Origin of the sequence: Mesorhizobium yinganensis (assembly GCF_040081985.1) — a bacterium.
In the GTDB taxonomy this organism is placed as follows: Bacteria; Pseudomonadota; Alphaproteobacteria; order Rhizobiales; family Rhizobiaceae; genus Kumtagia; species Kumtagia yinganensis.
Genome location: NZ_JBEBMH010000030.1, coordinates 1 through 57161, shown reverse-complemented (window position 1 = coordinate 57161; position 57161 = coordinate 1). Strand labels below are relative to the sequence as shown.

Below are 57161 nucleotides of genomic sequence, written 5' to 3'. Positions count from 1 at the left end.
GGATCCCGGAGCCGGCGCTCTGCAAGGTGGTCGAGATGGATATGCGGCCCGGCGGTGGGCTGGTCACCGAGATCAGCGAGAACGGCGGAGCCTTCGCCTCGCATCTCAATGCCTGCTTCCTCGCCGTCGACGAGGGCCACCGCATCGTCTTCACCGATGCACTGACCGGCGGCTGGCGACCGGCCGACCAGGGTTTCATGACCGCGATCATCACGCTTGCCGACCATCCCGGCGGCACGGACTATGCCGCCCATGTCATGCACAAGAACAATGCCGACCGCAACATGCATGCCGAGATGGGTTTTTACGACGGCTGGGGCACCGTCATGGGACAACTTGCCCGGCTGGTGGAGCAGGGCCCATGAGCGCCGCTCAGCCGCGACGGAAAATCGTCCTGCAGATGATGACGACGCTCGACGGCCGTCTCGACGATCCGATGGCCTGGCTGCATGGCGTCAGCGACGACCAGTACCAGGAGATCGACCGCATCTATGCCGGCTACGACACGGTGCTGGTCGGCCGCACGACCTATGAGGAGATGGCAGCCTATTGGCCGGGCGCGGTCTCCGAAGGCACCGAAACCAACCGCCGCATGGCGCACCGCATGAACACCGTGAAGAAGCTGGTCTTCTCGCGTTCCGGCGCCTCGCCTCTGACCCCGTGGAGCAGCGTCGAGCAGGTCGTCGCAGCCACCGACAGCGACCTCGCAAAACACCTCGCCGCTCTGAAGGCGGAGCCCGGCGGCGACATCCACCTCTCCGGCGGCGCAAGTTTCGCCCAATCCGTCGTCGCGCTCGGCCTGGTCGACGAATACCGCTTCTTCGTCTATCCGACGGTCTCGCCCGGAAAATCCTGGTTCGCAAAACTGCCTTCGGGGCTCGATCTACAGCTCATTGATTCCCGATCCTACGAGAACGGCGTAGTCGGGCTGCATTACGTACCGCGCGAAGCAACGGACCGGGTTCACCGCGAAACCTTTACCGACATGCTGACCTGACTGCTGTCGTTGGACGTCGGCCCTCGGCGGTTGAAACCGCCGGCCTCCGCCCATACTGTCGCCCTGCAAACAATCGACGGAGCCGGCGTGCGGACATTCATCGGGTTAGTCGCTGCGGTCCTGTTCGGCCTTTCCTCAGCCGCCGCGCAGGACGCGGTGATCGACACCTGGCAGCCGGTGGAAAAAGTCGAGCCCTACGCCATCTCCGGCACGACGCCGCCCGAACTCTACGTCTCCATGGGTGAACATGGCCCCGAGATAGGCAAGGGACGCCGCGTCATCGCCTTCACCAATTTCAAGCTGACCTGGCAGCGCGACTACCAGAGCCGCGGCAATTCCTGCGTGCTTGCGTCGGCGAAACCGAAACTCATCATCACCTATAAGCTGCCGAAACCCTCGCAAAAGCTGCCGGCCGCCACCAGCGCCCGCTGGAAACCGTTTTTGGCCGGCATTGCCGCGCATGAGAAGGTGCACGGCCAGTACATTATCGAGATGGTACGCGAGATCGTCGCCTATAGTGTCGGCCTTACCGTCGAGGACGATCCCGGCTGCAAGAAAATCCGCACCGTGCTGACCGCGCGCCTGTCGGAACTCTCGCAGGAGCAGCGCCGAAAAGGCCGTGAGTTCGACCGCGTCGAGATGGGCGATGGAGGCAACGTCCAGCAACTGATCCTGGCGCTGCTGAACGGCGAATAGCCGTGTTGCCACCCGCTCAATCGTTGCTTGCAAGTCAGCGGAAAGCAGAATCCGCCCCAAAATCCTAAAAGACCGGCGACAGGCTCCGGCGCATATGCTTGGCTGCGGGTCCGACGCGCTTGTCCTCGAGGGGAGCAGGAATGGAAGTCGCCGGTCTGGTCCTTCCGGTCTTCGCCGTCATCGTCACCGGCTGGCTCGCCGGCCAGCTGGGCTACGTCTCCAAATCGCTGGCCGACGGGCTGGTGCATTTCGCATACAATGTGGCGATGCCGGCGCTGCTCGTCGTCACCATCGCGCAGGAACCGGCCCGCAACCTGCTGGAGTGGCGTTTCCTGTTCGCCTTCGGCGGCGGCTCGATCCTGTGTTTCGCCCTGGTGTTCCTGGCGGCACGGATGAGCCTTGGGCGCAACCGTGCGGAAAGCACCATCTATGGAATGACGGCGGCGATGACGAACACCGGTTTCGTGGCACTTCCCATCCTGCATTCCATTTATGGACAGCCCGCCGTTCTGCCCGCCGCGATAGCGACCGTGTTCGTCGCGGGCGTGATGTTCCCCCTGACGGTGGTCCTTTTGGAGTCCGGCCGCGACGAGCCGCGCGCTGGAAAGAAGAGCGCCGGTGCGCTGGCGCGGCAGATCCTGCTCAACCCGATGGTGCTGTCGACGCTGATTGGCCTGGCATGGGCCGTCGTCGGCCTGCCGATCCCGGCCCCGCTCGCCGCCTATCTCAACATATTCGCGGGCGCGCTCACGCCATGCGCGCTGTTCGCCATCGGCCTCGGCCTGTCGATCGAAGGCATACGCACCAATTTCAGGACCACCGCCGCGCTGGCAGTGGTGAAACTGCTCGTGATGCCGCTTATCGTCTACGGCCTGTGTCTGGCCTCTGGCCTTGGCCCTCTCTACACCATCGCGGCCGTGGTCTGCGCCGCCGTACCGACAGCCAAGACCGTGTACATTCTGGCTGGCGAATACAGGGTGGACGAGGAACTCGTCGCCGCCACCGTCTCGATCACGACATTGCTGTCGGTTGTCAGCCTGCTGTGCTGGCTCTACTTCCTTTCGGGGTTGGCGCAAGGCGTGTAGGGCCGGGCCCTGCGTCATCGCAGGCGAGTGGGCGCCGAACGATTGCAGGCTCTCGGCTTCGCCCCATCATCGCCATGTTTTTCGACAACCAAGGGTTTATGACGTCTGCGCCCCGATCAGCGTTGCGCCAGCGCCTCTTCGCCTTTCTCCTTGCCGGCATTGGCGGTACGGCCGCGGCGGCCGTGTCCTTCGCCATGACGCTCTACGACGCCGCGCACCCGCCCGCGATCCCCGCGGTCGCCCTTGGCCAGCCGATCGACACCGGCCGCTGGACCGTGACCTTGCATGGCGCGCGCGCCGGCTCCGTGCCGCCCACCGGCGTGCCTCCCTATGAGCCGAAACAACTGGTCATGGTGGATATGGATGTCGTGAACCGGTCGGCGACGCCGAACAATGTGCTGTTCCGTCTGCTGACGCTTGACCCTCCCGTCGACAACCTGCCGCAGCCGGATTTCTACCTGGCGCGAGACAAGTGGTTAGCCGGCTATTTCAACCCCGGAATGCCGGAGCGCGTGATCGCCGTCTGGGAGTGGCCGCGGGGCCATGAGGTGCCGAAGCAGCTCAGGCTCAAGATCAACAGCCAGATCTACAAGCGGCGCGACAATCTCTACGGCGCCAGCGGCTGGTTCGATCGCGATCCGGTCGCCACGGTGGAAATGTCCGTCCTTGCCGAGACCGCGCCGGGGCAGCCGAAATGATGGCTGCGCTCAGGTCCGCGGCTGCCGTGTCGCTGGCGGCTGTCGTGCTCTACGCGATGCAGCGCACCACGCCCGGCTACAGCGACATCACGGCTCCCATCGTCATCTCCGGCCCGCAGGGTGCGAAGGTACAGGCGGACGCCTTCGCCTTCGACGTGAAGTCCATTCGCACCGCCCGCCAGCTCCGTGCCGAGAGTTTCGGCAAGACCCAGACCTTTTCGAGTTCCGGCGTGTGGATCGTCGTCGAGGCCGAGGCCGAAGCCACCTCCGAAAGCCTTGGCCTGACCGCTGCCGAGTGGCAGGCCGCCGACGGCATCCGCTATGCGCTGACGCAGCGCCTGCCGGCGACGATCGGCGGTTTCCTGCCCGCGGAGATGCTGGAGCCCGGCCTGCCCCGCCCGGTTCTGCTAGCCTTCGAGGCGCCCGGAACCGCGCTCGACGGCGGCACGCTGATCGTCGCCCGCTCGAAACTGCAGCCGCTGGACGACGAGATCCATGTGGCCGTCGAGCCGATCGGACCGGGCAGGATCAAGCCGGAAATCACCATCCGCCGCAACGAGGAGGGCCGGCCGTGGACATTGCTGCCGTAACGCCTGGCGGCAGGCGCGGCTACCGGCTGAGCCTGGCTGCGCTTGCGATAGCCTTGCCGGCGGCGCTGCTGGTCGAATCCTGGGGCAGCGTGCGCGAATGGCGTGCCCGCCACGAACGCGCGCCTGTAGAGGCCGTCCAGGGCCAGCCCGTCCGCTACGCCGGCGCGGAATGGCGGCTGACCCGCCTGGAGCGCATCGCCGGCGGGAGCCCGGAACGCACAATCATGCTCGCCGAATTCGAGGCGGTTCCCGACGACCCGGCAGCGCTCGCCGAAGTGCCCTGCGCGGTGGCCCTGACCGACGGGCTCGGCCGGCAATGGAACGCGACCTTCGTCGCGGACAGGGTGGTCAGGCGGGCCTATCCGCGGGCCGCCGACAAGCCCGGCTGCGGCGGTCCCACCTTCGGCGCCCTGGCGAAGGGGGCCAAGGCCGAGATGGCGGCGACGTTCGTCGTGCCGGCCACAGCCGACGACATCGCGCTCTCGGTGACCATGGCTTCGGCGCTGCCGCGATACCTGCGCTTCAGCGCGCCGTAGCGGCCTGCGCCGCAGCCCCGCGCTGGCTCGCAACCGCATGTTCCAGCACCGCCGCCAGCAACGCGACGCGCATGGCGTCGAGCAAAATGCCGCCGTCGAGGTCGCTCGGACCGCCGATGAAGACGCTGATGACGTCGGCGAGAACCTGCCAGGTCTGGAGATCGTGCGCGCCGATGGCGCGCGTGGCCAGCAGCCACAGCCAGGCGCCGATCCAGCCGATCAGCCGGTAGGCGATGACGAAGGTGATCAGCGTCGCCAGCCCGGCGCCGAGCGTCAGTTTCAGGCAGGTCCACACCGGCGCATAACGCGAGCGGTAGCCGCCGAGGAAATGCGCGGCGAAGTCGGAAAGCCATTTCCGCCACGTCGAATGGCGCGAGGGCGCCGCCGCCGGCGCGCTGGCCGCCGACAGTTCGTAGCCGTTGATGATCGCCGCCATCACCAGCCAGATCAGCGGCAGCAGCGCATAGAAGAACAGGCCCTGCGCCTGCTCGCCGAGCGGCCTCGGCTGGAACTCCACCGGCACGAAAGTCTCCGCCGCGTGGGCGGTGAGCACCGGCCACGCCATGTCAAGACTGAAGTCCGGCAGCGCCGCGCCGGCGCCGATCCAGCGGATCAGGTCGTCCTTCCAGATGTCGAGCGCATAGAGGCCGATAAAAATCCAGCTCGCGTCCGCCGCCACGATCAGCAGCCGCCAGTAGGGATGCGCCGAACGCGCGTTCATGCGCTTGGCGGCGAACCGCACCAGCCAGCATGCGGCGATCGACAGCAGCACGCCGCGCGATTGCAGCAGCGCGAAGATGTCGACGCCTTCGCCGAGCGGCGCGGCGGCCAGCGCCCGGCGCGAATATTCGCGCACCGTGTCGCCCAAAAATCCCCAGGCGGCGTAATAGGCGAAGAACGGCAGGATCGCCGCCGCCGTGATCGTCAGGATCCGGTCGCGCGGCCGCCCGGCTCTGTCCGCCTCCGCCCCGGCCGCGCTCCGGCGCAGCGCCTCCAGCGCCGGCAGGTGCGGCCTCAGCACCGCGAACATCATGACCAGCACGACCAGCTTCGCCAGCACCACCAGCGACAGCACGATCATGCCGCCGAGCGGGTTTTCCAGGCCGATCCTCACCGCCAGGTCGAGCAGCAGGGCGCGCGCGATGATGCCGAGGCAGCCGATGAGCAGCAGGTGCGGCCAGCAGGCAATGAGAAGACGGGCCGTGAGCGCGAGCGGCCGGACGATGTCCTCGGTCGTCGTCATGCCAAAACTCTAGGTCAATCCACCGCCCGGATCAACCCAGGATTGCTCCGTCGGCACCCGCACAGCCGTGGCGCACAGCCATCCGGCATCGCCGACCCCGCCCATCCGCCCCGATTTCCCGCCAAAACCCTGCCCCGCCGCCTTCGCGCCTGCAAAACGGGCTTCCCGTTTGTTGCGCGAATGCGTATAGCCGCCGCCATGACGACACCGCTCAAAAACATCCGCAACTTCTCCATCGTCGCCCATATCGACCACGGCAAGTCGACGCTGGCAGACCGGCTCATCCAGATGACCGGCGGCCTCGACGCCCGCGAGATGGCCGGCAAGGAGCAGGTGCTCGACAATATGGACATCGAGCGCGAGCGCGGCATCACCATCAAGGCGCAGACGGTCCGCTTGAACTACAAGGCCAAGGACGGCCAGGACTATGTGCTGAACCTCATCGACACGCCCGGCCATGTCGACTTCGCCTACGAGGTGTCGCGTTCGCTCGCCGCCTGCGAGGGCTCGCTGCTCGTCGTCGACGCCTCGCAGGGCGTCGAGGCGCAGACGCTGGCCAACGTCTACCAGGCGATCGACAACAACCACGAGATCGTGGTGGTGCTCAACAAGATCGACCTGCCCGCCGCCGAGCCCGAGCGCATCCGCGAGCAGGTCGAGGAAGTCATCGGCATCGACGCCAGCCAGGCGGTCATGATCTCGGCCAAGACCGGCATCGGCATCGAGGACGTTCTTGAAGCCATCGTCCACCAGCTCCCGCCGCCGCGCGAGGGCGACGCATCCGCCCCGCTCAAGGCCATGCTGGTCGATAGCTGGTACGACGCCTATCTCGGCGTCATCGTGCTGGTCCGCGTCATCGACGGCGTGCTGAAGAAGGGCCAGACCATCCGCATGATGGGCACCGGGGCGAAATACCCGGTCGAGCGCACCGGCTTCTTCACCCCAAAGATGCTCAACGCCGACGAGATCGGCCCCGGCGAGTTCGGCTTCATCACCGCCTCGATCAAGGAAGTGGCCGACACCCGCGTCGGCGACACCATCACCGAGGACCGCCGCCCGACGACACAAGCGCTGCCCGGCTTCAAGCCGGCGCAGCCGGTCGTCTTCTGCGGCCTGTTTCCGGTCGACGCCGCCGACTTCGAGGATCTGCGCGCCGCCGTCGGCAAGCTGCGCCTCAACGACGCCAGTTTCTCCTACGAAATGGAAACCTCCGCCGCGCTCGGCTTCGGTTTCCGCTGCGGCTTCCTCGGGCTGCTGCACCTCGAAATCATCCAGGAGCGGCTGGAGCGCGAGTTCGACCTCGACCTCATCGCCACCGCGCCCTCGGTCGTCTACCGCATGAACCTGCTCGACGGCAGCCAGAAGGAGCTGCACAACCCGGCCGACATGCCCGACGTCATGAAGATCACCTCCATCGAGGAGCCGTGGATCCGCGCCACCATTTTGACCCCCGACGACTATCTCGGCGGCATCCTGAAGCTCTGCCAGGACAGGCGGGGCATCCAGGCCGACCTCTCCTATGTGGGAAAACGCGCCATGCTGGTCTACGACCTGCCGCTCAACGAGGTCGTCTTCGACTTCTACGACCGGCTGAAGTCGATCTCCAAGGGCTATGCCTCCTTCGACTACCACCTCACCGACTACCGCGAGGGCGACCTGGTCAAAATGTCGATCCTGGTCAATGACGAGCCGGTCGACGCGCTATCGATGCTGGTCCACCGCACGGCGGCGGAAAAGCGCGGCCGCGTCATGTGCGAGAAGCTGAAGGAACTCATCCCGCAGCACATGTTCAAGATCCCGATCCAAGCGGCCATCGGCGGCCGCATCATTGCCCGCGAGACGATTTCGGCCCTGCGCAAGGACGTGACCGCCAAATGCTACGGCGGCGACATCACCCGCAAGCGCAAGCTCCTGGACAAGCAGAAGGAAGGCAAGAAGCGCATGCGCCAGTTCGGAAAAGTGGATATCCCGCAGGAGGCGTTCATTCAGGCGCTTAAGATGGGGGATTGAGAAGCCGGTTGCCGCCGAGCGCAGCGAGGCGGCAAGCCGTCGATCCGGTGGATCGACGGCAGGCTTCGAAAGGGCGGGAGCTGCCGGAGGCAGCGGGACCCGCCCCAGCGCGGGGCTGAAGCTGCACGGCGAAAGGTTACCTCTACAGTCATTCCTGGCTCTTTTTGGCCGGCCAGGATTTGATGATCTCTGTGGCCTTGCGATTAGTTTTCTTGCGAAGCTCCGCGTAGTAACTGTGGTGGGTGTTCGACAGCGCGCGCTCGTAGTTGGTGCTCCGGTGCCGTATATGGTTCTGCGAGACGATCCCCACAGCCTGTCCAAGTGTGGTTCGCACCCAACCCCGGTTGCAGACCTCTTTCACGATGTGATCCCGAATGTCTGGTGGGCAATGCGGATGGTGCTTCGCCATGTGTGCAAAGACCTCATTCCGCGGAAAGCGGGTCACCACACTCAGAACGATCTTGGCTACATCGAACGGTTGCTGCTCCGACAAGATGGCTCCCCGGGTTGGCTGTCCAAACGCATCTACCCAACCATAATAGTGCTCCGGCGTCGCATATCGGCGCAAGCTGCCGGAGAATAACGGCAAGAAGCGCATGCGCCAGTTCGGTGAGGTGGATATCCCGCAGGAGGCGTTCATTCAGGCGCTGAAGATGGGGGATTGAGCGAATTCAGCTCAAACTGCCACACCATCATAACTGTGAAGATATCCGATCACATTCGGCAACCAATGCCGTACGTTTGAACTCCTGCGCCAAGAGGTAAGCCTTAATCTGTAACAGGCCATCGGCGACATCCTTTAAATCATCACGTCTGGGACGAATTTTCAACCAATCTTCGGCCGCCCGGAGACCAATTTTGACGAAATAGGTGGGTGCGAAATTATAATCGAGAGCGTCGACCACAAAGCGAAAAATCTCAAAGTCTATCCGATTGGATTGCTTCTGAAACCGCAGCGCTTTAACAGCACCGACGGCACCCTCATGCATTAGTAGACGCATCTGGTGGAAGTATCCCATTGATTTTCCCGTCGCAATATAATTAGATGCGTTTCTAATGGCTTCAAAGTAATACTTGAACGCATCTTCAACGCCAATCCCTTCAGCTATTGCCTTTTCCGTTTGCATAGTTTTGTCCGCGATTCTTATTCCTGAAAATACATGACAGCAATTAAATATAGGAAAATTCCCTGCCGCGTCAGCTTTCCTTAGATGTAAATTATAAAGGCCGCGCCAATCACCAGAGCGAATTTTCAGAACATACCAATACTTAAGAAGATCGAACGTATTGCATCCATACTTTTCCGCCAGTTCGAAATCCCGTTCAATTTCGCTCGGTTTCCGACTCCTGATTGACAACCTAGTACGAGCCCGCAGGCAATAGAGTTCGCCGGTGCGATTGCGCTTTGCGATCTCATCCCCAAGATACCGCTCAGCGACTTCGTAGTTTCCAGATTTCCAATGACGAACCGTCTGGGAGACTATTAGTGCAACTCGCCTCGCAGGGTCCTCATTGTGCCTACGCGCTTGCAGGCAGGCGCGCTCAATGCTCTTTCGCCGGGTTTCAGCTATTTGCGCGTGAGTGATATCTTACATAAGCCGAATCGGTTCCGGTACCTCAAGTATTGTACCCGCGACGGGATCCCCCTTCGTCGAGTATAGATGATATTCCTTCAAAGTTGACAGGTCCTGCTCAAGCTCCACGGACGTTATACCGCAAATTTCTTTTATCTCCTCAATTCTAGCTCGAGAAAGCAATTGCAGCGCATACAGAATTTCTTTCTGAGAGGCCGATAGCTGAGCAATCTCCCGCTCGAAAGCAAATGCTCTTATCTGTTCTCCATTTTTTCCTCGCCATTCCAGAACCGCTTTGCCAACGTCATGTCCCAGAGAGACAAGCCTAATAATCGATGTTATAAAGATCGGAGAGCCGGCGGATGCATCGAGGATGCGATTTCGAGACGAATTCACACCTTTCGCTTGCGTCACATCCTCAATTAAGTATCTTACATTTATATCGACATACTCCTCGAAATCTTTTCCATCGAAGCCATTTAGTCCAATGCGTTGTTCTTTACCGGTAAGAAGTTCAAGTCGTGATGTAAAAAGAACTCGACTATTATCATTTTGATAGTTAGCAGCACTAATGACCTGAGAAATTACCGCAAACAGATCGTTCTGTTCTTCCTTGGGAAGCGAATCAACGTCATCTATTACAAGAAGTATCGATAGTGTAGCAAATGCCTCAATCGACTTGGAAATTCTTTCGTCTCTGTCCGAAAGGTCTCGAATTTCCGCTTCGGTAAACCCTACCTGTATTAAAAAGTTATCCAATAGATCGTCGACATTTTCAAAATCGCACCTAGTGGTGGGGACTAGCTTCCCAAGTGTTGCGGCGTACGTGATCTTCTTCCCGGACAGCCAAACCACCTTATCCAAACCCGCCCCTGGCCGATCCAGCAACTGTGACGCAAATTCGAAGGCGACCGTAGTTTTTCCTAATCCACCAGCGGCAGTTAAGACGCGGATTGGGCGGCGAGGTTCGGTGATCCAATTCCAGAGGGCTTCTAAGGATGTCTTTCGTCCGACAAACTGGATGAGGTTGGGATCTCGAGGGGGTAAATTGTTCTCTACCTTTACGTTCACTTGGAAATCGGGCTTCCAATGACGGTCTGAATAGAGAAAATTAAGGAGCTCTATATCTTCGTTAGCGGGTTTGCACTCATGTTCGTATCGACAATACAATCCGCCCTTCGAGAAAAGAAACTTTGGTTTGTCTGGAGCTCCGATGTTAGTGCTATTTTTTATAAATGGCCTCGGTTTTTCGGAGATCGGACGCTTTGGGATAAAAGTCAAAACCACAGGCCTACGCAGTCCTTCGATCTCGGCCGACGTGATCAGGGTGCGTATGCCAATATTCTTTCCAAGGAAACCCGTAATGCGTTGATTGAGTTTATCATTGTCCGAAAGAAACGTGAAAACATCCAAGTCATTCTTTTCGATATCAAATATCGATAGAATATAGCCGCCCATAGAATTGAAGAACGCGGCAATATCCTTTATAATGGACTCGCCCTTTACGACCGAAGGTGTCGTTTTATCCTGGCCTAAAAACACCTTATAGTCGAATAGAAAGGATTCGAAGTCATGTGGTTTACTATTTGGCAGCAAGGCCTCTAGGACGCTTACGTCCAACGCTCCGCTCGTGTGCCTCTCAGCGATTCGTTTATCAACTTCAAGGTGAAGCATTTTTACCTCAATGATTTGGTACAAGGTCTCCTCAACTACCATTTGTGTCAAGAAGGATAGGAGGGGCCTTTTGATGAACGCATGTCCAGTCATCTCAGGGTGGAGTATGCCCTAACAGGGACTGATTTACTGACATCCCGAGTGTGGCAAAGCGTAATGAGAGCGGCCGCCCGGACTTCTAGGCATATCAGTGGCTCACCCTCGCCCCCACCCCCTCCCAATGCTAGCCTCCCCGCGCAACCGGATTGTTCTCATGCGCGGTTTCGACTTCTCCTCCTGGCAGGCCATCCTGACCTCGGTCGCCGGGCTGCTCCTGGTCACGCTGATCGGCATGGGCATCCGGCTGGTCATGATGATGACGCTGCAGCAGCGGCGCGAGCGCCAGAACCGCCAGATCAACGAGCGGCTGAAGGCGCTGATATCAGCCTACAAGGTTTTGGGCGGCTCCTTCACCGGCACGCTCACCGTCAGCCCCCTGCATTTTCGCGACCTTAAGCGGGCGGCAGCTGAGACCGAAGGAACCGAGGTGCTGGGCGGCGGGTTCGAGCGGGCGCGCCGGGTGCGCGACGCGGTGGAGGCCGCCCTGTCCGACATCGTGCTGTTCGGCACGGAAAGCCAGGTCGAGCTGGCAGCCAGCGCCATGCGCGACATGGCCGCCGGCCGTCCGGTCGAGGTCCACGCGCTGGTCGTCTCGCTGCGCGATTACATCCGCGAGGTGCTCGACCTCGAAGCGATCCCGAAAACCGTCGTCATCCCCAACCAGGGTCCGGCCCGACCCTCCGGCGCCAGCGGCCGGGGCGGCCGCGAGCGTGAAGGCGGTGGTCGCGGCGGCGGGGGAGGGGGTGGCATGGGCGGCGGCATGATGATGGGCGGGATGGGTCTTGGGGTCGGCGTGGGCGGCGAGACCGATCCGGAGGACAAGGGCTGAGCGGTGCGCGCCCTTCCCTTCTCCCCTTGTGGGAGAAGGTGGCCGAGGCGAAGCCGAGGTCGGATGAGGGGTGTTGGAAGAAATGCAAGGCTGGTGGGCGAACTGCCGGGTAGCCTATCCTCTCATCTCTCGCTCCTTCCAACACCCCTCATCCGTCTCGGCCTTCGGCCGATCCACCTTCTCCCACAAGGGGAGAAGGAAGAGTGCGCGCGCTTCACTTCCTCCCAAACCGCATCACCCAATTCTTCTCCCAGGTCGCGCCGCCGTCGGCCGACATGGCCTGTTCCCAGACCGGGCTTTCGCCCGCCGTCCAGTCGAAGCGCACTTTCACCGGCCGGCCGCCCTCGACATCGTCGCCGAAGAATTCGCCCCGCCCGTTGGCGAACCGGCCGATCGTCGGCGGAAACAGGCGATGGCTCTTGGTGTCCGACCAATAGATCGACCACAGCCGCGTCTCCGGATTGTAGAGCCGCAGCGTCATGCCGGTAAAACCCCGCGCCGGAACGAACATCTGGTCGAGATTGCCCCCGAACACGCCGTCGCCGTCCGGCATCACCTTTTCCACTTTCGAGCTGGCGTCGAAAAATTCCCATTCCGTCGAGCCTGCCAGCCGCCCCTTCAAGAACTCGTTGCGGATCGTCCATTCCCCGATCAGGAAATCGAAATCGCCGAAGCCGGACTCTTGCATGAAACTCTCCTCTCCGATGCGGGCGGACCATAACGGCACCCTCCTGACAGCGGAGTGTCAGCATGGCCGAGCGGAAGAGGGAATTGCCGCCGATTGCTTCGCCCCTGGCGTGCCGCGCCGGATGCGTCGGCGCAAAACGCGCTTCGTCACCGCCGCGTCAGGGCAAAACCCGCGTTTCGGCGCCGCGCGGCAAGCTCGCGAAGGGGGTGCGTCAGCGCAAAATGCCCCGCGCCCCTGCATTTTTCGGGCAAGCCGTTGATCCCGCGTGATATTACGGACTTGCCGGGGCGAGCGGGAGCGCCGAAAGCAGCCTAATCGTCCTTCAAAAACGTCGCCCAGTCAATCTTCAGATTGCCGTCGTCCTCGGAGATGAAACTGTTGGCGGGCACCGCCATGCGCTGCCGCGCGGCGCGCTCGCGGGCGCCGGTCAGCGTCCCCAGCATCGCCAGATTTCCCATGGAAAACAATTGGCTATAGGCAACCGCCAAGCCGCCGCTGTTGCGTAGCGCGAACAGATCCTCCGCCCCGACGGCGTTCAGCGCCGGCTCGGAAATGCGGAAAACGCCGTCGATCTTGCGGTTGCCGGCCTCCTCCTGCGCGGTGATCGGCCAGGGCTCCAGCAGCTTCTTCTCCAGAAGCATCGCGCCCGCCGCCCGCACCGTCTGCAGACCCAGCCGCACCTTCGACAGAGTATCCACCGCCTCCTGCGTCTCCCGCGACGGATTTCCGTCCGGTCCGAAGAACGCAAAACCCTCCTCGCCGACCGCCGTGTCGCGCAGCAACCCACTGGATTCATTGACACAAAGGGCAAAGCCGCCATCCGCCTTCTTGCCCAGGCTGAACGGGTAATGCTGCAGCGCCGCCGGCACATAGGAGGCCAGCCACCGCCCGTCCGGCGCCACGAAAAGGTTGTGCCCGACCTTCAGGCTGAACAGCGCCACCAGCGTCGGCGCCCCCTCCAGGTCCAGGAATGCCAGCGGAAAGGCCCGCGCCATGTGGATCATCTCGGCGGCGCTGACCGGCATCATGTTGAACCCCGCCGCGAAGTGGAAGTCGCGGGAACGGAACCATTTCTTGTAGGTATGCCGCTCTCGCGACACCATATGCAGTGTCTCTGCCATTCTTCTCTCATTCGGTTGGGAGCCGGATGATGCCTTCCGGAAGGGCTCCGCGCAAGCGTTTCCGGGCCTGCGGGAACGGCTCAGCCGCCATTGCCGAGGATGATGTCGAGGATCGACTTGTCATTCTTGAGCGCCGGCCCGCCGACATCCGCCTTGGGCCTCGGTCTCGGGATCGAGGCCGTCGGCTGCTCGACCGGTTCGGCCTCGATGCGCGCTGCCTGCTCGACCGTCTCCGGCTCGGCGCGGGCCACCGGCACGGCGGCTTGAGGCTCGGCCCGCTCCGGTTGCACAGGCTTCGGATTTTCGGAAACGACAGCGTTTTCAGGAGGTTGCGCCGCAGGGTCCGCGAGCGTCGCGGTGTCCGGCACGCTCTGGTCGACGAGGTTCGGCGCTGCCTGCCAGCTCCCCGGCAGCTTCGCCACCGGCAAGCCTTCATGCGCCGCCGCCATGAATTCGTGCCAGGCAATCGCCGGCAGCGCCCCTCCCGTCACCTTCTTCATCGGCTTGCCGTCATCGTTTCCGAACCACACGCCGGTAGTCAGCTTCGCCGTATAACCGACGAACCAGGCGTCGCGCGAATTCTGGCTGGTACCGGTCTTGCCCGCCGCCGGCCAGCCGAAAGCTGCCTTACGCGCGGTCCCGTCCGACAGCGTCTCGGCCATCATGGCATTCATCATGCCGACCACCTCGGCGCTGACGACGCGCGGCGCACCGCCTTCCTTGTGCTCGTAAAGCACGTCGCCGGAGGCGGTCGTCACGCGCTGCACGAAATGCACGTCCGGCCGGTAGCCGCCATTGGCGAAAGGCACATAGGCCGCAGTCAGCTCCAGCGGCGTCACCTCGGACGTCCCCAACGCAATGGAATTATTGGATAAAAGGTCGGATTCGATGCCCATGCGCTGGGCGGCCTCCACCACCGATCCGGGCCCCACCTCCATCATAAGCTGAGCAGCGACCGAGTTCAGCGACTTCGCCAGTGCGGTCGCCAGCGTGACACGGCCATAATATTTGCCGTTGTAGTTCTCCGGCGTCCATTTGCCGATGCGGATCGGCGCGTCGTTGCGCACGCTGTCCGGCCGGCTGCCCTGTTCGAGCGCGGCAAGGTAGACGAACGGCTTGAACGCCGAGCCCGGCTGGCGACGGGCTTCGGACGCCCGGTCGAACTGGCTGTTGGCATAATCGTAGCCGCCGACCATGGCGCGCACCGCGCCGGCGTCGTCGATCGCCACCAGCGCGCCCTGGCTGACATTGAGTTTCTTGCCGTTCTCGTCGACCAGCCGGCGGATCGAGTCTTCCGCACGCTTCTGCAGCGGCAGGTCTATGGTCGTGTCGACGACGATGTCGGAACGCACGTCGCCGATCAGGGTCGGCAGTTCTTCCATGATGCGGTCAGCGACATAGTTTTCCGAGCCCGTCCAGAACGCGGCGGCGCGGGTTGCCGGCGTGCTCATGGCGTTGACGAGTTCCTTGTCGCCGATCATGCCTTCCTCGCGCATGGCGCCGAGCACAAGCTGCGCGCGCTGCTCGGCAGCCTGCGGATCGCGGGCAGGCGAGAGTTTCGACGGCGCCTTGAGCAGGCCGGCGAGAAGTGCCGCTTCGGCAAGCGTCACATCACGCGCCGATTTTCCGAAGTAGCGGCGCGAGGCCGCCTCTACGCCATAGGCGCCCGAGCCGAAATAGACCCGGTTCAAATACATTTCGAGGATCTGGTCCTTGCTGTGCTCGTGTTCGAGCCACAGCGCCATCAAGACCTCCTGCACCTTGCGCTCCAGCGTGCGGTCGGGCTTCAGGAACAGGTTTTTCGCGAGCTGCTGGGTCAGCGTCGAGCCGCCCTGGGTGAAGCGGCCACGAACGACGTTCTGCGCCATGGCGCGCGCCAGCCCGATCGGGTCGATGCCGAAATGTGAATAGAAGCGGCGGTCCTCGATCGCCATCACCGCTTGCGGAATATAGGGCGACATCTCGTGCAGGCCGATCGCCTCGCCGCCGGTCATGCCCCGATTGGCGACAAGCGAGCCGTCGGTCGAAACGATCTTGACGTTGGGCGGCCGGTCGGGAACCGACCAGTCCGCGACGCTGGGCAGTTGCGCGCCATACCAGGCGACCATGCCGGCCAGCCCGATGCCGCACCAAAGCATGAGAACGCAGCACCAGTAAACCAGCCGTCCGAGCCCAAAACCGCGCCGTCCGGCGCGGCCCTTTGCTTGGGCGCTGCCTTTCGCGGTTGGAGCTACCGTGCGGCTGGAGGTGCTCCTCTTGCGCGGCGAAGGCACGACGCGGTCATCTTCGTCGAGCGAAAAATCCGCAGAGGATTTGCCACGGGACGGCCCGTCGAAGGTCGGCTCGATCCGTGTCCCATTCCCCTTTGCCATTGCCTGCGACTTGTGTCCCGTTTGCTGAGCGGCAACCGGGTGGAGACTAAATGCGGCGATTTAAGGGGCCGTTAAAACGCAATTTTTTCTTATCGTTGAATTTCAACATGTTACGGCCGATCCATTGCCAAGCGTCAGCGCCGCCATTGCTGTTGCGTTCTCGGCCCTTCATTCGGGCATCCTCAAAGCCGCTGCGAACTGCTAAGCCCGGAGAACCTTCAAGGGCGATGGGCAATTCGGCAGACTTCTAGGGTTTGGATGTCTTCGTGTTCGCGGCTTCGATGCGGTCAAGAATCTTGAACGCCGCAGGCGGATCGTCGATCGCTTCGATCAACTCATCGCGAAGTCGCTCTCCGATATCGTCATCGGCGATGAATTGCGTAGCGGCGAGCGCGATCCACCTCGCCATGACATCGTTGGCAATGTCACCGCGCTCGATTGCAGTTCGTACATCAGCGATATTCATTCGTTGCGGCCGATCAAGCCCGCTTTCTGAATTCGGCCCTGGTTGCGTCGCAAGTTTCACCGATCGTTCAAATCACCTTCGCTACAATCGCAAGGACGATCCGAGATGACTACCGACGCTGACGTGCAGCGCGTGGTCAATGCGCGTATCTCTACCAAGGTGGGGGCCGTTTTTCTTGTCGATGCGAGGCCGTCCGGCGTTGTCGCTCATTGGGCCTCTGCGCTTGAAGCACCAACGTCTCACCCTTCCTGCTGCCCCGAGGATTATGCTTGGGCTTGCATTCGGGTTGTTGTCGACCGCGAAAGCGGTCCATCACGCCGAATGCTCCGCCTGGTCATAAGCCGTCCGATCAAACCGTAAAGGCTCGCGTCGCCTCGGCTCCGGAAAGCCGTTTTCGCCGGCGACGCGAGCCTATTCGGCGCAGTGGCGTCGACCCGCATTGCCGTGAATGTCCATTCGGTCCTTGAGGACAGCCGAGACTCCAATGGCTTGGCTTTTCCTTTCGGACCGAATGGACAATCCCAAGAAGCTTACATTCAGATCACCTCGAAATCGGCCGCGGTGATGCTGGGCAAGCCTGTCAAGGTGGCGAACTGCACGCCGGCGAAGTTCGCGCCGTTGCCGTCCGCGTCGTAGAACAGCTTGCCGGTGTCGGTCTCGTAGACGATGTAGTCGTTGGCATCGGCCGGCAGCCCGGTCGCATTGGCCCGGAAGAAGGACGCATCGAGCACACCGAGCGATTTCAGCGCCGTGAAGATCGCGTCGTCGAGCTGGATCGTGTCCTCGGCCGCATCGAAGTCGGCGACGGTGTCCACGTTCGTCGCGGCGTCGAGCGCCGAGTTGAAGATGAACTTGTCCGCGCCGGCGTCGCCGAACAGGATGTCGTTGCCGCCATAGCCCTTGATGCGGTCGTCGCCGTAGCCGCCCCGGATGGTGTTGACGGCGTTGTCACCGTTCAGCGCGTCGTCATACTTCGAACCGCTGAGGTTCTCGATCGAGACGTAGCTGTCACCCTTGGCAAATCCGGCGTTGATCGCCGGGTTCGCCAGGCTGGCGATCACGCCGGCATCCGCGCCGGAATAATGCGCCGTGTCGATGCCCTCGCCGCCGATCAGCGTGTCGCCGCCGTCGCCGCCATAGAGAATGTCGTTGCCCAGCCCGCCGTCGAGAACGTTCACGCCGGAGGTGCCGCCGAGAGAGTCGTCCTTGGCCGAGCCGATCAGATTCTCGATCGACACAAAGCTGTCTGCCGAGGCGTCCCCATTGTTCACCGCCAGTCCGTCCAGATAGGCCTTTACCGCTCCGTGATAGGCATAGCTGACGGTATCTATATCTTTGCCGCCGTCGAAGGCGACATGGCCGTTGGCATCGAACAGCGTGTCGTCGCCGTCGCCGCCATAGAGCTTGTCGCCGTTGCTGGCATAAAGCTTGTCGGCGCCGCCGTTGCCGCTGATCGTCTCGGCCCATTGCGTGCCGCGGATCGTCTCGGCGTCGCCGTCGCCGACGATGTAGACGCTGTCTTCCTTGCCGGGGAACACGGACAGCTGCATGTCCAGCAGGAACAGGTTGGCGTTGGTTGACGCACCCATGTTGATGATGATCTGGTCCTTCTGGTTGTTCAGCCCGTCGATCGTCATCGTCTCGTTCGGGCCCCAGAACTGGTCCGCATCCATCACGAAGGTGGTCGGCTCGCTGAACGCGCCGCCCAGTTCGACCTTCTCGATGTTGTACAGCGCGGCACCCGAGATGCTGACGATCGAGCTGACGTTGCTGGCGGCGAGGTGGAGCACGTCGTCGCCGTTGCCGCCGTCGATCGCTTCGCCGGCGACCACGTCGCCCTTCTCGATGTAGATGACGTCGTCGCCGTCCTGTGCATTGATCGTGTCCTTGCCGGTGCCGCCGTCGATCAGGTCGTCGCCCCAGAAGCCGAGGATGGTGTCGTCGCCGTCCTCGCCGCTCAACTGGTCGCCTTCCATCCAGGTCGAGGAGTCGTCGCCCACCGCGCCGAAGATGATGTCGTTGTCCAGCCCGCCGTAGATCGTGTCGTGACCGCCGCCGCCGTTCAGGATGTCGTTGCCCGAGCCGCCGTCGATGTAGTCGTCGCCGCCGGCGCCGGACAGCGTGTCCTTGCCGCCGCCGCCTTCGATCTCGTCGCGCAGGCCGTCGCCGGTATAGGTGTCGGCGGCGTTGTCACCCTTGACGATGTTGACGAAGGCGTCGATGCGGGCGGAGATCGAAGTCCCGGACTCGTCCTGCCAGGCGGTGATCACCGAGCTGTCGGCGAAGCCATCGATCGCCGACTTGATCTCGTCCATGCCGGTGTTGGCCATGACGAACTCCCACTGGCCGTTGACCTGCACATGTTCGCCGTTGGCGTCGAACAGGGCGCCGTAGATATCCTTGTCGGTAGCGCTGTATTCGCGTGTCCAGGTCACCAGGATGTGGCCGCTGTCGAGCTGGGTGATGTCCGGCTGGCTGCCGGGGTGGTTGGCAGGGTCCCAGCCGATCGTCGACGTCGACGGGACCACCGTGCCGTCCGCCTTGACGATCTTCAGCGAGAAGTCCTGCGTGTTGGATATATCGTCGAGGACAACCGCGAAGCCCCCGTCCTTCAGGCCGACCATCGCGAAGTCGGTCGCGCTGGTGGAGAGCGAGATCGTCTTCAGCGCGGTGCCGGCGGCGTTGTAGACGCGCGCGGTGACATCGGGGAAGCCGTTGCCGGTGTCGGTGATCCAGCCTACCGCGAAGCCGCCGCTGTCGAGCGCTGTGACCTGCGAACCCTTCTGGGTGCCGTCGTCGCTGGTGTTCACCTGGGTGAAGCCCTTGACCTCGTTGCCCGAGCTGTCGAGGATCTTGAAGCTGATGTTGTTGAAGTTGCCGGCATAGCCGCTGCTGACGACGAAGTTGCCGTTGCTGAGCGCGGTGACGTCGACGCCGGTATAGTTCACGCTCTCGAAGGAGATGTGCTTCTCCTGGACGATGAGACTGCCCGCCGGCGAAAAGATCGAGACCTGGATGCCGGCATCCTGCTGCTCGTCATTGTTGTCGTCCCAGACGACCGCCACGTTGCCGTTGGCAAGTTCGATCAGGGACGGCTCGCCGATCGCGTCGGTATGCACGCCCGCATAGGGGCCTTGCGCGGAGGCGACGAGGTTGTGGTTGGCGTCGTAGAAGTCGAGCATCATGAAGCCGTTGCTCAGGCTGCCGTTGTTGTAGGCGACGACGAAGCCGCCATTGCTGAGCGCGAGCACGTCAGGCGCCATTTGCGTGCCGTTGCTCCAGCCGCTCGCCGTGAATTCCGTCTTCACGCTTTCCATTATATGAGTGATGGTCAGTGCCATTGTCTTTGCTCCTATGTTGGGCCCTGTCCGGTTGAGGAACGGGCGATGGCGCGGAAGATAGGAGCAAGGGCGGGTCACGGTCTTGGAGCGGGATGCGTTCCAACAGGCTTGTGGTGCGGAGAATTTGGACTGGCGCGCACAGTTCTTGGATTGGGATGCATTGCGCCCGGATTCGACTTGAATTCGCCCGGAATAGGTTCAAGGTCGCGCCAGAGGGAGTTTGGCCATGGCCCAACTTGCAGTTCAGTCGGTTTCCGCGCCGCCGGTGCCGCGAGGCGCGGTCGTTTTCGATGCCGTGACCGCGGCCACGCCGGCTGTCCGGCTTCGCGCCTGGCGCGATTTCATGTCGGACCGGCTGGCGGAGTTCGACTATTTCCCGAACAATGACGAGCCGTTCTACGGGGCGGTCGTGTCGATGGACATCGGCCCGATCCGCATCAACCGGGTCGATTGCTCGGGCGGCCGCTGGAGCCGGCGGGTCAACCACCTCGTGGACGGCCACGACAACTACAATCTGTGCATGTCGATCGATTCAGGCTATCGGCTGACACAGGGCGCCGCCGACATCGTGCGCCGGCCGGGCGAGTTCGTTCTGATCGACAAGGCCCGACCGAGCGAATGCATGGTCGACACCAGCGGCGCCGACTACCAGATCGTCGTCCCGCGCGCCGCCGTCGACACGAGTCAGCGCGGCCGCGACGTGAGCGCCGAGACCGCCATCGACAGCGCCTCCCAGCCGCTGCGCCTGCTGCGCGCCTACGTCACCTCGATCTTCGCGGCGGCGCAGGATCTGTCCGATCCCATCATCTCGCGGAAGGTCGGGGATCATCTGCTCGACCTGGCGATACTCGGCCTTTCGCCCTCTCGTGACGCGGCGCATGAGGCGGGCAACCGCGGCCTGAAGGCGGCGCGCCTTGGCGCCGTGCTCGGCGAGATCAACAGGCGGTTCCGCGATCCGGCGATCTGTCCGCAATCGGTCGCCGCCGCCATCAACATCTCGCCACGCTACCTGTTTCAGTTGCTGGAGGAGCGCGGGCTGGTGTTCAGCAAACTGGTGATGGAACTGCGGCTGAAGCGGGCGCGTGATCTGCTGGGCGACTACCGCAACGACCATCTGCGTATCGGCCAGATCGCCTACGATTGCGGGTTCAACGACCTGTCTTATTTCAACCGGGCCTTCCGCGCCCGCTTCGGCGACGCACCGGGCGCCATTCGCGCCGGCAGAGCGTGACGGACCGTATGAAACGCCCGAGGACCTTCCGTGTCCGTAGCCGTCGCGCGGCAGGCGAAGGCGCCTGCGAGGCCGTTGCGGGATGAACCCGAAACGCGAGCGAGCCGCAAGCAAGCCGCCTATACCGCGCGGCACGCTGGTATTCGATACCAGCGCCTACGCGCCCGCCGACCGGCTCGATGCGTGGACCGACCATCTGTCGCGCACCTTCGCCACTTTCGACTTCAACGTCTCGACCAACACGCCATTCTACGGGCGGCTGGAGACGCTTTCGCTCGGTCCGCTGAAGGTCAATCGCGGCGATTGCAGCGCTGCCCACTGGGCCCGGCTTGGCCGCCATCTCTCGGACGGACGCGACGACTACGGGCTCTGCGTGGCGCTTTCCGGCTCCTACCGGCTCATCCAGGGCGATGTCGACGTCATCCAGCAGCCGAACAGCTATACGCTGATCGACAATGGCAAGATCAGCAACGTCTACGCCAATTCCAACGGTGTCGACTACGACATCGTGGTGCCGCGCGCGGCGCTGAGGAACACGCAGCGCGTACGCGCGCTGTCGTCGCCGCCGATCCTCAATGTAGACGCCAACGCCATGCGGTTGCTCGGCATCTACATCGATTCCATCTACAATTCGGAAGCCGACTTCTCCGACCCACTGCTTGCCGCCAAGACCGGAGAACATCTGCTCGACCTCATCATCATGGGCCTGCAGCCGACGGCGGAAGCTGCCGAGCGGGCGCGCGACCGGGGCCTGCGTGCCGCTCGCCTGCGTTCGATCCTCACCGAGATCCAGAACAGTTTCGCCGAGCCCTCGTTGGGGCCGGCTGCGCTCGCAGCGCGCGTCCATGTTTCCGAAAGCTATCTGCACAAGCTTCTGGAGGAACGCGGCCTCGTCTTTTCGCGGATCGTGATGGAACTGCGCCTCGGCCTTGCCGTCTCCATGCTCTCGGACCCTCGCTACCACCTCGTCGGCATCGGCGACATCGCAAGGCAGTCCGGCTTCAACGACGTGTCCTACTTCAATCGCTGCTTCCGGGCGCAGTTCGGAATGACGCCAAGGGATATGCGCAAGGGAGATCACGCCATCCCGCTCGACCGCCTCCCGGTCCGGGATGCGGTGCTGCCGGAACCTTGAGGAAGCGCCGCCTCAGCGCAGCTTCGCTCCCCGTCACAAAGGAACAACCGACCGCCATTTCGGCCTTTCGACCGAAATGTTTTCGTCCGAGAAGCGTCGGGCCCGACGATTGTTGCAACAACGCCCGCCTGGTTTGCCGACCGAAAAATACTTCTCAGATCACCACGAAATCGGCGGCCGTGAGGGCGAGGCCGGGAGCGAGCGTGGCGAACTTCACGGCAGCGAAATCCGTGCCTGTGCCGTCGGCGTCGTAGAACAGCGAACCCGTGTTCGAATTGTAGAAGATCCGGTCGTCGGCATCGCGCGGCGCAATCGCGTTGTCCTTGAACGCCGAGGCGTCCAGCGTCCCCAGGCCAAGCGCCGAGAAGATCGAATCATCCAGTTCGATCAGGTCTTCGCCGACGGTGAAGTCGCCGATGCGGTCGACATTGCCGGCGCCGAGCGCGCTGGAGAAGCGGAAGGTGTCCGTCCCGCCCATGCCCCACAGCACATCGTTGCCGCCCGCGCCGTCGAGCACATTGGCGCCGTCATTGCCGCGCACCAGTTGCGCAAGCTCGTTGCCGGTCAGGTTGACCGCATAGGTGGCCTGAAGCGAGGTGGTGTTGAGATATTCGGCACTGACGCCGCTGGCCAGCACGAAGTTCACCCCGGCGCTGACGCGGTCGGCGCCTTCGCCCGCAATCTCGACGATGGTCGCGCTGGCATTGTAGACCGAATAGCTGTCATTGCCGCCGCCTCCGGTCAGCGTGTCGGACCCGCCGACGCCGCCGTCGTTGAGAATGTTGTCGCCGGCATCGCCGGTCAGCACGTCGGCGAAGATCGAGCCTCTCAGGTTTTCGATGCCCGTGAGCGTGTCCCCGGAAGCATCGCCGGTCGAAACCTGCGGCCCCGCCAGACCGAGATCGACGGTCACGCCAGCCGAGGAAGCGGCATAGCTCACAGTGTCTCTGTCGGCCCCGCCGTTCAGGATCTCGGCCGCCGCGCCGCCGAGCAAGGTGTCGTTACCTGTCCCGCCGTCCAGCGTGGTCGCACCGGCGAGCACGTCGTTGCCGTCACGGCCTTCGAGCGTGCCTGTTCCAATGCCGGTCAGCACGTCGCCGAAAGCCGAGCCGATGGCGTTGGTAGTACCTACCAGCATGTCGCCTTGGGCGTCGCCTCCCGTGCCTGTGCCGGCGACGAGGTTGATATTCACGGCTGCGGACGAACCGGAATAGTCGACAGTATCTGTGCCGCCATTGCCGGTGAGAGTATCGGCTCCCGCACCGCCGATGAGCGTGTTGTCGCCGGCCGATCCGATCAGAGTGTCGTTGCCGGCCGATCCGATCAGCCGCTCGATGCCGGTAAGCGTATCACCCTGGGCATCGCCGTCGCTGCCGGTGCCGGAGGTGAGGTTGACGGTTACCGGGGAGGCGGAACCGGAATAGTCCGCCGTATCCGACGTGCCGGCGCCACCCTGCAGGGAGTCGGCGCCGCTGCCGCCGATCAACACGTCGTCGCCGGCGCCGCCAAGCAGGATGTCGTTGCCGCCATTGCCGTTGAGGATGTCGTTTCCCCCCTGGCCGTTAAAGGTGTTCGCGCCCGAGGTGCCCGAGAGATTGTCGCCCCCGGTATTGGAGCCGATCAGGTTGGTAATGTCCTTGATCCAGTCGCCCTGGGCATCACCGCCGAAACCTTGCGAGGCATTGGTGAGTTGGAGGTTGATGCCATGCATCGGCAAAGTGAGGCTGACCGTCACTGACAGGTCGATGGTGATGCCGTCCACGGATGTCGTGTAGTCCGCCGCGTCAATGCCTGAAGGAGTTATGATGCCAGCGGCATTGACCAGGCCACCGATGATCACATCCGCGCCGGCCCCGCCGCGGATCACGTCATCGCCCGACCAGCCGATCGCCATGTCGTCGCCGCCGAGCGCGTCGACGAAGTCGTTGCCGATGCCCTGGACCGGACCGATGATGAGATCGGGCAAGACTTCGGCGCTGTTGCTGCCGGTGAAGGTGGCCATGATATCCTCCTGCAATTGTCGTCGACGGTCGAAACGCAGATGCAACCTTGAATCAGGCTCATCTGACTATCGGAGGTTGTAGCCCGAAAGAACGATGAGCGTCTACCAGTCCCCGCTGCCAGGTCTTATCCGTCTGTCGGTGGATGGTTAAGAAGTGGCTGATCCACCGTGGTCAAATTTACCGAACGCGCAACAGGCCTGCGCGTGGACGCCGATCGCGGGGATCGTATTGCCGTGACTGCCTATAAATATTTGCGATATGCAAAAAAAACTTTTGCCTATGCCGGTGTAAAATTCGCTGCAATTGAAATAGGTACTGTCCAGCAAATTGTACTTTCGTGCAATTGCAACAATTGTTCCAAAGAAAGATAGGGATGTTACATATCGCATGCCTATAGAGTCGGCTGATCGCCGGTTCGGCAAGAGAGGCGAACTTCTGTGGCGGATCAAAATCGGCAAGAATTACGCAATATATTCGTATTCGTTCGAATGTGACTTGGTCGAATGAAATGTGAAACCGCTTTTTTGGTCATCAAGCGTTATCCGAAGACGTACACCGATCATCGCGGCGCAAAAAACGCCTGGGGCGTTGCTGCGTCGGCTTTGATCCGCCGGGATGACGCCGGATCGTGCAGGCCGGCGTACCTCGCCACAGGTTCGGGACCGAAAATGGAAGCCGAAGTGTTGAAGGTATTAAAGTGAACACGCCTGTTGGCCGCGATACCCGAGACAAACTGCTCCACGTTCATTCGATGCTGCGGGAACTGAAGACGATCGTGGAGGCGGAGCGCTGCGATATGCTCGCCCATCTGATCGAGATGGCCTGCCTGGAATCGGCCGACATGCTGCGCGGCTCGCGTCCCGTTCGTTCAAGCACCTGCCATTGGCCTTCCGGCATTCGGATAGCCTCTGATCGGGGCAAATGAGCCTCCGCGGCGGACGAGGCGCATGTCGCCTCAACAACCCGTCTAACGGTCTTCGGCTACGTCGTCCAATGGATGGGTTTGCGGGAATGGCAGGTTTGCGGAAGCCCGGACGGATCGCGCTACTTGAAGAAGGTGAAGCAGCGATTCATCGCCGATGATCCATCCTTCAGTGCGAACCAATGCCGCGAATGCATCGATGAATTCGTCCCCTTTCCTCTCGAAAAGGAGGCGGTTCAGCAGCAATCCCTCTTTCGCGTCGGGCGCCGGAGGCATGTTCGTCTTCGGCACTCTGAAATCCTCCTTATCTCCCGCAGGCCAGCATGGTACGGAAACGTTTCAGCCCTCTATCACGACATCTATGACCGGTTAAGCACCGGGACGAAAATTAATGTCGACATGCCCCGGTCGCGGTCGGAAGCTGGGGGCAGGGATCGACCGGCAATGTCGCGCGATGTTTTGCCGGTGTGCTTGGCAATCATTCGCTTGCAGCCGCGCGGCGCTGCATCTAGCTTTCTCCAAAACCAAAGAGGAAACGCCGATGCTGCCTGGCCTCAAGGCCGGATTCGAGCTCGACGCGCGGCTGGAAGCCGACAGCGTGTCGTTGATGTGGCTCGGCCTGTGCGAGCTTCGCTTGATGAACGACCGGCGCTGGCCCTGGCTGCTGCTCATTCCCCAGCGTCCGGGCATCGAGGAAGTGCACGATCTCACTCCCCTGGATCAGGCGATGCTGACCTTCGAGACCAACATGGTGGCGCAGGGCCTCAAGCGCGCGACCGGCTGCACGAAGATTAATTCGGGCGCGCTGGGCAACATCGTGCGTCAGTTGCATGTCCATGTCATTGCCCGTTCCGAAGGTGATCCGGGCTGGCCGGGGCCAGTCTGGGGTTTCGGCCAGCGCGAGCCCTACAAGGCGGACGACAAGTACAGTTTCATCGACAAGGTGAGGGCGGCGCTGTAGAGTGAAGGTCCCTCGATTCACTCCGTTTCAGTCATGACCTTCCGCCTTTTTGACGCGCCCGAGCGCGAACCCAGCCAGTTCGTCGGTTTCGCTGGCAATCTTATCGATCGCCAGGCCGAAAAGCGCAGCGACGCTGTCGTTCCCGTGGCGCTTGCCAATCCGGCCGCGCGCATCCTGCTGGTGCGGGGCGGCCGTTCGTATCTGAAGCTGAACGGCAGCGGCTTCGACACTTATTTCGCTTGGCCCGAGGCGGAGGCCCTCGGTGCCGGGGCGGCGGAGGCGATTCTGCTTGGCGTCGACGAGCATGGCCCGGTTCTGGCGGCCACGGCCGGCGTCGATCCCGAGCAACTGCCGGAAACGATCAAGGCGATCGACTATCGCTCGGTTTACACCCAGGGCCTGCTCGGCCCCCCCGAAATCGGCGCGCTGGCGCAGGCCGCTTCCCTGCTCGCCTGGCACGCCAGCCACCAGTTCTGTGGCCGATGCGGCCATAAGACCGAAGTCCGTATCGGCGGCTACAAGCGGCACTGTCCAAATTGCGGTGCGGAGCATTTTCCGCGCACCGACCCGGTCGCCATCATGCTGACGGTGACGCGGGAAAAATGCCTGCTCGGGCGCGGGGCGCATTTCGCGCCGGGCATGTATTCGGCGCTGGCCGGCTTCATCGAACCCGGCGAGACGATCGAGGCGGCGGTGCGCCGCGAGACGCTGGAGGAATCCGGCATCCGGCTGGGCCGCGTCATCTACCACGCCAGCCAGCCCTGGCCTTTCCCCTATTCGCTGATGATCGGCTGCTTCGGCGAGGCGCTGAACGAGGACATCCGGCGCGACGAGGCGGAGCTTGAGGATTGCCGCTGGTTTTCGCGCGACGAGGTACTCGCCGCGCTCGCCAAGAGCCATGAGGGCGGCGTCTTCGTTCCGCCGTCCGGCGCGATCGCCCACCACCTCATCCGCTTCTGGGCTGAAAACCCATAGACTTGTTCCTACGCAGAAGGAAAAACGCATGATCCGCCATACCGTCGTGTTCACACTCAGGCACAAGCCGGGATCGGTCGAAGAGCAGGAATTCCTCGACGAGGCGAAGAAACTCGCCGACATACCCGGTGTGAAAAAATTCGAGCAGTTACGGCAGGTCAGCCCGAAGAACGATTTTCGCTTCGGCTTCTCGATGGAGTTCGCCGGCCAGGCCGCCTATTCCGGCTACAACAATCATCCGTTCCATGTCGCCTTCGTGCGCGACCGCTGGATGCCGGAGGTCGAGAAATTTCTGGAGATCGATTACGAGCCGCTGGGCTGAAGGCGCACCTCCGGAAGAGGAAACCTCTTCCGGAGGTCGGATCAGTCCGCGACGTTCCATTCCTCGCGCGAATCGCTGCGCGGATAGACGCCGAGGATTCGCATCTCCTTGGAGAAGAACCGCAGCTCGTCGAGTGCGTTCTTGACGCTCACGTCGTCGGGATGACCCTCGATGTCGGCGTAGAACAGCGTCGCGGTGAAGGCGCCGAGCTGGTAGCTCTCCAGCTTGGTCATGTTGACGCCGTTGGTGGCGAAGCCGCCCATCGCCTTGTAGAGCGCGGCCGGCACGTTGCGGACGCGAAAGATGAAGGTCGTCATCATGCGCGCGTCGGGCGAAGCGCGCTCGACCCACTGCTTGCTTTTTGTCAGCACGACGAACCGCGTCACATTGCTGTCGGTGTCCTCGACATTCTCTTCCAGAATGTCGAGCCCGTAGAGGCCGGCGGCGAGCCTGGGCGCAAGGGCTGCCATGCTGCGGTCGCCGATCTGGGCGATGAGTTTCGCAGCACCCGCGGTGTCGCCGGCGACCGTCGGCTTCCAGCCGTTCTTGCGGATGTATTTGCGGCACTGGCCGAGGGCGTGGATGTGGCTGTGGACCGTCTTGATTTCCTTGCGCGACACGCCCGGCAGCACCATCAACTGGAAATGGATCGGTAGAAAATACTCGCCGACGATGTGCAGCTTCGATTCCGGCAGGAGGTGATGGATGTCGGCGACGCGGCCGGCGATCGTGTTCTCGATGGGGATCATGGCGAGGTCGGCCTTGCCGGTCTCCACCGCGCTGAAGGCATCCTCGAAGGTAGGGCAGGGCAGCGGCTCCATGTCCGGGAACATATTGCGGCAGGCGGTGTCGGAATTGGCGCCGGGCTCGCCCTGGAACGAGATGCGGTTGGTCTTGTCTGCCATTGTCAAACTTTCGGGCTAAGGACTTCGCGCGCCCGTTCGAGGTCGTGCGGGGTGTCGACGCCGAGCGGAACGGCGCCGACGATTGCCGCGTCGATGCGCATGCCGGCTTCCAGCGCCCGCAACTGTTCCAGTTTTTCGCGCTTTTCCAGCGGCGAAGGCGGCAGTGAGACGAAACGGGCGAGGGCTGCGCGGCGATAGGCGTAGAGCCCTATGTGGTGATAGTGCGGCCCCTCGCCCCATGGCGCGGTGGCGCGGGTGAAATACAGCGCTCGCAGCCGCGCGGAGGGCTGAGCCGAGCCGACGATCTTGACGACGTTCGGATTGGTGCGCTCTTCGTCGCGAACGATCTCGACGCCCAGCGTTCCGATGTCGACGGCAGGGTCTTCCAACGGCGAGAGCGCGGCGGCGATTGTCGCCGGTTCGATGGTCGGCAGGTCGCCCTGGACGTTGATGACGACATCGACGTGGCCGTTCGGATCGAGGGTCGACAGCGCCTCGAAAATGCGGTCGGAGCCGGATTCGTGATCGACGCGCGTCATCACCGCTTCGAAGCCGTGCGCGCGGACTGATTTCGCCACGGCTTGCGTGTCCGTCGCCACCACGACGCGGCCGAGCCCGCTTTCGGCGGCGCGCATCGCGACATGCACGATCATCGGCGTGCCGGCGATGTCGGCGAGCGGTTTGCCCGGCAGGCGGGTCGAGGCCATGCGGGCGGGGATGAGAATGAGATTGGTCATGATTTGCGGGGCGGGGCGAAAGGGCTGTCCAAAGTGTCAAAAGGTCTCACGGCGAGCGCCCTTATAGGAGTTGCAACGACCAAGCAAAAGACCTAGTTTCCGCCCGACCTGACCGGGCGGCTTCCCGGTCGCGGCATCGTGCCCGCGTGCCGGAAATGCACGGCCGAGAGGGGCAGATCAGGAGCCTGGAGCGGATGGACTCTTTCGAATTCAACAAGCTGATCGGCGGATTGCTGGGGGCGGTCTTCGTCGTATTTTCGATCTCGCTGATTTCGGATGCGATATTCGCGGCTCCCGTGCCGGAAAAGCCCGGTTTCATAATTGAGGCTACCGAGGAAGCGCCGGCCGCTGGTGGCGGCGAGGCGGCCGCCCCGGAATCGGTCCTGCCGCTGCTGGCTACAGCCAACGCGGAGGCGGGCGCCGCTGTGTTCAAGAAGTGCGCCGCCTGCCACACGGACGACAGCGGCGGCGCCAACAAGGTTGGCCCGAACCTGTGGGGTGTGATCAACCGCCCGGTCGCCTCGCATGCCGGCTTCGCTTATTCGGCGGGGATGAAGGAGTTCTCGCAGGACGGCAAGGTGGTTTGGGATTATGAGCATCTCGACCATTTCCTGACCTCGCCGAAGGGCCTGGTGAAGGGCACGGCCATGGGTTTCGCCGGCCTGAAGAAGGCCCAGGATCGCGCTGACGTGATTGCCTATCTGCGCACCACCGCCGACAGCCCGGCCCCGCTGCCCGAGGCTTCGGCCGCGCCGGCCGCTCCCGCCGCCGAGAATGCATCGGCCCCCGCGGACGCCGCGAAGCCGGCGGATCCTGCGGCCAAGCCCGCCGAGGGCACCCCGCCTGCTCCGGCTGGAGCCGCCAAGCCCGCAGAGGGTGCTGCCCCCGCGCCCGCCGAGGCCGCGCCGAAGCCGGCGGAGCCCGCACCTGCTCAATGACGAATTTGTAATTCTCGAAATCACGAAAAAGCCGGGTTCTGCCCGGCTTTTTTGCTATCAAGACTTTCGATGCGGGGCGCGATGGTTTCCATCCGTGCCGCGAGGACTAGATTTGAACGGAAGACGAGTTGGAGATTGCCGATGAAGGTGTTGCCGTTTGCGGGGAAACTGGTTCCGGCGCTGGCTGCGCTGCTGATGGCAGTGACAGCGGGACAGGCCCAGGAATGGCGCGGGACTTCCACCTTGTTCGGAGAGTCCAAATACGGGAACGACTTCAAGCGGTACGACTACGTCAATCCGGATGCGCCGAAAGGTGGCACCATCAATTCGGCGGCGCTCGGCACCTTTGACAGTTTCAATCCGTTCAGCGTTTCTGGAACACCGGCGGCTGGCATAGGTAGCTATGGTGGCTTGCTCTATGACACGTTGATGGTTCAGTCCATTGACGAGCCGAGTACCAGCTATCCCATGATAGCGGAGGCATTCAAATATCCTGATGACTATTCTTCTGCCACTTATCGGATAAACCCGCGAGCTAGGTGGCATGACGGCACGCCGATCACCGCAGAGGACGTGGTTTGGTCGCTGAAGACCCTCAAGGAGGTCAACGCGCTCTACAACAAGTATTATGCCAATGTTGTCGACGCCGTCGCGTTATCGGACCATGAAGTCGAATTCCGGTTCGATCAAAAAGGCAATCGCGAACTTCCGCACATTATGGGCGATCTCGCTGTTTTGCCGAAACACTGGTGGGAGGGGACCGATGCTCAAGGCAAGAAGCGGGACATTTCACGGCCAACCTTAGAGCCACCGCTCGGCTCTGGTCCCTATCGGATCGAAAGTTTCAAGCCTGGTTCCGAGATCATATGGGCGAGGGTTCCAGACTACTGGGCGGCGGATATCGGCGCCAACGTCGGGCGCCATAATTTTGATCGCCAGAGATATATCTACTTCGGTGATCAGAATGCTGCTTGGCTTGCCTTCACAAAAGGTGGCTACGACGACATACGAGCAGAAAACAGTGCGAAGCGCTGGGCAGTCGACTACAATTTCCCGGCCGTCAAGGATGGGGACGTTATCAAGAAGGAGTTTGCTTCTACGTCGCCCAAGCCCGCACAGTTTTATGCTCTGAACAATCGTAGAGAGCAATTCAAGGATCGCCGTGTGCGCGAGGCTCTCACCTGGGCCTTTGATTTTGAAAGCATGAACAGGACCGTGTTCTACAATTCCTACAAGCGGACCAGCAGCTATTTTGAAGGTGGAGAACTCGCCTCAAGTGGGATACCGCAGGGCAAGGAACTCGAGATTCTCGAGGCTTACAGGGACAAATTGCCGCCAGAACTTTTTACCCAGGAGTTCAAGCTGCCAGTCTATACGCAGCAATCCACACGCGAAAATCTGAAGCATGCATTCGAGTTGTTCAAGGAGGCTGGATGGATCAATCGCAACGGCAAACTCGTGAACGAAAAGACCGGCAAGCAGTTCAAGATCGAATTCCTAGGGGACGATCCAAACGATGAGAGGACGACCAATCCATTTATCGAGAACCTGCGGCGGCTTGGCATCGATGCATCGCTGCGCGTTGTCGACACCAGTCAATACATCAGCCGAGTGAGGTCATTCGATTACGATGCTCTTGCGTTGATTGGTTCCGCTCAATCGCTGTCTCCCGGGAACGAGCAGCGGGACTTCTGGAGTTCTGCGGCTGCGGACCGTCCCGATTCGCGCAACTATCTGGGCATCAAGGATCCAATTGTGGATGCGTTGATCGACAGGGTAATTTTCGCGTCGGACAGAGCCGATCTGATTGCTGCCACACATGCGCTCGATCGCGTTCTTTTGTGGAACTACTATTCCGTTCTCCAGTGGAATCTTCCAGTTGCACGGGTCGGATACTGGAACAAATTCGGTATTCCGGAAAAGCAGCCGTCATATGCTGGTTTTGACTCGGAATCCTGGTGGATCGACCCCGACAAGGAAAAGGCGCTGGCGGCGAAATACAAGGGCGTGAACTGATGCGCGCTTCCCGCCGGGAGTTCCTCGCCGGCGCGGGGGCAGCGCTCGCGGTGCCCCTGCTGCCGAAGGCTGTCTTCGCGGCCAGCCCGACGGGCACCCCGCTGTATGGGCTGTCGGCCTTTGGCGATCTCAAATATCCCGCGGATTTCAAGCACTTCGACTACGTCAATCCGAATGCGCAGAAGGGCGGCACGTTCAACTTCCAGCCGCCCAACTGGGTCTACAACCAGAACGTCCAGACCTTCAACACGCTGAACAGCTTCGTTGCGCGCGGCGATGCGCCACCGCGTATGGAGATGTGTTACGATTCGCTGATGACCAACAAATCGACGACGGCGCTCGACGAACCGGACGCCGTCTACGGATTGCTGGCCGAGAGCGTCACGATCTCCGGGGACCGAAACAGCTTCGAATTCTCGTTGCGGCCGGAAGCGCGCTTCCATGACGGCTCGCCGATCACGGCCGAGGATGCCGCCTTCACCTTCAGGCTGTACAAGCAGGACGGACATCCCGACCTGTTGCTGACGCTGACGGAGATGACCGACGCGGTCGCCCTCGACGCGCGCAGGCTGCGGCTGACCTTCTCGGGCAAACACTCCGAGCGAACCGTGCTCAACGTGGTGACCTTCCCGATCCTGTCGAAGGCTTATTTCACTCAGAACAAGTTCGACAGCGCCGGCCTGAAGGCGCCGCTCGGCTCCGGGCCTTACAAGGTGGGCCGCGTCGTCGCCGGTCAGACGATCGAATATGAGCGTGTGCCGGACTATTGGGGCAAGGACCTCGCGGTCAATCGCGGCGTCTACAATTTCGACCGGCTGCGCATCGAGTTCTACAGGGACCGGCAGGTTTCATTCGAGGCGTTGAAGAAAGGCGACGTCCGCTACCGCCAGGAATTCACCTCGCGCACCTGGGCGACGGCGTATGATTTCCCCGCAATCGCGCAGGGCAAGGTGGTCAAGCGCGAATTTCCCAGCGAGAAGCGACCGTCCATGCAGGCGATGGCGATCAATTTGCGGCGCCCACGATTCCAGGACGTGCGTGTGCGCCGCGCCATCGGCATGTGCTTCGACTTCGAATGGACGAAGCGCAACCTCTTCTACGACCTCTACGAGCGCTCGCAATCCTGCTTCCAGCGCTCTGACTACATGGCCGAGGGCATGCCGTCCCCGGAGGAACTGGCGCTGCTCGAACCGCTGCGCGACAAGCTGCAGCCGGAGGTGTTCGGCGAGGCGGTCATCCAGCCGGTGTCGAACGCATCGGGCCGTGACCGCAAGCTGCTGGGAGCGGCGTCCCGATTGCTCGCGGAGGCCGGTTGGAAACGCTCCGGCTCGCTTTTGGTCGACGACAAGGGTGAGACGCTGGCGGTTGAACTCCTCGACGACGACGATTCGCTCACACGCATCCTCGCGCCCTGGGTCGAGAACATGCGGGCCATCGGCATCGACGCCTCGATCCGCATCGTCGACACGGCGCAGTTCCAGGCGCGGCAGTCGGATTTCGATTTCGACATGGTGATGATGGCCTTGTCGTTCAACGCGACGCCGACCATGGACGACATGGAGACGATCTTCCATTCGCGCGCCGCCAATGTCCCTTCGTCGCGCAACCTTCCAGGCACCGCCGACCCCGCCGTCGACGCGCTTATTGCGGCGGTCGGCAAGGCTGCGGACCGCAAAAGTCTGATCGTCGCCATGCGGGCGCTGGATCGGGTCTTGCGCGCGCGGCAGGACTGGATTCCAAACTGGTATTCGGCGAATCACCGCGCGGCGTTCTGGGACATGTTCGGCTTCAAGGAGCCGAAGCCGGACTACGGATTCCCGGTCGAGGCGCTATGGTGGTACGACGAGGACAAGGCGGCGGCAATTGGGAAAGCCTGACATTTTTGTCGTAGCGTTGCGCGTTAGGTGCTGCTTGCCTAGGGGCGGCGCGACGCCCTGCGCGCGGAAAAGGCGGATCTGACGGATGGGCGCCTATATCCTCCGACGCATCCTGCTGATGGTGCCGACGCTGTTCGGCATCATGGCTATTTCCTTCCTGGTGATCCAGTTCGCGCCCGGTGGGCCTGTCGAGCAGGTCATCGCCCGGCTGACGGGGCAGGGCGGCGATTCCATGGACCGTATCTCCGGAGGCGGGGGAGGCGATCTCAGCGGCGCCGGCAATTTCGACGCCGGTGGCGAGGCCACGTCGAAATACCGCGGCGCGCAGGGCCTCGATCCCGAATTCATCGCCAAGCTGGAAAAGCAGTTCGGCTTCGACAAGCCGCCGCTCGAGCGCTTCGGCATGATGCTGTGGAACTATGCCCGCTTCGACTTCGGCGAGAGTTATTTCCGCGACATTTCGGTGCTCGACCTGATCATCGAGAAGATGCCGGTATCGATCTCGCTCGGCCTGTGGATCACGCTTCTGTCCTACCTGATCTCCATTCCGCTTGGGATCAGCAAGGCGGTGCGTGACGGCTCTACCTTCGACATGTGGACGAGCGGCATCGTTATCATCGGCTATGCGATTCCCGGCTTCCTCTTTGCCATCCTGCTGATGGTGCTGTTCGCCGGAGGCTCGTTCTTCGACTGGTTCCCATTGCGCGGGCTGACCTCGGACAATTGGGAGCAACTGTCCTGGCCGGCGAGAATCCTCGACTATTTCTGGCACATAACGCTGCCGCTGATTGCCATGGTGCTGTCGGCCTTCGCGACCACCACGCTGCTCACCAAGAATTCCTTCCTCGATGAGATCCGCAAGCAATATGTGGTGACGGCGCGGGCGAAAGGCCTGTCGGAGCGGCGCGTGCTCTACGGCCACGTTTTCCGCAACGCCATGCTGATCGTCATCGCCGGTTTTCCCGGTGCCTTCATCTCCGCCTTCTTTACCGGTTCGCTGCTGATCGAGAACATCTTTTCGCTGGACGGCCTCGGACAACTCGGCTTCCGATCCGTGCTCGACCGCGACTATCCGGTGGTGTTCGCAAACCTCTACATCTTCTCGCTGATCGGCCTCATCGTCTCGCTGATCTCCGACCTCACCTACACCTGGATCGATCCGCGCATCGACTTCGAGACGAGGGACGTCTGATGGTGGACGCTCTCGCCCCTGCCGAAACTGTGCCGGTTGCGCGCACCAAGCGGCCATGGGTATCACCGCTGAACCAGCGCCGCTGGCAGAATTTCAAGGCCAACCGGCGCGGCTACTGGTCGCTCTGGATATTCCTCGTCCTGTTCGTGTTGTCGCTATTCGCTGAACTGATCGCCAACGACCGTCCAGTGATGATCTCCTACAAGGGTGAGATACTGTTCCCGGTCGCGGTCGATTATCCGGAGGAGATGTTCGGCGGCTTCCTGGCGGTCACGGATTACCGCGACCCGGTCATCCAGGACGAGATCAAGGCCAATGGCTGGATGATATGGCCGCCGATCCGTTACTCCTACCGGACGGTCAACAACGAGATACCGGAGGCAGCGCCCGCCAAGCCATCCTGGCTTTACTCGAAGGAGGAGCGCTGCTCGCGCTATCCGCAAGGCGTCGACGACGAGAACTGCACGATCGGCAACTGGAACTGGCTGGGCACAGACGACCAGGCGCGCGACGTCCTTTCGCGTGTCATCTATGGCTTCCGCATCTCGGTGCTGTTCGGACTGCTGCTGACGGCGGGAGCGGCGATCGTCGGCGTCTCCGGTGGCGCGGTCCAGGGTTATTACGGCGGCTGGCTGGATCTCATCCTGCAGCGCGTCATTGAGATATGGTCGGCAATCCCAGTGCTTTACCTGCTGCTGATCATCTCGGCGATCCTGCCGCCGGGCTTCTTCATCCTGCTCGGCCTGATGCTCTTGTTCTCGTGGACGGCCTTCGTCGGCGTGGTACGCGCCGAGTTTTTGCGCGCCCGCAACTTCGAATATGTGAATGCGGCGCGCGCGCTTGGCGTGCCGAACCGGACGATCATCTTCCGGCACCTGCTGCCCAACGCCATGGTGGCGACGCTGACCTTCCTGCCCTTCATCCTCAACGGCTCGATCACCACTCTGACCTCGCTGGATTTCCTGGGCTTCGGCCTTCCGCCGGGCTCGGCATCTCTCGGTGAACTGTTGCGCCAGGGACAGCGCAATCTGAATGCGCCATGGCTCGGCCTCTCCGGTTTCTTCGTGATCTCGATCATGCTGTCGCTGCTGATCTTTGTCGGCGAGGCGGTGCGCGATGCCTTCGACCCTCGGAAGACCTTCAAATGAGCGGCGCGCCTTTGCTTTCCGTGCGCGACCTGTCCGTGGCGTTCACCCAGGGCGGTCGGACCTCCACCGCGGTCGACCACATCTCCTTCGACATCGCCAAGGGCGAGACGGTGGCGCTGGTGGGCGAATCCGGATCGGGAAAGTCCGTCACGGCCCTGTCGGTCCTGAAGCTCCTGCCCTATCCGCCGGCCAGCCACCCCTCCGGTCAGATCCTGTTCAACGGCGAAGACCTGCTGGCCAAGGACGAGGACGGGTTGCGCAAGGTGCGCGGCAACAAGATCACCATGATCTTCCAGGAGCCGATGACCTCGCTCAATCCGCTGCATACGATCGAGCAGCAGATCGTCGAGATATTGTCGCTGCACCAGGGAATGCGCGATCGCCAGGCGCGGGAGCGCACGCTGGCCCTGCTGCGCGAGGTGGGCATTCGTGATCCGGAAAAGCGCCTCGGCGCCTATCCGCATCAATTGTCGGGCGGCCAGCGCCAGCGCGTGATGATCGCCATGGCGCTGGCCAACGAGCCGCAACTGCTGATCGCCGACGAGCCGACGACGGCGCTGGACGTCACCGTGCAGGCGCAGATTCTCGAACTGTTGGCCGGGCTGAAGCAGAAGAACGGCATGTCGATGCTGTTCATCACCCATGATCTGGGTATCGTCCGCAAGATTGCCGACCGGGTCTGCGTGATGACCAAGGGCAAGATCGTCGAGACCGGCCCGACCGGGGATATCTTCACCAACCCGCAGCACGAATATACCCGCCATCTGCTCGCCGCCGAGCCGAAGGGCCGTCCGCCGGCCGCGGACCCCAGCGCCAAGACCGTGATGACTGGCGACGGCGTAAAAGTCTGGTTCCCGATCAAGCAGGGGTTTTTCCGGCGCACCGTCGATCACGTTAAGGCCGTAGACGGCATCGACATCGACGTGCGCGCCGGCCAGACGGTGGGCGTAGTCGGCGAATCCGGATCGGGCAAGACCACGCTCGGCCTTGCGCTCTGCCGGATGATTTCCTCGCAAGGTGGCATCCGTTTCGAGGGGCGAGACATCAACCGGCTTTCTTTCCGCGAGATGCGGCCGTTGCGACGTGAATTGCAGATCGTCTTCCAGGACCCCTATGGCTCGCTCAGTCCCAGAATGTCGGTGTCGGAGATCATCGAGGAGGGACTGACCATTCACGAGCCGGGCCTCACGGCCGACGCCAGGGACACTCGTGTGGTCGACGTGCTCCAGGAAGTCGGCCTCGACCCGGAAACTCGTTTCCGCTATCCGCACGAATTCTCCGGCGGCCAGCGCCAGCGCATCGCCATTGCCCGCGCCATGGTTCTCAAGCCGCGCTTCGTCATGCTGGACGAGCCGACATCGGCGCTCGACATGAGCGTGCAGGCGCAGGTCGTCGACCTCCTGCGTGCGCTCCAGGCCAAGCACGACCTCGCCTACCTGTTCATAAGCCACGATCTGAAGGTCATAAGGGCGCTCGCCAATGAGGTGATCGTCATGCGCAACGGCCGGATCGTCGAGCATGGTCCCGCAACCGAGATATTCGAACGCCCTCGGACGGATTATACCCGCGCGCTGATCTCAGCCGCCTTCCGCATCGAGACGGCCCCGACCGGCACCGTCAGCGAATGAGTGGTGGCGGATACTTTCGCCTCTTGCGCGATATCCCTGTTGGATACTAATCGGGTCCGGCAGGAGGAATGACCGAATGGAAAAGGGCAAGGTGCTGCTCTCGGTGACGGGGTTCAACCCGCAGCGCTGGCACGAACTGTTGTCGGCGAACCGGGACGTCGTGCTGGAGCCTGACGGACCGGCCGATCCCTCGATCACCTACGCCGTCGTGTGGAAGCAGCCGGCGAACATCCTCTCCAACCTTCCCAATCTGAAGGCTGTCTTTTCGATCGGCGCCGGCGTCGACCATATTCTTGCCGATCGCACGGTCCCCGACGTTCCGATCGTCCGCGTCGTCGATGAGAACCTGGCGCAGCACATGACGGAATATGTCGTCTGGCGCGTGCTCGACCATCATCGCTTCGGCATGCTGTATCAGGCGCAGCAGAAGAAGAAGATCTGGCGTGAACCACCGCAGCGGACTGCCAACGATATTTCGGTCGGCATCATGGGGCTGGGCAATCTTGGTCGCGCCGCCGCCCGCGCGCTTCTCGGTCTCGGATTCCGCGTCAACGGTTGGAGCCGGTCGGAGCGTCCCGTGGACGGCGTCGTCACGTTCGCCGGCGATGCCGGGCTGCGGCCGTTCCTCAACGCTACGGACATACTGGTCGTTCTGCTGCCTCTGACCGCTGCGACCAGAGGTATCGTCGACTACAGCCTCTTGAAGGAACTGCGCAGGCGCAACGGCCTGGGCGGCGCTGTGCTGATCAATGCCGGGCGAGGCAGGCTGCAGAAGGACGACGACATCCTGCGGGCACTGGAGGACGGGACCTTGAAGGAAGCCAGCCTCGACGTGTTCGAGGTTGAGCCGCTGCCGAAGACCAGCCCGCTCTGGACGCATCCCAAAGTGTTCGTGACGCCGCACGCGGCGGCCACCTCGGACCCGAATTTCCTCGTGCCGCCAATGCTTGCGCAGATGGATGCGCATGACCGTGGCGAGCCGTTGCGCGAGCTGGTGGACAGGCAGGCAGGATACTGAAACGGCTGCTATGGTGTTGTAACGCGGTCCGTTTCTGCAGGCTGCGCCTGGAAGTCAGCAGCCGGTGCAGACGATCGTCGTACCCATGCGCGGGCGATTGTAATAAGTCTCGTGCATCGGAAAGTCGTTGAATGCCGCGGCGAAGCCCAGCGCGTTCTCCTGGCTGTCATTCCAGAAGATCATCGGCTTGTAGCACAGATCGGTTTCCACCCGGATCAGAAATGTGCCGGGGATGTTCAACGCTGTAGGGACGGTTGCCGGCGAGCCCGCCTGCGGCAGGGCCGGCAGCGGCGGACATCCTGTGCCCGAGCCGGCCTGCCTGCGCGACCACGCAACCCTTACCTGGGAAGCCGGATTGGCAGGCGTGATCTCGATCGCCGTTATGCTGATGGTCGGCTGGCTGCGCGAATAGGGCTGGATGATCGACTGGCCGATCTGCATGATCGCATCGGCCTCGACGGCTGTGACCGTGTCCTGCTGCTGGGTGACCAGGTCGGCGACCATGCTTGCGATACGCCCGACCTTCTTGTTGGTGGTGATCGCCTGCGACGCTTCGATCGTTACGAAATACATTATGAACATGATCGGCGCGATCATCGCGAATTCAACGGCGCCGACACCACGTCTGTCCTCCAGCAGCCTTTTGAATGCGCGGAACATACTCAGTGCTGGCCGGCGTATGTCGCCCATTTTCATCGCCATTGCCTGTTTTTCCATCTTCCCAGCGAGGAGCCTTGCCGAATCTAGTTGTTGAAAGGCTCGTTCTTCCAGATGACAGCGGCGAAATGCACGGTTTTTCCTTCTTTGCCGTTCTGAAGGAGCTCGCTGATGTTGTCGGTAATCAGCGGCCATTTATAGTATAGACGAAGCATGTTTATTGTCTGCGGACCGCCCAGTTCGACCTTAAAATCGTTCTTGTTAAGGTCTTCGGATAGCATGTACTTCTTGACCGTTTGCGCGCTGGCGAAGGTGGTGAAATTGCGTAAGTCCACGTATAGGCCAGGGCAATTGTTGGCGACGATGATTGCGATCTGATCGCAGACTTTCTGCTTGAGGGTCGTCTCGTCTATGGTTCTGATCTGGCCCGTTCGCAATTGCCGGGCAACGTCGTCCGCTGCATTGGCGAGAACCTGAGATCCGGCGAACGAAATGCAGCTTTCAAGAATGACGAAAAGCATCACTGAGAAGGGAAGCGCGAGCATGGCGAATTCGACCGCGGTTGCGCCCCGCGCATCCACCAAGAACCGCCGGAACAGCCCCGCGAAAATCCTCTTGTCGCGGACGTCGTCGGTCTGCGGAGCGGCGCTCATCGCTTTGTTGCCCATACGATTCTTCATTGCCGGAGACTTTAGAGCGAAACCATTGCGGTCCCGTTTTGCCGATCGCTAAAATCGCTCCGGATAGATTTACGGCCGCGTAACCTCCGGCGAGGCCGTATTTTCCATTTCAAGAAAGGCAGTAGCGGGCGAGGCACTTAATCGACGCCCGGCCCCCCTTATTGCGCGGCGCTTGTCTCTGCCTCGGACGTGCGTTCGGCATCGGATTTGTAAGAGCTCTCGCAGAACGGCGTGCAGGACAGCGTCTGTATGTCCGCGCGCCGGTATATGCGCAGGGACGATGCCGTCTGCCGTGCCACAGTGATCTGCTCGTCGACGATCGGCGTGCCCTCGGCATCGAGCACGACAAGGTTGGTCACGCCGAATCCCTTGCCCGTCAGCACGATGGTGGTCGAATCCTGCACCGCCGCGTCGGCGATGTTGGGATTGCCGACCACGATGGTGTCCGCGGCACGCGCCAGCTTGACGATCTTGGCCTGATTCATCACCACCTGAATGCCGTCATCGGCTTTCGCCGGCAGGACAGCGCCGATGGCGAGTGCTCCCAGCAGGCCGAGCATCTGCAGGCAATTCTTGGTGACGGCCATTGCGTTCTCCGGGCGGCACAGGTTCTCAACCGAAAATGAACGATATTGGTGAACGGAGCGTTAAGCTCCGCAATGACGTCAAGGGGACGACGTTTCAATGTTCTCAGTCGGCAGCGGCGGTATGCTTGAAATGTTTGCACAAACGCGCTGATTTATCATTTTATGACAATTCTTTATTTAGCCCATGGTTAACCACGCGGGTCGACGAGCCAGCGAAACAATTCGGTAAGGCTGTTTATTAAGCGCATTGAAAGAGCTTCTCCATAGATTGCAGCCATCCGATCAACCACCAGAAAAGTTGACGGAAGTGCTGTAAAACACGTGGAGTGAAGGATCTCAAAATGTCGAAGCTTTTTTCCCGCTTTGTGAAGGACGAATCCGGCGCGACCGCCATCGAATACGGTCTGATCGCCGCCCTCATCGCTCTGGCCATCATCGTTGGCGCGGGCACCCTCGGCAACACCCTGAACAACAAGTTCATGCAGATTTCCAATGAACTGAAGGACGCGAACTAAGCTCCTCGAAGCTTGCTTGACGGCGTTGTTGTATTACAGCGAGGGCCGCTCCGCTTGGGGCGGCCTTTGCCGTCGACACGGAGCCGCACCTTGTTCACGCAGTTCCGCCAATTTGCATTAAGTCACCCTTAGACCTGAACCTGAAGGCTGAGGTCACGAGAGCCATGCTTGAAGCCTTGATATTCGTGGTATTTCCGTTTTGCATGGCCTTCGCCGCCATCTCGGACATGCTGTCGATGACCATCGCCAACAGGGTGGCAATCATTCTCGTCGTGACGTTTACGGTTGCCGCTCCCCTGACCGGCATGGAGTGGACGGCCTTCGCCTGGCATTTCGCGGCGTTCTTCACCGTTCTGCTGGTTACCTTTTCCCTCTTTGCCCTGGGCGGCATGGGCGGCGGCGACGCCAAACTGCTTGCCGCGACAGCCCTCTATATGGGCATGAGCATCCAGCTCGTTCAGTACCTGGTGATCTCCGCATTCCTCGGAGGGTTGCTGACCTTGGCCATCCTCAGCTTCCGCGGTTCCGCCCTTTCGGTATATGCGGGCCACAACCTCTTCCTCAGGAATTTCACGGAAGCCCAGAAAGGTATTCCCTACGGCATCGCGCTTGGAGCCGGCGGCCTGCTGACCTACCCCGCCTCGCCCCTGATGCAATGGGCTTTTGGGCAACTCGCCGGCAATTGATACTGCACTTGCGCAGTATTGGCGGATGACACTGGCGGCCCCAGGGCCGCTATTTGCGTTTGTGCGTTTCGTTGTCCGGCATTTAATTGAAACGTAAAATTAATCATAAACGTTTGCAGACCGTTAACCGTAATTTGACGATTGCCGCTGCAAGTTCCGCTTGGCTTGAAGAGTTGCCAAGTGCGGGGTTCGACGGATGGCATCGCGGGTGATCATTCTGGGCGTGGCTGTGGCCGCGGCGGGTGGTGCGGGATACGTTGCCAAGAACATGACCGCGCCACCGCCGGCGCAGATCGTCGTCGAGCAGGGACCGTCCCAGCCGGCGGTCGCGCTGGGTGAGGTTCTGGTCGTCTCCGGCGACGTGCCTATGGGCGCGGGTGTCGGTGACCAGTTGTCCTGGCAGGAATGGCCGTCAGAAGGGATAAACGACAACTTCATCACCCGTGCGGCCGAGCCGAACGCGCTGGACGAACTCAAGACGGCCATTGCCCGCGTGCCGATCTATGCCGGCGAGCCGCTGCGGCGATCCAAGCTGGTGGGCGAGGGTCAAAGCTTCATGTCGTCCATTCTCCCGTCGGGTTACCGGGCCATCGCAACGCAGATCTCCGCTGATACTTCGGCGGGCGGCTTCATTCTGCCGAACGATTTTGTCGACGTGATCATGACGCGCCGGGCGGATGCCGGATCGGCCACGGGCTTCATCACCGAAACGATCTTGCAGAACATCAAGGTTCTGGCGATCGACCAGACCATCCAGGAGGACGAGGAGGGCAAGAAGGTCAAGGTCGGCGAAACCGCGACGCTCGAACTCACGCAGCAGCAGGCGGAGATCATCACCGTCGCCCAGCAGATGGCCGACCGGCTGACGCTGGCACTGCGCTCGGTCGCCGACGCGCAGCAGGCCCCGGAGAACGAGGCCGACTATCTCGTCACGGGCAACGGCAAGCGCGGAACCGTCCGGCTGATCAAATCCGGCGAAGTTTCCGAAGTGGGGGCAAGGAAATGAACTCGAAGACGGAGCCGAGGGCGAAAGCGGCAGGGCGTGGTGTTCCCATGATGGTGCTTCGGAGGGCCACCTCGGTCGCGGCGGCCTGCGCCGTCCTGATGGCCGGTACGGGCCTGCCGGGAGCCGGCATTGCCACCGCCGGTTCGAACCTCGTTGCGGTGGGACCGACCCAGCGCGACAGCCAGCGCATCAATCTCGGGCTGAACAAGTCGATCGTCATCGACCTGCCGACCGACGCCTATGACATCCTCGTCGCCAATCCCGCCGTTGCCGATGCCGTGACCCGCACCGCCCGCCGGATCTACCTGTTCGGCAAGGCCGTGGGCGAGACCAATATCTTCGTGTTCGGACCAAATGGCGAGCAGATCGCCAGCCTGGATCTGCAGATCGAGCGCGACGTCACCGGTCTCGAGGAATACATCAAGCGTTTCATCCCCACCTCCGATGTCACGGTCGAACTGCTGAACGACAATGTGGTTCTGACGGGCACCGTCGAGACGCCGCTCGATTCCAAACGCGCCGCCGATCTCGCAAACATCTTCGTCAGCGGCGGTGAAGCGACGACCGGACAGTATTCGCAGACCGCTTCCGGCGGCTCCAGCGACAGCGGCGTCGCCATCGACAATCCGGACGCGACCCGCCGCGTCAGCCAGATCGTTAACCTGCTGCAGATCATCGGCGAGGACCAGGTCACGCTCAAGGTGACCGTCGCCGAGGTCAGCCGCACCGTGTTCAAGCAGTTGGGCGTAAACCTCATAGCCGGCGGCGATTCCAACGGCATAAGCTGGGGCGCCATCGCCGAGAATTCCTTCGGCCTGGGCAAGCCGCTGTCGGCGACGGGCGCGGCGTTCGGAACCTCGGTGATCGACGGTTATGTCAATGCCATGGAACAGGCCGGCATCATGAAGACGCTTGCCGAGCCGACACTGACGGCCGTGTCCGGCGAAAAGGCGACATTCAAGGTCGGCGGCGAATTCAATCTGGTCACCGGGCGCAGCAGCGCTGTCTCGGACGACAACCAGACCGGCCAGACCACCTACACGGTCGAGAAGCTGGAATACGGCATCGGGCTGGAATTCATTCCGGTCGTGCTTTCCCCCGGCCGCATCAGCCTCAAGGTGAGAACCTCGGTTTCGGAGCCGACCACCGAAGGTTCGGTGATATTTGAAGCGGGCCCCGCCCGCAAAAGCCCGGGCCTGCTCGGTGGCATTTTCGAGCCACGAACCAACCTGGAAGGCACCAACATGCTGTCGATCCGCAAGCGTCTGGCCGACACCACCGTCGAATTGCCTTCCGGCGGCTCGATGATGATTGCCGGCCTGGTCCGCGACGACGTGCGCCAGGCGATCCAGGGCGTGCCGGGCCTCTCCAAGATCCCGGTGCTTGGCACGCTGTTCCGCAGCCGCGACTTCGTGCGCAACGAGTCGGAACTGGTGGTCATCATCACGCCCTATCTGAGCAAGCCGGTGGCGCGCACCGCGCTTTCAAAGCCGGACGACAATTTCAACCCCGCCAGCGACGGCGCGGGCATGTTCCTCGGCCGTGTCAATCGCGTCTACGGAACCATGAAGACCAACAAACCCAACGGTCAGTACCACGGCATGGTCGGGTTCATCTACAAATGATCGGGAAACGGGCCATGATCGAGAAGACCGACAAGACAAGACCGGGCTCAATACGTCCCGGCGCCCTGAGAAGCCCGATGCTGGCGCTGACCGCCGCGGTTGCGGTCGCCTTGCTGGCCGGCTGCGCGGCAAGGACGGACAGCGTGACGGTCGGCGCCGTGCCGGACGACTACCGGACAAATCATCCGATCGTCATCGCCGAGCAGGAGCAGGTCATCGACCTGCCGGTCGCCGCCAGCGAACGCGGCATGACCAAGATGCAGCGCACCGCGCTTGGCGGGTTCCTCAGCGACTACGACCGCAACGCCGCGCCCGTGCTCAACATTTTGGTGCCGGTCGGCTCCTACAACCAGGCCGCCGCCGCGCAGGCGGGCGCCGACTTCGCGCATTTCGCCAAGAAGCACGGCGTTCCCGCCAGCCGCATCGCGCTCTCCTCCTATCAGGCAACATCCGCGGACGTGTCCGCGCCGGTCCGGGTAACCTACAGCGCGATCAAGGCGCAGACCAACAAATGCGGGCGCTGGCCGGAAGATATCGCCGAGACCAGCCAGAACAAGCACTATGAGAATTTCGGTTGCTCCTATCAGAACAACCTCGCCGCCCAGCTCGAGAACCCCGCCGACCTGCTCGGCCCGCGCAAGCAGTCCGAGATCGATGCCGAGCGCCGCAGCAACGTCATCGACGCCTACCGCAACGCGCCGGTCTGGGTCGATAGCGCCGTACGCGAAGTCGACTATTAAGGATTGGACCGCAAGAGGGCATCCATATGAGCAACCTCGCCTACGATTCCGTCCTCGACGCGGGTCATTCCACGGATCGCGACACTTCCGCCATGTACGCGCTGCGCCCGGTGCCGCGCATCTCGATCCAGGCATTCTGCGAGACGGACGGCATCGCGGTGCCGATCGAGCGCGCCGGCGAGGACCGGCGCATGGCCAAGGCGCACCTGAAGATCCACATGGGCGGCATCGCCACCGCATTGGAGTTCTACCAGAACGCGCCGACGCCCAACCTGATCATCGTGGAATCGCGCAGCGAGCCGCGTCAGTTGCTGGAAAGCCTTGGTGAACTCGCCGAACTCTGCGATCCCAGCACGAAGGTTGTCGTCATCGGCCACTACAACGACGTCGCGCTCTACCGCGACCTGATCAAGGCTGGTGTCTCGGAATACATGGTCGCGCCAGTTTCCCTGGCCGACATCGTCGCCGTCATCACCCACATCTTCGTCGATCCCGAAGCCGATCCGATCGGCCGCTCGATCGCTTTCATCGGCGCCAAGGGCGGCGTCGGCTCCTCGACCATCGCCCATAATGTCGCGTGGGCCATGTCGAACCTGTTCAGTTCCGAAGTCGTCGTGGCCGATCTCGATCTGGCTTTCGGGACCGCCAACATCAATTTCGACCAGGATCCCGCACAGGGAATGGCCGAGGCGGTTTTTTCGCCGGAACGCATCGACGAGGTCTATCTCGACCGCCTGCTCGCGCAGTGCGCCGAGCGGCTGTCGCTTCTCGCGGCGCCCTCGACGCTGGACAGGGTCTATGATTTCGACGCCGACGCCTTCTCTCAGATCATCGAGACGGCGCAACGCAGCGCGCCGCTCCTGGTGTTGGATCTGCCGCATGTCTGGACGGGATGGAGCAAGCAGACGCTTCTGCAGGCCGACGAGATCGTCATCACCGCGACGCCGGAACTCGCCAATCTGCGCAATACCAAGAACCTCGTGGACATGCTGAAGAGGACGCGGCCGAACGATGCGCCGCCGAAGCTGATCATCAACCAGGCCGGCGTGCCCAAGCGCACCGAGATATCGGTCTCCGACTTCTCCGATCCGCTCGGCATCACCCCGGTCGGTGTCATCCCCTTCGACCCGCAGCTTTTCGGCAATGCCGCCAACAATGGCCGCATGCTGGGCGAAATGGACGCTAAGCACCCGACTGTCCAGGCGATCGGCGAGATTGCGCATGTGCTGACCGGCCGTGCCGAAATCAAGGCGAAGGCGAGGCCGGGCATCTCCAGCCTCCTCGGAAAACTCAAGCTGAGGAAGAAAAAGTAATCCTTCCGACGCGCAAAACGGCAGAAGAGCATGTTTGGTAGACGAGGCACTGACGACGGGGGCCGGGGCAAGCCGGAATTCCGCTCTCCCGCGCCGATGGGTGCGCCTCCGCCGGCTGGCGATACGGCGACGTTGCCGCCCCGTCAGGCGGAAGCGAGACCCGCCGTCCCGGCTTCTCCTCCTGGCCGGCGGATCGAAACTCCGCCTCCCGCGGCGCCGCGCAAGGTTCAGCGGGAGAAAAGCGAGACCTACTACGACACCAAGTCCCAGGTTTTCTCCGCGCTGATCGACACGATCGACCTGTCGCAGCTCGCGAAGCTCGATCCCGAAAGCGCGCGCGAGGAAATCCGCGACATCGTCAACGACATCATCGCGATCAAGAATTTCGTGATGTCGATCGCCGAGCAGGAGGAACTGCTCGAGGACATCTGCAACGACGTGCTCGGCTTCGGGCCGCTCGAGCCGCTGCTCGCCCGCGACGACATCGCGGATATCATGGTCAACGGCGCCAAGCAGGTCTATATCGAAGTCAACGGCAAGGTCGAGCAGACCGGCATACGATTCCGCGACAACCAGCAGCTTCTCAACATCTGCCAGCGCATCGTCAGCCAGGTCGGCCGGCGCGTCGACGAATCCTCGCCCATCTGCGACGCGCGCCTGCCAGACGGCTCGCGCGTCAACGTCATCGCGCCGCCGCTGTCGATCGACGGCACGACCCTCACCATCCGCAAGTTCAAGAAGGACAAGCTTAAGCTCGACCAACTGGTCAAGTTCGGCGCGATCTCGCCGCATGGCGCGGAGATCCTTAAAATCATCAGCCGCGTCCGCTGCAACATCGTGATCTCGGGTGGCACGGGCTCCGGCAAGACGACCCTGCTCAACTGCCTGACCAACTATATCGATCGCGACGAGCGGGTCATCACCTGCGAGGACTCAGCGGAATTGCAGCTCCAGCAGCCGCATGTGGTGCGCCTCGAAACCCGTCCGCCCAATCTCGAGGGCGAGGGCGAGATCACCATGCGCGACCTGGTCAAGAACTGCCTGCGCATGCGGCCGGAGCGGATCATCGTCGGCGAGGTGCGCGGACCGGAAGTCTTCGACCTTTTGCAGGCGATGAACACCGGTCACGACGGCTCGATGGGAACCATCCACTCCAACAGCCCGCGCGAATGCCTGAACCGCATGGAAGCGATGATCGCCATGGGCGGATATGCGCTGCCGCAGAAGACGGTCCGCGACATCATCGTCGGCTCGATCGATGTCATCATCCAGGCCGCGCGCCTGCGCGACGGCTCGCGCCGCATCACCCACATCACCGAGGTGATCGGGATGGAGGGCGACGTCATCATCACCCAGGATCTGGTGCTCTACAACATCAAGGGCGAGGACTCCTCGGGCAAGCTGGTCGGCGAACATGTCTCCACGGGCATCGGCCGCCCGCATTTCTGGGACCGCGCCCGTTATTTCGGCGAGGAGCAGCGATTGGCCGCGGCCCTCGAGGCAATGGAAAAGCGGGCTGACTAAGGATTGATCGGGCTCCGTAAGCCCGAATATCGATAGCAGCCGGAAAGGGCCGTCATGTTCGGCGTCGATACGACGATACTGGCTTTCATCGTGCTCGCCGGGCTGAGTGCCGGCGCCGTAGCCTATGCGTTCCTGTTCAACCGCATAGCATCGGAAAAGACGGTCGACAGGAGGCTGGACACGGTAAAGCGGGCCGAAACCGACCGGGCGATGGTCAAGGCGTCGCGCGACCGGCAGGTGGAAGTCGCCAAGCGCCGCAAATCGCTTCAGGATTCGCTGAGGGATCTCGACGCCAAGCAGAGAACGCTCGACCACAATGTCAAGAAGCCGCCGCTGCGCATCCAGCTCAAGCAGGCAGGCCTGACCCTGTCGGTCGAACGGTTCTATCTGTACTCCGCTCTCTGTGGCCTGGTGCTCACGGCGGGTGCCTTTCTGGCGGGTGCGCCGTTGCTGATCCTTCCCGGCGTTCTGGTTGCAGGCGGGCTCGGCCTGCCCCGCTGGTTCGTTTCCTTTGCCAGGGCTCGCCGCGTAAAGGCGTTCCTCAACGAATTCCCCAATGCGCTCGATGTCATGGTGCGCGCCGTCAAGTCCGGCCTGCCGCTGAACGACGGCATCCGCCTGATCGCCAGCGATGCGCCGGAGCCGGTCAAGAGCGAGTTCCGCCGCATCGTCGAATCCCAACAGATCGGCATGTCCATTCCGGACGCAGCGATGCGCATGCCCGAGAGCATGCCCTGCCCGGAAGCCGGCTTCTTCGGGATCGTCATTCAGATCCAGAGCCAGGCCGGTGGCAACCTCTCGGAAGCGCTGGGCAATCTTTCCCGCGTGCTGCGCGACCGCAAGAAGATGAAGGCCAAGGTCCAGGCATTGTCGATGGAAGCCAAAGCGTCCGCCGCCATCATCGGCGCCCTGCCGTTCATCGTGGCGACGCTCGTCTATCTGTCCAGCCCGAACTACATCATGCCACTGTTCATGACCACCACCGGCAACATCATTCTTGGCGTCTCCGGCCTGTGGATGTCGATCGGCATCTTCGTGATGCGCCAGATGATCAATTTCGAGGTCTAGGCCGCTATGACCGCTCAAGTCGCCAAGACCCTTACAGATCCATCGTTCCTGATGGCGCTTCTGGTGGGGATTGCCGTATTCGCCACCTTCTTCACCATATTGCCCGCCTTAAGCGGCAACCCTCTCAAGGCGCGTATGAAGAGCGTCGCGCTGGAGCGCGACGAGTTGCGTGCCAAGCAGCGCGCCCGCCTCGCCGCCGAGGCCGACAGGCGCCGCAAGGGCCTGCGCGAGGAGCAGTCCGAGGGCATGCGCAACATCGTCGACAAGCTGGACCTGCGGCGTGCTCTTGTGGACGAGAATACGCTCAACAAGTTGAAAGTGGCGGGTTTCAGGGGCCAGAACCCGCTGACAAAATTCCTGTTCTTCCGCCTCGTCCTGCCCTTCGTCTTCCTCGCGGTCGCGCTCGTATACCTGTTCCTGCTGGGCGGCCTGCCGGAGCAGCCGACCTTCATCAAGTTGTTCGTCGCGGTGGTGGTGGGCTACGCCGGCTTTTATGCCCCGGTCCTCTACGTCAGCAACCGCGCCACCAAACGCAAGCAGTCCATCCAGAGCGCCTGGCCGGATACGCTGGACCTGATGCTGATCTGCGTGGAATCCGGCATGTCGGTCGAAGCGGCGATGCGCCGCGTCGCCGACGAGGTCGGAGCACAGTCGGTCGAACTCGCCGAGGAACTGATTCTGACCAATGCCGAGCTTTCCTATCTCCAGGAGCGGCGCCAGGCATTCGAGAATTTCGCCAGCCGTACCGGCCTCGAGACGGTCAGGTCGGTCACCCAGGCGCTGATCCAGGCGGAACGCTACGGCACGCCGGTCGCTCATGCCTTGCGCGTGCTTGCCAGCGAAAGCCGTGACATCCGTATGAACGAGGCGGAGAAGAAGGCCGCCGCCTTGCCGCCGAAACTGACCGTGCCGATGATTCTTTTTTTCCTTCCCGTGCTCTTCGCGATCATCCTCGGGCCGGCCGGCATCCAGGTCAGCCAGCGCGGGGTGTTCGGCGACAGACAGTCTTCCTCAAGCGAATAAGGCGGCGCGAATTCTGATCCGTTCCCTTCCGTTCGGGCCGCTCATCGCTTAGACGGGGCGCATGTCCATCCCGTGGATTCACGTCTTGGTCTTCGTCGGGTTCGCGATCAACGCCATCTCGGTGGCGAGCGTCGTGATGCGGCTGACACGTTTGCAGAAACCGCGCTCGGCGCGTCAAGCGGCCGCCACTGTCATCCTGCCGGTCACCGGAGCGTCCCCAGGTCTCGAAGCGCTGATCGCCACGCTCAACGCCCAGACGCTGCAACCGCGCCGGCTGATCATTTCGGTCGAGTCAGAGGTGGACCCGGCCTATCGCCGGGCCGCCGCCGTGGCGCCGCTGGCGCATTTCCCGGTGGAGATAGTGGTCGCCGGAGAAGCATTCCATCAGGCCCAGAAATGCCGCAACCAGCAGGCCGCGCTGGCGCGCATCGACGCCATGGACGACGCGATCGTCCTGATGGACAACGACATTTTGCCGCAATCCTGGTGGCTGAGCGCGCTGGTTTCCCCGCTGATCGATGACCATTCCGACCTCGTCACCGGCCATCGCTGGCAACGTGTGGCGCGGCATAGGCTTGGTGCCCATCTGGTGACCGCCATAGACCGGGCGCTGACGCTGATGCCACGGCCCGGTTCCGCTTCGACCAGCGTGGTGTGGGGCGGCAGCGTCGGCATATCGCGCGCTGCCGCGATGAGCATGGATCTGGCCGGCAGTCTTGAACATACCTTGTCCGACGATCTTTCGCTGGCCGAGCATGCGATGGCGGCGAACCTGCGCACGCTGACACGCGGGGCGTTGCTCATCGCTTCGCCCACCGCGCTGGACCTGGCCTCGGCCTGGCGCTTTGCCGTGCGCCAATACAGGATCGGCCACATCTATCGGCCTTGGCTGTGGCGGCTGGCCGTAGTCAGCGTCGGCCTGCGGCTCGTCATTTGGGCGACCGTTCTGTACCAGATGGTGTTCCTGGGCGCCTTCGTCTGGGCGGGCGCGGGCTTGGCGGCGCTGGCTGTCCTGAAGCAATATCTGGTTGGCGAGGTCGCGCGCCGCATCGATATGCCGGATCCGTTCGCGGTGAGAATTGTGCAATTGCTGCTTGGGCTGCTTCAGCCTTTTGTCGACCTGTTCCATCTGGCGGTTCTCGTTGCCGCGGCATCGACGCGGCGTGTCGCCTGGGGGCATGTCGTCTATGACATCGCCGGCCCCTATTCCATCGAGGTCAAGGAGCGCCTGCCATTCTCCGCTTCCTGAAACTCCCGTTCTGGACGTTGGGCCGGCTTCCCTACGCCAGCAGGCTGGTTGGCCGTCTCTTTCCGGACCCGATGCGTTTCGTCGCCGGAAAGCCGCTTGAGCGCTGGCTGATGGTCTTCGACCTGCAATACAGCAAGCTGGCATTGGCCAATGATCCGAAGATCGCCGAGACGGTCATGCTGGACCGCAAGGGCCAGTATCCGAAGAGCGTCGTCGTGCACGATCTTCTCAGGCCGCTGATCGGCGGCGGAGTTTTCGGCCAGCCGGGCGGCGCATCCGTCAAGGAGACAAGGCGCATCTTCTCGCGGTCGCTGGCGACCATGCCGGACGCGCATGTCGCCGGAATCGCGGAAGCGCTCACCACCGAGTATATCGACCGCTGGCTGTCGGCCCCGGACCACAAGGTGCCGATCGCTGAGGAGTTGTCGCGGCTTACTGTCGACGTGGTGTCGCAATGCACCCTCGGCAACCGCTTCGACGCCGCCGAATCGGTGCGTTTTTCCCGGCTGTTTTTCGCTTTTCACCAGAAGGCGGCGCCGCTCGTGCTGATGCTGGCGAAACGCGACCCGCAGGCCCGGGCACGAATCGTCCGGGAAATGGGCATCGAGCGGATCGGCGCGGAGATGCGCACGCTGATGTACGAGCGCTTTGTGAAGCCACTTGTGACCGGCAGGCAGGCGATGGAAAGCGCACCCTTCGCGCAGGCGCTGGCCGAGGCGGGCCGGTTTACGCCTGGCGAGACGGATGGAGAGGCCCTGCTCGACGAGATCGCTGTCATGCTGCTTGCCGGTCATGAGACAACGGCGTCGACGCTGGCGTGGCTGAGTTTCGAGCTTGCCAACCGCATTCCGATGCAGGATGCGGCGGCACGGGCGGTCAGCGAGGCTCCCGACGGCAAGGGCATATGGCGGGAAAGCCCGCCGGAGGCCGTTGCCGATTCCCTGGCGAAGGAGGCGCTGAGGCTCTATCCGCCGATCGGTTTCTTCCTGCGCGAGACTGAGCAGGATGTCACCTTTCGCGAAAAGCAGATACCGGCAGGCAGCTTCTTCGTGATTTCGCCATGGACCTTGCACCGGCATCGCAGCCTCTGGCCGCGTCCGGACGATTTTCTGCCGCAGCGCTGGCTGGAGGGCACGGCGGCGCCGGCGCGCACCAGCTACATGCCGTTCGGCATGGGCGCGCGCGGCTGCCCCGGCGCCCGATTCGCCAATGTCGAGATGGCGGTCATCTTGCGTGGACTTCTCAGCCGCACTCGGCTATCGCTGCCGCCTGGGCCCCGACCCCGACCGCTCGGCAATCTCACGTCCAGGCCAGATCGGGAAATCATCTTGAGCGTTAGGGAACGTCGGGCCTGACGCGGCATGGCGAACCCTGGAAGGCGAATGAATGGCGCAAATCGAGCTGAGCCAAGCTGTCGCCCAGGACGGCAAGCCGCTGCCGCCTTGCCCGATCACCGGCAAGCCGGCGCTGCGGCGCATTCACGGCGTTTCGGCGCGCACCATCGAGGAAATCTGGCGCATAGGGCAGGGCGTCGACGTTACGCCGCTGTTCAAGGGGGTGGACCGGGTGACGCTCTACGAATCCCCGACCGGGCTGGTGTTCTTCGAGCCCCGCATCGTCGGCGACGGCGATTTCTACGAGACCTACTACAAGAAATGGGACGTGCATGCGGGGCTGAACAACGTCACGCATTCACGCGTCGACTATAAGCGCTCCGCCGGCTTCATCCCGGCCGGTGCCAAGGTGGTCGATGTCGGCTGCGGCCCGGGCGTCTTCCGCCATCACCTGCCGCATGCCCACTACACCGGCCTCGACCCCTATGCCGGGCCGGATGTGGACGACGTGGTGATCCGCGAGACGCTGGAGGAGCATGCCGAGAAGCGGCCGGAATTCTACGACGTGGCGAGCGCTTTCCACGTCATCGAGCACGTGCCCGACCCGCGCCGCCATGCAGAACTGATGGCCCGGCTGATCAAGCCGGGTGGTATGCTGATTCTTGCCGCGCCGCTGCATCCGTCGCCGCTGACCGAAATCCCCAATTTTCCGATCAATCTCCCGCCGCATCACGTCACGTGGTGGAATCCGGGGGCGTTCAGGGGTTTGGCCGGCGAACTGGGGCTTGAGGTGGTCGAGGCGACGACGCTCGATCCTTCGCCGCATCAGGGCGTCATCTACTGGCTGCATCGGCTCCTGCCGGTGCGGACCGACAAGGCTCCGAACGAGCGCTACGTCGCCCATCGCTGGAGCTGGCACGCCAGCATCATAATCGCCTACGCGCTTGCAAAGGTCATGAGCAAGGTGAAGGTGCTGCCGGCCAATGCCCGTCCGGTGGATGCGTATCTGGTGGCGAGGAAGCCGAGGGCAGTAGGGCAGTAGGGCAGTAGGGCAGTAGGATTAGTCGTTCGAGAGCCTTCTGATGAGAAGCCGCAGCAATTTTCCGACGCTTTCGCTGCGCGTCAGCAAAGGATCGATTCCATCGCGCGATGCGATGCCTACACGTTGTGCGATCAACAGATGCGTCTCCAGTTCTTTTAATGATCCCTGGGCGATCCTGAGGAATTGCTGATAGGAGCCTACGTTTTCCCTGCCGTATCCTTCGGCAATGTTGGCCGGGACGGAGGCGGCCGCCCTGCGAACCTGGCTGGTCAATCCGTAGAGCTCGTCCCTCGGCCAGCTTCTTTTCGTTCGTATACCGCCACAGCCAAATCCATCGCCTGCTGCCAGACGACGAGGTCCCTGTACGAATCGATCTTCTCGGGCATCCTTTTCCTACTGCCCTACTGCCCTACTGCCCTACTGCCCTACTGCCTTCTTCTTATCCTCCGCCTTCAACTGCTTCCATGCGTTCTGCTGGGAAAGCATGCCGCGGAGATAAGCGACGTTGGCCTGCGCCTGTTCGGGCGAGAGTTCCTGGCTTGCGATCTGCTCGGCTTCGTCGAAGCGGCCCTGCAGTCCGACCACGAGCGCCAGGTTCTGGCGCACGCGGCTGTCGGCGCCGGGCTGCTGGACGGCACTGCGCAGATAGGTCTCCGCGGTCTTCAGGTCGCCGTCCAGAATGTAAGACATGCCGAGATTGGAAAGAACCGAGGGCTCGTTCGGCTTGATGTCGAGCGCCTTGCGGTAGAGTTCGCGCGCCTGCGCCTTCTCGCCGATCTGGTCGTGGATCGCGCCTTCCGCCGAAAGCAGCTTCCAGTCGGGATATTCCGGGGTCTGGGCGCGTCTTATGGCGTCCAGGGCGGGCTCGAACTGCCCTATGCCGGCCAGCGCCTTGCCGTAGGCGGCAAGCACCGTGCGATCCTGGGGAAGGTCGATCACCAGTTTGCGCATCACCGCCAGCGCCTGTTCCTGATGGCCCTGCATCTGCAGGACGTTGGCGTAGCGCAACGCCACATCCTTGTTCTTGGTGTTTTTTGTATAGGCCTTGCCGAGTGACGCCGCCGCGCCGGGAAGCTCACTTGCCGAGAGCTGGTCGACCGGCTTGCCGGCACTTCGGGAGACTGAGCCGGTCGTCTCACGCGATACGCCGCCGGCGCAGCCCGCCACACCCGCCACCAGCGCCAGAACGATCGCGACACCTGCGAGGCGCTTCCAATTTGATCCCGAGCGAATGCCTTTTGCCATCGGAACTGCGGTCTTCATTGATGCGATGGCCCCCCGAGGCCCCCTTGTCTTCTCTGCGAGAAATATTCTGTTAACCCTAACGATCCGTAAACGCCTCAACTTTGGAACCCCAGCATGCCCGTCGAACTGCTCGCAAGCCGTCCCCGCAACTCCCGCCCGGTCCGTCTGGTCACCACCACAGGATTTGCGGAAATGGCGCTCCCTGGCGAAGCCCGTGCCTGGGCGGAAGCCAACGGGTTTTCGGGAGAAGCGGGCCGTCTGCTGCTGGTGCCGAATCCCGAGGGCGGCATTGCCGAGGCGATGTTCGGCCTGGGCAGCGGGCAGGAGGGCGCGCTTGCCGCGGGCTCCCTTGCCAAGGCGTTGCCGGAAGGCGATTGGCATTTTGCCGAAGAGCCGGAGAATGCGGCCCTTGCCTCCCTTGGGGTGGCGCTCGGCGGCTACTCCTTCACCCGGTACGGCAAGAAGCCCGGCAAGGCTATCCGTTTCGTCTTGCCGAAGGGTGCCGACGCCGCTTCCATCGCGCGCACCGCCGAGGGCGTTTTCCTGGCGCGCGACCTGATCAACACGCCGACCAACGATTTGGGACCGGCTGAACTGGAAGAAGCAGCCCGCAAGCTGGCAAAGACCTACAAGGCTCGTGTCACGGTGACGGCGGGCGATGCACTTCTCCAAGCAAATTTCCCGATGATCCACGCGGTCGGCCGGGCTTCGGCGGAAGCGCCTCGGCTGATCGACTTTTCCTGGGGCCGCAAGGCCGCGCCGAAGGTGACGCTGGTCGGCAAGGGCGTCTGCTTCGACACCGGCGGGCTCGACATCAAGCCGGCAAGCGGCATGCTGTTGATGAAGAAGGACATGGGCGGCGCGGCCAATGTGCTCGGCCTCGCCTCTATGATCATGGCGGCCGATATCGACGTCCGGCTGCGTGTGCTGATTCCGGCGGTCGAGAACGCGATTTCGGGAAACGCCTTTCGGCCGGGCGACGTGCTGCAAAGCCGCAAGGGGCTGACCGTCGAGATCGGCAACACCGACGCCGAGGGCAGGCTGATCCTTGCCGATGCCCTGGCGCTCGCCGACGAAGAGGCGCCCGACCTTCTGATCGACATGGCGACGCTGACCGGCGCGGCGCGCGTGGCGCTGGGTCCTGATCTGCCGCCGTTCTATACGGGAGACGACGTGTTGGCTGAGGAGATCGCCAAGGCATCGGTAGAGGTCGAGGATCCGCTATGGCGCATGCCGCTTTGGAAACCCTATGAGGCCAAACTGTCCTCCAAGATCGCCGACATCAACAATGTCACCACCGACGGTTTCGCCGGTTCGATCACTGCAGCCCTGTTCCTCCAGCGTTTCGTCGAGAAGGCGAAAAGCTGGGTGCATTTCGACATCTTCGGCTGGAACCCGTCGGATCGTCCGCATGGCCCGGCCGGTGGCGAGGCGCAGGCAATCCGGGCACTGGACCGGGTGATCGCCAGGCGTTTCGGGAAGTAGCAAACGCCGGGGACAGTTTTACCCGGTCCACTCGGAAACCCGAAAACCATTCGCGCGTGGCCGATGCTCGAAGGTAGCCGCAGGGGACAGTTTATACCCAGTCCACTCGGAAACCCGAAAACGGCCTGGGAGATATGCGGCCGAACAGGCACAAGTGCCGGGGACAGTTTTACCCGGTCCACTCGGAAACCCGAAAACCGTTCGCGCGTGGCCGATGCTCGAAGGGTAGCCGCAGGGGACAGTTTACTTTCTTTCGGCAGAAAGGCCGCAGCAGTCCAGAAGTCGCGCGGGCCGAAAAAAGTAAACTGTCCCCGGCACTTGTGCCTGTTCGGCCGCATATCTCCTAGGCCGTTTT

The 57161-nt window shown here is 62.4% G+C and carries 53 protein-coding genes and 1 pseudogene (1 of these 54 running past the window's edge); 35 read left to right on the top strand and 19 right to left on the bottom strand.

Annotation, left to right across the window (positions count from 1 at the left end):
- The 7 genes from ABMA59_RS30975 to ABMA59_RS30945 all read left to right on the top strand — a co-directional run.
- On the top strand, positions 1-365 hold the 3' portion of the coding sequence (locus ABMA59_RS30975; protein WP_349009235.1) for an SRPBCC family protein. 112 nt of this gene lie to the left of the window's left edge; only the last 365 of its 477 coding nucleotides appear in the window; the start codon falls outside the window, past its left edge; its stop codon occupies positions 363-365.
- Positions 362-997 (top strand): dihydrofolate reductase family protein, encoded by a 636-nt coding sequence (locus ABMA59_RS30970; RefSeq protein WP_349009234.1) that lies wholly within the window; start codon positions 362-364, stop codon positions 995-997. The genes ABMA59_RS30975 and ABMA59_RS30970 overlap by 4 nt, the downstream gene beginning before the upstream one ends.
- A gap of 87 nt (positions 998-1084) precedes the next feature.
- Positions 1085-1693, top strand: a complete 609-nt coding sequence (locus tag ABMA59_RS30965; protein WP_425476011.1) for a DUF922 domain-containing Zn-dependent protease — start codon at positions 1085-1087, stop codon at positions 1691-1693.
- Positions 1694-1833: 140 nt separating this feature from the next.
- The gene (locus ABMA59_RS30960) at positions 1834-2778 is read left to right on the top strand and encodes an AEC family transporter (RefSeq protein WP_349009233.1); all 945 of its coding nucleotides are present in this window, start codon (positions 1834-1836) and stop codon (positions 2776-2778) included.
- 98 nt (positions 2779-2876) lie between these two features.
- Positions 2877-3476, top strand: a complete 600-nt coding sequence (locus ABMA59_RS30955; protein WP_349009232.1) for a hypothetical protein — start codon at positions 2877-2879, stop codon at positions 3474-3476.
- The gene (locus ABMA59_RS30950) at positions 3476-4066 is read left to right on the top strand and encodes a hypothetical protein (RefSeq protein ID WP_349009231.1); all 591 of its coding nucleotides are present in this window, start codon (positions 3476-3478) and stop codon (positions 4064-4066) included. Before ABMA59_RS30955 ends, ABMA59_RS30950 begins: the two co-directional genes overlap by 1 nt.
- Positions 4048-4602: a hypothetical protein gene (locus ABMA59_RS30945; protein ID WP_349009230.1), complete on the top strand. Its 555-nt coding sequence runs from the start codon at positions 4048-4050 to the stop codon at positions 4600-4602. The genes ABMA59_RS30950 and ABMA59_RS30945 overlap by 19 nt, the downstream gene beginning before the upstream one ends.
- Here ABMA59_RS30945 and ABMA59_RS30940 read toward each other — a convergent pair.
- Entirely contained in the window at positions 4589-5845 is a 1257-nt protein-coding gene (locus ABMA59_RS30940; RefSeq protein WP_349009229.1) for a hypothetical protein, read from the bottom strand. The two genes, ABMA59_RS30945 and ABMA59_RS30940, sit on opposite strands and share 14 nt — an antisense overlap.
- Positions 5846-6043: 198 nt before the next feature.
- Here ABMA59_RS30940 and lepA point away from each other — a divergent pair, with 198 nt between their 5' ends.
- Positions 6044-7855, top strand: coding sequence for a translation elongation factor 4 (gene lepA / locus ABMA59_RS30935; protein WP_349009228.1), 1812 nt, complete (start codon positions 6044-6046; stop codon positions 7853-7855).
- A gap of 148 nt (positions 7856-8003) precedes the next feature.
- On the opposite strand, the gene ABMA59_RS37350 is transcribed toward lepA, so the two are convergent.
- The 3 genes from ABMA59_RS37350 to ABMA59_RS30920 form a co-directional block, all read right to left on the bottom strand.
- Positions 8004-8264: a DUF2293 domain-containing protein gene (locus ABMA59_RS37350; RefSeq protein WP_425476013.1), complete on the bottom strand. Its 261-nt coding sequence runs from the start codon at positions 8262-8264 to the stop codon at positions 8004-8006.
- A gap of 283 nt (positions 8265-8547) precedes the next feature.
- Positions 8548-8982, bottom strand: coding sequence for a hypothetical protein (locus ABMA59_RS30925; protein ID WP_349009226.1), 435 nt, complete (start codon positions 8980-8982; stop codon positions 8548-8550).
- Positions 8983-9444: 462 nt separating this feature from the next.
- Positions 9445-11127: a hypothetical protein gene (locus ABMA59_RS30920; protein WP_349009225.1), complete on the bottom strand. Its 1683-nt coding sequence runs from the start codon at positions 11125-11127 to the stop codon at positions 9445-9447.
- A gap of 229 nt (positions 11128-11356) precedes the next feature.
- On the opposite strand from ABMA59_RS30920, the gene ABMA59_RS30915 reads away from it, so the two are divergent.
- Positions 11357-12031, top strand: a complete 675-nt coding sequence (locus ABMA59_RS30915) for a hypothetical protein (protein ID WP_349009224.1) — start codon at positions 11357-11359, stop codon at positions 12029-12031.
- 214 nt (positions 12032-12245) lie between these two features.
- Here ABMA59_RS30915 and ABMA59_RS30910 read toward each other — a convergent pair whose 3' ends face one another.
- The 6 genes from ABMA59_RS30910 to ABMA59_RS30885 all read right to left on the bottom strand — a co-directional run bounded on the left by ABMA59_RS30910 (position 12246) and on the right by ABMA59_RS30885 (position 20019).
- Positions 12246-12719: a hypothetical protein gene (locus ABMA59_RS30910; RefSeq protein ID WP_349009223.1), complete on the bottom strand. Its 474-nt coding sequence runs from the start codon at positions 12717-12719 to the stop codon at positions 12246-12248.
- A gap of 311 nt (positions 12720-13030) precedes the next feature.
- Entirely contained in the window at positions 13031-13840 is an 810-nt protein-coding gene (locus ABMA59_RS30905) for a SapC family protein (protein WP_349009222.1), read from the bottom strand.
- Positions 13841-13920: 80 nt separating this feature from the next.
- Complete coding sequence (locus ABMA59_RS30900) at positions 13921-16212, bottom strand: transglycosylase domain-containing protein (RefSeq protein ID WP_349009221.1); 2292 nt, start codon at positions 16210-16212, stop codon at positions 13921-13923.
- A gap of 46 nt (positions 16213-16258) precedes the next feature.
- Entirely contained in the window at positions 16259-16447 is a 189-nt protein-coding gene (locus ABMA59_RS30895; RefSeq protein ID WP_349009220.1) for a hypothetical protein, read from the bottom strand.
- 12 nt (positions 16448-16459) lie between these two features.
- The gene (locus tag ABMA59_RS30890; protein WP_349009219.1) at positions 16460-16738 is read right to left on the bottom strand and encodes a hypothetical protein; all 279 of its coding nucleotides are present in this window, start codon (positions 16736-16738) and stop codon (positions 16460-16462) included.
- Between the two features lie 476 nt (positions 16739-17214).
- Entirely contained in the window at positions 17215-20019 is a 2805-nt protein-coding gene (locus ABMA59_RS30885) for a calcium-binding protein (RefSeq protein WP_349009218.1), read from the bottom strand.
- Between the two features lie 226 nt (positions 20020-20245).
- Between ABMA59_RS30885 and ABMA59_RS30880 the strand changes: the two genes are divergently transcribed.
- Complete coding sequence (locus tag ABMA59_RS30880; RefSeq protein WP_349009217.1) at positions 20246-21250, top strand: helix-turn-helix domain-containing protein; 1005 nt, start codon at positions 20246-20248, stop codon at positions 21248-21250.
- 82 nt (positions 21251-21332) lie between these two features.
- The gene (locus ABMA59_RS30875) at positions 21333-22385 is read left to right on the top strand and encodes a helix-turn-helix domain-containing protein (RefSeq protein ID WP_349009216.1); all 1053 of its coding nucleotides are present in this window, start codon (positions 21333-21335) and stop codon (positions 22383-22385) included.
- Positions 22386-22539: 154 nt separating this feature from the next.
- Here ABMA59_RS30875 and ABMA59_RS30870 read toward each other — a convergent pair whose 3' ends face one another.
- A complete protein-coding gene (locus tag ABMA59_RS30870; RefSeq protein ID WP_349009215.1) occupies positions 22540-24387 on the bottom strand; it encodes a beta strand repeat-containing protein in 1848 nt (615 codons plus the stop codon).
- 629 nt (positions 24388-25016) lie between these two features.
- Between ABMA59_RS30870 and ABMA59_RS30865 the strand changes: the two genes are divergently transcribed.
- A complete protein-coding gene (locus ABMA59_RS30865; RefSeq protein ID WP_349009214.1) occupies positions 25017-25313 on the top strand; it encodes a hypothetical protein in 297 nt (98 codons plus the stop codon).
- A 42-nt stretch (positions 25314-25355) separates the two neighbouring features.
- On the opposite strand, the gene ABMA59_RS30860 is transcribed toward ABMA59_RS30865, so the two are convergent.
- Positions 25356-25601, bottom strand: a complete 246-nt coding sequence (locus tag ABMA59_RS30860) for a hypothetical protein (RefSeq protein WP_349009213.1) — start codon at positions 25599-25601, stop codon at positions 25356-25358.
- Between the two features lie 250 nt (positions 25602-25851).
- Between ABMA59_RS30860 and ABMA59_RS30855 the strand changes: the two genes are divergently transcribed.
- From ABMA59_RS30855 to ABMA59_RS30845, 3 genes are read left to right on the top strand one after another with little or no spacing between them, the layout of a single operon-like run.
- Positions 25852-26271, top strand: a complete 420-nt coding sequence (locus ABMA59_RS30855) for an HIT domain-containing protein (RefSeq protein ID WP_349009212.1) — start codon at positions 25852-25854, stop codon at positions 26269-26271.
- A 33-nt stretch (positions 26272-26304) separates the two neighbouring features.
- The gene (nudC, locus tag ABMA59_RS30850; RefSeq protein WP_349009211.1) at positions 26305-27246 is read left to right on the top strand and encodes an NAD(+) diphosphatase; all 942 of its coding nucleotides are present in this window, start codon (positions 26305-26307) and stop codon (positions 27244-27246) included.
- Positions 27247-27274: 28 nt separating this feature from the next.
- Positions 27275-27568, top strand: coding sequence for a Dabb family protein (locus tag ABMA59_RS30845; RefSeq protein WP_349009210.1), 294 nt, complete (start codon positions 27275-27277; stop codon positions 27566-27568).
- Between the two features lie 41 nt (positions 27569-27609).
- Here the strand turns inward: ABMA59_RS30845 and ABMA59_RS30840 are convergent, their stop codons facing one another.
- Both ABMA59_RS30840 and ABMA59_RS30835 read right to left on the bottom strand, forming a co-directional pair.
- Positions 27610-28473, bottom strand: a complete 864-nt coding sequence (locus ABMA59_RS30840) for a prephenate dehydratase (protein ID WP_349009209.1) — start codon at positions 28471-28473, stop codon at positions 27610-27612.
- A gap of 2 nt (positions 28474-28475) precedes the next feature.
- Positions 28476-29210, bottom strand: a complete 735-nt coding sequence (locus tag ABMA59_RS30835) for a 3-deoxy-manno-octulosonate cytidylyltransferase (RefSeq protein WP_349009208.1) — start codon at positions 29208-29210, stop codon at positions 28476-28478.
- Between the two features lie 194 nt (positions 29211-29404).
- Between ABMA59_RS30835 and ABMA59_RS30830 the strand changes: the two genes are divergently transcribed.
- The 7 genes from ABMA59_RS30830 to ABMA59_RS30800 all read left to right on the top strand — a co-directional run bounded on the left by ABMA59_RS30830 (position 29405) and on the right by ABMA59_RS30800 (position 39027).
- Entirely contained in the window at positions 29405-30148 is a 744-nt protein-coding gene (locus tag ABMA59_RS30830; protein ID WP_349009207.1) for a c-type cytochrome, read from the top strand.
- Positions 30149-30289: 141 nt separating this feature from the next.
- Positions 30290-32164, top strand: a complete 1875-nt coding sequence (locus ABMA59_RS30825; protein ID WP_349009206.1) for an extracellular solute-binding protein — start codon at positions 30290-30292, stop codon at positions 32162-32164.
- Positions 32164-34041 carry an extracellular solute-binding protein gene (locus ABMA59_RS30820; protein WP_349009205.1) on the top strand — a complete coding sequence of 626 codons (1878 nt, stop codon included), beginning with the start codon at positions 32164-32166 and terminating at the stop codon, positions 34039-34041. Before ABMA59_RS30825 ends, ABMA59_RS30820 begins: the two co-directional genes overlap by 1 nt.
- An 85-nt stretch (positions 34042-34126) precedes the next feature.
- Positions 34127-35233, top strand: a complete 1107-nt coding sequence (locus tag ABMA59_RS30815; RefSeq protein WP_349009204.1) for a microcin C ABC transporter permease YejB — start codon at positions 34127-34129, stop codon at positions 35231-35233.
- The gene (locus ABMA59_RS30810; RefSeq protein ID WP_349009203.1) at positions 35233-36381 is read left to right on the top strand and encodes an ABC transporter permease; all 1149 of its coding nucleotides are present in this window, start codon (positions 35233-35235) and stop codon (positions 36379-36381) included. Before ABMA59_RS30815 ends, ABMA59_RS30810 begins: the two co-directional genes overlap by 1 nt.
- The gene (locus ABMA59_RS30805) at positions 36378-38009 is read left to right on the top strand and encodes an ABC transporter ATP-binding protein (protein WP_349009202.1); all 1632 of its coding nucleotides are present in this window, start codon (positions 36378-36380) and stop codon (positions 38007-38009) included. Before ABMA59_RS30810 ends, ABMA59_RS30805 begins: the two co-directional genes overlap by 4 nt.
- A gap of 76 nt (positions 38010-38085) precedes the next feature.
- Positions 38086-39027 (top strand): 2-hydroxyacid dehydrogenase, encoded by a 942-nt coding sequence (locus ABMA59_RS30800; RefSeq protein WP_349009201.1) that lies wholly within the window; start codon positions 38086-38088, stop codon positions 39025-39027.
- A 54-nt stretch (positions 39028-39081) separates the two neighbouring features.
- On the opposite strand, the gene ABMA59_RS30795 is transcribed toward ABMA59_RS30800, so the two are convergent.
- The 3 genes from ABMA59_RS30795 to ABMA59_RS30785 form a co-directional block, all read right to left on the bottom strand.
- Entirely contained in the window at positions 39082-39729 is a 648-nt protein-coding gene (locus ABMA59_RS30795; protein ID WP_349009200.1) for a TadE/TadG family type IV pilus assembly protein, read from the bottom strand.
- A gap of 41 nt (positions 39730-39770) precedes the next feature.
- Complete coding sequence (locus tag ABMA59_RS30790) at positions 39771-40352, bottom strand: TadE/TadG family type IV pilus assembly protein (protein WP_349009199.1); 582 nt, start codon at positions 40350-40352, stop codon at positions 39771-39773.
- Between the two features lie 170 nt (positions 40353-40522).
- On the bottom strand, positions 40523-40924 hold the full coding sequence (locus ABMA59_RS30785) for a pilus assembly protein N-terminal domain-containing protein (RefSeq protein WP_425476012.1): 402 nt from the start codon (positions 40922-40924) through the stop codon (positions 40523-40525).
- Between the two features lie 368 nt (positions 40925-41292).
- Here ABMA59_RS30785 and ABMA59_RS30780 point away from each other — a divergent pair, with 368 nt between their 5' ends.
- The 12 genes from ABMA59_RS30780 to ABMA59_RS30725 all read left to right on the top strand — a co-directional run bounded on the left by ABMA59_RS30780 (position 41293) and on the right by ABMA59_RS30725 (position 54076).
- Positions 41293-41466: a Flp family type IVb pilin gene (locus ABMA59_RS30780; protein ID WP_349009197.1), complete on the top strand. Its 174-nt coding sequence runs from the start codon at positions 41293-41295 to the stop codon at positions 41464-41466.
- Positions 41467-41630: 164 nt separating this feature from the next.
- A complete protein-coding gene (locus ABMA59_RS30775; protein ID WP_349009196.1) occupies positions 41631-42152 on the top strand; it encodes an A24 family peptidase in 522 nt (173 codons plus the stop codon).
- A 196-nt stretch (positions 42153-42348) separates the two neighbouring features.
- On the top strand, positions 42349-43158 hold the full coding sequence (cpaB, locus tag ABMA59_RS30770) for a Flp pilus assembly protein CpaB (protein ID WP_349009195.1): 810 nt from the start codon (positions 42349-42351) through the stop codon (positions 43156-43158).
- Positions 43159-43205: 47 nt separating this feature from the next.
- Positions 43206-44783, top strand: a complete 1578-nt coding sequence (locus tag ABMA59_RS30765; protein ID WP_349009246.1) for a type II and III secretion system protein family protein — start codon at positions 43206-43208, stop codon at positions 44781-44783.
- A gap of 14 nt (positions 44784-44797) precedes the next feature.
- A complete protein-coding gene (locus ABMA59_RS30760) occupies positions 44798-45523 on the top strand; it encodes a CpaD family pilus assembly protein (RefSeq protein ID WP_349009194.1) in 726 nt (241 codons plus the stop codon).
- A gap of 26 nt (positions 45524-45549) precedes the next feature.
- Positions 45550-46836 carry a CpaE/TadZ family protein gene (locus ABMA59_RS30755; RefSeq protein WP_349009193.1) on the top strand — a complete coding sequence of 429 codons (1287 nt, stop codon included), beginning with the start codon at positions 45550-45552 and terminating at the stop codon, positions 46834-46836.
- A 30-nt stretch (positions 46837-46866) separates the two neighbouring features.
- Entirely contained in the window at positions 46867-48360 is a 1494-nt protein-coding gene (locus tag ABMA59_RS30750; protein ID WP_349009192.1) for a TadA family conjugal transfer-associated ATPase, read from the top strand.
- Positions 48361-48414: 54 nt separating this feature from the next.
- Complete coding sequence (locus ABMA59_RS30745; protein ID WP_349009191.1) at positions 48415-49428, top strand: type II secretion system F family protein; 1014 nt, start codon at positions 48415-48417, stop codon at positions 49426-49428.
- A gap of 6 nt (positions 49429-49434) precedes the next feature.
- Positions 49435-50451, top strand: a complete 1017-nt coding sequence (locus ABMA59_RS30740; protein WP_349009190.1) for a type II secretion system F family protein — start codon at positions 49435-49437, stop codon at positions 50449-50451.
- Between the two features lie 61 nt (positions 50452-50512).
- Complete coding sequence (locus tag ABMA59_RS30735) at positions 50513-51700, top strand: glycosyltransferase (RefSeq protein WP_349009189.1); 1188 nt, start codon at positions 50513-50515, stop codon at positions 51698-51700.
- Positions 51701-51771: 71 nt separating this feature from the next.
- Complete coding sequence (locus ABMA59_RS30730; RefSeq protein ID WP_349009188.1) at positions 51772-53055, top strand: cytochrome P450; 1284 nt, start codon at positions 51772-51774, stop codon at positions 53053-53055.
- Positions 53056-53086: 31 nt separating this feature from the next.
- Entirely contained in the window at positions 53087-54076 is a 990-nt protein-coding gene (locus ABMA59_RS30725) for a class I SAM-dependent methyltransferase (RefSeq protein WP_349009187.1), read from the top strand.
- Between the two features lie 18 nt (positions 54077-54094).
- Here ABMA59_RS30725 and ABMA59_RS30720 read toward each other — a convergent pair.
- Together ABMA59_RS30720 and ABMA59_RS30715 are read right to left on the bottom strand one after the other, a co-directional pair.
- Positions 54095-54462: pseudogene (locus tag ABMA59_RS30720) on the bottom strand (four helix bundle protein).
- A gap of 31 nt (positions 54463-54493) precedes the next feature.
- The gene (locus ABMA59_RS30715) at positions 54494-55339 is read right to left on the bottom strand and encodes a tetratricopeptide repeat protein (protein ID WP_349009186.1); all 846 of its coding nucleotides are present in this window, start codon (positions 55337-55339) and stop codon (positions 54494-54496) included.
- A 96-nt stretch (positions 55340-55435) separates the two neighbouring features.
- Between ABMA59_RS30715 and ABMA59_RS30710 the strand changes: the two genes are divergently transcribed.
- Positions 55436-56806 carry a leucyl aminopeptidase family protein gene (locus ABMA59_RS30710; RefSeq protein ID WP_349009185.1) on the top strand — a complete coding sequence of 457 codons (1371 nt, stop codon included), beginning with the start codon at positions 55436-55438 and terminating at the stop codon, positions 56804-56806.
- The last annotated feature ends 355 nt before the right edge of the window (positions 56807-57161 follow it).

Coding starts and splice junctions, on each gene's coding strand:
- ABMA59_RS30970 (WP_349009234.1), top strand. CDS start 362: ATGAGCGCCGCTCAGCCGCGACGGAAAATCGTCCTGCAGATGATGACG.
- ABMA59_RS30960 (WP_349009233.1), top strand. CDS start 1,834: ATGGAAGTCGCCGGTCTGGTCCTTCCGGTCTTCGCCGTCATCGTCACC.
- ABMA59_RS30955 (WP_349009232.1), top strand. CDS start 2,877: ATGACGTCTGCGCCCCGATCAGCGTTGCGCCAGCGCCTCTTCGCCTTT.
- ABMA59_RS30950 (WP_349009231.1), top strand. CDS start 3,476: ATGGCTGCGCTCAGGTCCGCGGCTGCCGTGTCGCTGGCGGCTGTCGTG.
- ABMA59_RS30940 (WP_349009229.1), bottom strand. CDS start 5,845: ATGACGACGACCGAGGACATCGTCCGGCCGCTCGCGCTCACGGCCCGT.
- lepA (WP_349009228.1), top strand. CDS start 6,044: ATGACGACACCGCTCAAAAACATCCGCAACTTCTCCATCGTCGCCCAT.
- ABMA59_RS37350 (WP_425476013.1), bottom strand. CDS start 8,264: ATGGCGAAGCACCATCCGCATTGCCCACCAGACATTCGGGATCACATC.
- ABMA59_RS30925 (WP_349009226.1), bottom strand. CDS start 8,982: ATGCAAACGGAAAAGGCAATAGCTGAAGGGATTGGCGTTGAAGATGCG.
- ABMA59_RS30915 (WP_349009224.1), top strand. CDS start 11,357: ATGCGCGGTTTCGACTTCTCCTCCTGGCAGGCCATCCTGACCTCGGTC.
- ABMA59_RS30910 (WP_349009223.1), bottom strand. CDS start 12,719: ATGCAAGAGTCCGGCTTCGGCGATTTCGATTTCCTGATCGGGGAATGG.
- ABMA59_RS30905 (WP_349009222.1), bottom strand. CDS start 13,840: ATGGCAGAGACACTGCATATGGTGTCGCGAGAGCGGCATACCTACAAG.
- ABMA59_RS30900 (WP_349009221.1), bottom strand. CDS start 16,212: ATGGCAAAGGGGAATGGGACACGGATCGAGCCGACCTTCGACGGGCCG.
- ABMA59_RS30885 (WP_349009218.1), bottom strand. CDS start 20,019: ATGGCACTGACCATCACTCATATAATGGAAAGCGTGAAGACGGAATTC.
- ABMA59_RS30880 (WP_349009217.1), top strand. CDS start 20,246: ATGGCCCAACTTGCAGTTCAGTCGGTTTCCGCGCCGCCGGTGCCGCGA.
- ABMA59_RS30875 (WP_349009216.1), top strand. CDS start 21,333: ATGAACCCGAAACGCGAGCGAGCCGCAAGCAAGCCGCCTATACCGCGC.
- ABMA59_RS30870 (WP_349009215.1), bottom strand. CDS start 24,387: ATGGCCACCTTCACCGGCAGCAACAGCGCCGAAGTCTTGCCCGATCTC.
- ABMA59_RS30855 (WP_349009212.1), top strand. CDS start 25,852: ATGCTGCCTGGCCTCAAGGCCGGATTCGAGCTCGACGCGCGGCTGGAA.
- nudC (WP_349009211.1), top strand. CDS start 26,305: ATGACCTTCCGCCTTTTTGACGCGCCCGAGCGCGAACCCAGCCAGTTC.
- ABMA59_RS30845 (WP_349009210.1), top strand. CDS start 27,275: ATGATCCGCCATACCGTCGTGTTCACACTCAGGCACAAGCCGGGATCG.
- ABMA59_RS30840 (WP_349009209.1), bottom strand. CDS start 28,473: ATGGCAGACAAGACCAACCGCATCTCGTTCCAGGGCGAGCCCGGCGCC.
- ABMA59_RS30835 (WP_349009208.1), bottom strand. CDS start 29,210: ATGACCAATCTCATTCTCATCCCCGCCCGCATGGCCTCGACCCGCCTG.
- ABMA59_RS30830 (WP_349009207.1), top strand. CDS start 29,405: ATGGACTCTTTCGAATTCAACAAGCTGATCGGCGGATTGCTGGGGGCG.
- ABMA59_RS30825 (WP_349009206.1), top strand. CDS start 30,290: ATGAAGGTGTTGCCGTTTGCGGGGAAACTGGTTCCGGCGCTGGCTGCG.
- ABMA59_RS30820 (WP_349009205.1), top strand. CDS start 32,164: ATGCGCGCTTCCCGCCGGGAGTTCCTCGCCGGCGCGGGGGCAGCGCTC.
- ABMA59_RS30815 (WP_349009204.1), top strand. CDS start 34,127: ATGGGCGCCTATATCCTCCGACGCATCCTGCTGATGGTGCCGACGCTG.
- ABMA59_RS30810 (WP_349009203.1), top strand. CDS start 35,233: ATGGTGGACGCTCTCGCCCCTGCCGAAACTGTGCCGGTTGCGCGCACC.
- ABMA59_RS30805 (WP_349009202.1), top strand. CDS start 36,378: ATGAGCGGCGCGCCTTTGCTTTCCGTGCGCGACCTGTCCGTGGCGTTC.
- ABMA59_RS30800 (WP_349009201.1), top strand. CDS start 38,086: ATGGAAAAGGGCAAGGTGCTGCTCTCGGTGACGGGGTTCAACCCGCAG.
- ABMA59_RS30795 (WP_349009200.1), bottom strand. CDS start 39,729: ATGGCGATGAAAATGGGCGACATACGCCGGCCAGCACTGAGTATGTTC.
- ABMA59_RS30790 (WP_349009199.1), bottom strand. CDS start 40,352: ATGGGCAACAAAGCGATGAGCGCCGCTCCGCAGACCGACGACGTCCGC.
- ABMA59_RS30785 (WP_425476012.1), bottom strand. CDS start 40,924: ATGCTCGGCCTGCTGGGAGCACTCGCCATCGGCGCTGTCCTGCCGGCG.
- ABMA59_RS30780 (WP_349009197.1), top strand. CDS start 41,293: ATGTCGAAGCTTTTTTCCCGCTTTGTGAAGGACGAATCCGGCGCGACC.
- ABMA59_RS30775 (WP_349009196.1), top strand. CDS start 41,631: ATGCTTGAAGCCTTGATATTCGTGGTATTTCCGTTTTGCATGGCCTTC.
- cpaB (WP_349009195.1), top strand. CDS start 42,349: ATGGCATCGCGGGTGATCATTCTGGGCGTGGCTGTGGCCGCGGCGGGT.
- ABMA59_RS30765 (WP_349009246.1), top strand. CDS start 43,206: ATGATGGTGCTTCGGAGGGCCACCTCGGTCGCGGCGGCCTGCGCCGTC.
- ABMA59_RS30760 (WP_349009194.1), top strand. CDS start 44,798: ATGATCGAGAAGACCGACAAGACAAGACCGGGCTCAATACGTCCCGGC.
- ABMA59_RS30755 (WP_349009193.1), top strand. CDS start 45,550: ATGAGCAACCTCGCCTACGATTCCGTCCTCGACGCGGGTCATTCCACG.
- ABMA59_RS30750 (WP_349009192.1), top strand. CDS start 46,867: ATGTTTGGTAGACGAGGCACTGACGACGGGGGCCGGGGCAAGCCGGAA.
- ABMA59_RS30745 (WP_349009191.1), top strand. CDS start 48,415: ATGTTCGGCGTCGATACGACGATACTGGCTTTCATCGTGCTCGCCGGG.
- ABMA59_RS30740 (WP_349009190.1), top strand. CDS start 49,435: ATGACCGCTCAAGTCGCCAAGACCCTTACAGATCCATCGTTCCTGATG.
- ABMA59_RS30735 (WP_349009189.1), top strand. CDS start 50,513: ATGTCCATCCCGTGGATTCACGTCTTGGTCTTCGTCGGGTTCGCGATC.
- ABMA59_RS30730 (WP_349009188.1), top strand. CDS start 51,772: ATGCGTTTCGTCGCCGGAAAGCCGCTTGAGCGCTGGCTGATGGTCTTC.
- ABMA59_RS30725 (WP_349009187.1), top strand. CDS start 53,087: ATGGCGCAAATCGAGCTGAGCCAAGCTGTCGCCCAGGACGGCAAGCCG.
- ABMA59_RS30715 (WP_349009186.1), bottom strand. CDS start 55,339: ATGAAGACCGCAGTTCCGATGGCAAAAGGCATTCGCTCGGGATCAAAT.
- ABMA59_RS30710 (WP_349009185.1), top strand. CDS start 55,436: ATGCCCGTCGAACTGCTCGCAAGCCGTCCCCGCAACTCCCGCCCGGTC.